Origin of the sequence: Desulfovibrio sp. Huiquan2017 (genome assembly GCF_017351175.1) — a bacterium.
In the GTDB taxonomy this organism is placed as follows: domain Bacteria; phylum Desulfobacterota; class Desulfovibrionia; order Desulfovibrionales; family Desulfovibrionaceae; genus Pseudodesulfovibrio.
In genome coordinates, this window is record NZ_JAFMPN010000013.1 from 1 (window position 1) to 57,671 (window position 57,671).

Genomic DNA, 57,671 nt, shown 5'->3' on the forward strand with positions numbered 1-57,671 from the left:
TACCAGCAAAACTCGGGAGTGCCGACATGGTATTTTTGTGGAAGCTTCCCGGTGGCGCCTTAAAGGGAACATCCGGCGTTGAAAACCGTCTGGCGGCGGAACTCGGGAGATCTGGCCTCCGGCGGGCAAGGCGTGCGTCCCGCCCTCCTTTCCTGCTCTTCGGGGCGGGCCTTTTCCATTATGCCCTTCGCGGACAAACGGGCCGGGGCCGTCCCCGCCGAGGCTGTCCATGAACAGTATTTGCATAATCTATTGATTCGAGGCTAAGCTGAACAGACGGATTCCGTTGCAAGATACAGGGGGATGCATGGACCTGCTTATCATGGCTTCCATAGGGATTCAGCTCACGGCCGCCGCCTTGGCGCTGCTTCTCATCCCGGAAACGGGTCGCCGCTGGTCGTGGATTCTGATCGCCGCCGGGCTCATCGGCATGGTCCACCGGCGGGTGCACACCCTGTACATGTACTGGCAGGGCCGGGCGGCACCGGACATGGCCTTCGAATTCATCGGGCTGCTGGTCTCCGTCATCATCCTCCTCGGGATCATCCAGATCCGACCCATCTTCCGGCAGCTCAAGGCGGCCAACGCAAAGCTGGCCAAGAGCGAGGAGCGCTTCCGGACCGTGGCCGATTTCACCTACGACTGGGTATACTGGCGCGGTCCCGACGGTCGGTTCCTGTACATGTCGCCCGCCTGTGAGCGGATCACCGGCTACCCCCGGGCCGCATTCATGAAGGACCCGGATCTGATGATCCGGATCGTGCATCCCGAGGACCGACCAGTGGTCAAGGCGCATCTGTTCCGGGAGCACCGGGCCGAGGAATCGGATATCCTGGATTTCCGCATCGTCCGGCCCGACGGCACGGAACACTGGCTGTCCCACAGCTGCGTGCCCGTGACCAACGCCGAGGGCACCTTCCTGGGCGCCCGGGCCAGCAATCGGATCATCGACCAGCGGGTGGAGGCCGAGAACCGGCTGCGCGAAAGCCGCAGGCTGTACCGCGATCTGGTGGAACAGTCCCACTTCATCGTTCTGGAGGTGGACACCCAGGGTAAGGTTTTCTTCATCAACCGCTGGGGGCTGGAATTTTATGGTTATCTCGAAGGAGAACTGATCGGCCGCGAGGCCGTGGGGTTGCTATTGCCTCGGACCGACAATCAGGGCCTGGACCTGAGCGCTCATTTCCACGATCTGCTCGACCGCAATCCGGGCCACACCTTTACCGAAGTGGAAGTCCTGCGCCACAACGAGACCCGGGCCACCCTGTCGCTGGGCACTTCGGTCATCGTGGACGAGATGGGCCAGGCCACCGGCATTCTCTGCCTCGGCATCGATATTACCGCGCGCAAGGCCGCTGAAAAACTCAAGGAAGATGTGGAGCGCATCGTCCGCCACGACCTCAAGTCCCCGCTCATGGGGATCATCGGGTTGCCCCGGCTCATGCAGGAGGACGAGAACCTGACCGACCGGCAGAAGGAGATGCTCCAAGTGGTCGAGGAAGCGGGCATGCAGATGATGGATCTGATCAACCAGTCCCTGACCCTGTACAAGCTTGAATCCGGGACCTACGAGCACCAGCCCCAGTCCGTGGATTGGCTGGCCATCATCATGCGCGCCGCGCGCGACACCTCCATGCACCGTGACCCCGCCTGCCGGGTGGAAGCCACCCTGGACGGGGAAAAGGTCCGGGACGGCATGCACCTGTTTATCCAGGGAGATTCCACCCTGCTCTACGGCATGGCCGCCAATCTGCTCAAGAACGCGGTGGAGGCCTCGGGCGGCCGCCCGGTGCATGTGGACATGACCAGCGGCGACCCGTGCGTGCTCGAAATCCGCAACAGCCTCCCTGTACCCGAGGAGGTCCGCCATTGTTTCTTCGACAAGTATTCCACCCACGGCAAGCACAACGGCACCGGGCTGGGCACCTATTCCGCCCGCCTGGCCGCCGAGGCCCACAGCGGCAATATCGCCATGGACTCCTCCCCGGAAACCGGTACCGTGGTCCGCGTCACCCTGCCTGGAGGGGGCGGAGCCGCGGCCTGATCCCGGGCGTCCGGGCCTAGCCCGTGACCACGTACAGGTGCATCTCGCGCGGGCCGTGGGCTCCGTGGACGAGTTGGGCTTCGATGTCCGCAGTCTTTGACGGGCCCGAGATGAAGGTGAAGGAAGCGGGGAGTTCTCCGGGTTTTTCAAGCAATGCGTAGCCCTCGGACAGATCGGCGACCAACCGGTCCAGCGGCAGGACCGCCACGTGGATGGACGGCACCAGGGACACGGCCCGGCCGTGGCCCGGTCCCGTGAGCAGGGCGATGGCTCCGCAGTCCGCGGCGCACCAGTCCGCGCCGGTCACGCCGATGTAGGCGGATTCGGCGGCGGCGCGCAGCCGCGCCTTGCCGGCAAGCTCGTCCTCGCCGTCCTCGAAGCGGGCCACGTCCACCCGGATGGGGTCGTCGGCCAGGAGTTCGGGAAGACGCAATGCGTGCGGCAGCGGGTCGTCATGAATGAGGATGTGCCTGTCTCCGCCCCATTCGGTCTCGGCCGTGCGCGCCAGATCGGCGATGCGCAGTCCGGCCTCGGCCATGTCCCCGACCGCATGGACATTGAGGTTCAAGGGGCCGGCGGTCCGCCGGAGCCGTTCCAGGAGGGCCAGCCGTTCGGGCGGGGTGCGGTCGGCGCGCGCAAGCAGGGCCTCCAGTTCGCCTTCGGCACGGCTGGAAAAGAGGGTGGCGGCGTCCGGGGCCTGGTCCCGGCCCAGGGCCTTGCGAATGCGGTCGAGGAACTGTTGCTCGTTATTCATGGTCGGCTTCCTTGAGGCGCTTGGCGTGGTCGGTCTTCCACCGGTCGGCGAAGGTCTTTTTGGCGATGGCCGGAAAATCGCGGGTGGCGGTCCACTTGGCGAGGGGGCCGACGCCCTTTCCCAGCACGCCGTCCCTGACGAACGGGGCCTGGGCCAGCCGCCCGGCCTTGACCAGCAGGTTGTAGGCGGTCCGGCTGGACATGGCCGCGCTCCAGGCCTTGAAGGCCCGGGCCTCGGTCTTGTCCACGGGGGCGACGTTCCAGGTTTCATCGCCATAGGCGAGCATGTGCCGCAGTTCCGAGAGCATGCGCGGCAGGTCGTTGTTCACCGGGCAGATGTCCTTGCACGCGCCGCACAGGGATTCGCCCCGGCAGAGGTCGGCGTGCGCGTTGACCCCCTGGATGAGGGGCATGATCACCGCGCCGATGGGGCCGGGATACGGGCCGTCATAGGCGTGCCCGCCGATGCGCCCGTAGACCGGGCAAATGTTCAGGCAGCCGCCGCAGCGGATGCAGGACAGGACCTCGCGGAACCGGGGGTCGGCGAGCATCCGCATGCGTCCGTTGTCGATGATCACCAGATGGAACTCCTCGGGGCCATCGGTCTCGCCGGGCTGGCGGGGGCCGCCCAGGAAGGAAACGTAGGTGGAGACCTTCTGGGCCGCCGCGCCGCGCGTGAGCAGGCGCAGGAGCATGTCGTGCTCGGCCAGGGTGGCCGTGACCCGCTCCATGCCCATGAGGGCCACATGGACCCGGGGCATGGTCGTGGCCATGCGGATGTTGCCTTCGTTGGACACCAGGCAGACGTGGCCGGTTTCGGCGCAAGCGATGTTGCAGCCGCTCAGTCCCATATCCGCGCCGAGCAGCTTCTCGCGCAACGCCTTGCGCGCGGCCTTGGTCAGGGTGGGCGGGTCTTCGGAGTAGGGGATGGAAAGCTTGTCCTCGAACAGTTTGCCGATCTGGCGCTTATTCATGTGGATGCACGGAGCGATGATGTGCGAGGGCGTGTCCCCAGCCAACTGAATGATGTACTCGCCCAGGTCGGTCTCAACCACCTCGATGTCTTCGGCTTCCAGCAGGGCGTCCACGCCGATCTCGGCCGAGGTCATGGACTTGCCCTTGACCACGCTTTTCACGCCGTTTTTGCGGGCCACGTCCAGGCAGTAGTTGCGCGCGTCCTCGGCCGTGGCCGCGAAGTACACGTGCCCGCCGCGCGCCCGGATTTTGTCGGCCAGAGTGGCCAGGACCATGTCCAGGTTGTTCAGGGTGCGCATCCGCGCCTCCTTGGCCAGACGGCGGTGCTCCGGGGTGATCTCGTCCCGCCACAGGGCCTGGGTGGATTTGCCGATGCGCTCCTGGATCATGCGGATGGCCGCATGCAATTCCTCGTTGCCGATGGCCTCGTGGGCCAGTTCTGCGTAGGTCTTGGCGCCTGCGTCGCGCATGGCTAATTTCCCTCCCCGGCCAGAATTTCGGCGATGTGCAGGGCTCGGACGTTCGAGCCCAGGCGCGAGAGTCGCCCGCGTATGTTCATCAGGCAACTGACGTCGCAGCCGACAACGGCTTCGGCCCCGGTGTCCAGGATGGTCTTGACCTTGTCGTCCGCCATGGCCGTGGATATCTCCGGATATTTGACCGAAAAGGTCCCGCCGAAGCCGCAGCAGCGGTCGGACTCGTCCATCTCGATGAGGGTCAGCCCCGGGGTGTTTTCCAGGAGCAGGCGGGGTTGCCGCCGGATGCCCAGGCCGCGCGAAAGGTGACAGGAGTCGTGGTAGGTCACGGCCCCGTCGAAGCGGCAGCCGAGCTGTGCGCCGGGATCGGTCACGCCCAAGACGTCCACCAGGTATTCGGTGAATTCGAACGTCCTGGCCGCCACCCGAAGCGCGCGTTCCAATTGGGCGGGGTCGTCCCGGAACAGATCGAGATAGTGGTGGCGGACCATGTGTACGCAAGAGCCGGATGGGCAGACGATGGCTTCGCTGTTTTCAAAAATGTCGAGAAACCGGCGGGCGGCCTTGGCCGCTTCGGTGCGGTACCCGGAATTGAAGGCGGGCTGGCCGCAACAGGTCTGGTCCGGGGGGTAGTGCATGCGCACGCCGAGCCGTTCCAGTACCCGGACCATGGCGTCACCTGTCTCGGGAGACAGAGAATCCACCAGGCACTGGATGAAGAGGGTCACGGTGGGTCGGGTCATTGTACAAAATCCGGAATATTATGTTGGTTGGTAGGGGGCGGATGTTGCACACTTCGCCGTAAACTTGCAAGTCCTTTCATGTTGCTGTAGAAAAATCGACACGTTAGCACATGTTACGGAATTGTCCGATCCGTCGTTTCCCTGGAGGGGGCTCATGAAGCGTTTTATTTGTCTTTTCGCCGCGCTGGTTGTTTTGGGCGTGGCAGGCCCGGCCCTTGCGGGCAAGGTCGTTATCGACGTCAGCCAGTTCGTCGAGCATCCGGCCCTGGATGCCATTCTCAAGGGGTTTCAGGATGAACTGAAAGAGGGCGGCATCGACGCCGAGTACAATATCTACAACTCCCAGGGGAACATCGGCGTGGTCTACCAGATCGCCACCCAGGTGGCGGCCGACAGGCCGGACATGATCGTGGCCATCGCCACGCCCAACGCCCAGGCCCTGATCAAGCAGTACGACAAGACCCCGGCCCTCAAGGGTACGCCCATGCTCTTCACCGGCATCACCGATCCGCTCCTGGCGGGGCTGGTGACCGACTACGAACATCCGGGCGGCGACGTCACCGGCGTGTCCAATCAGATGCCCATGGGCAAGCACCTGGACATGATCCGCAAGTTTCTGCCGAACCTGAAGCGGCTCGGCTTCCTGTACAACGCGGGCGAGGCCAACTCCGTGTCCAACTTGAACCGGGTCCGGGCGGCAGCCGGGGAACGGGACATCGAGATCGTGGCGACCGCGGTGACCAGCTCCGCCGACGTGCAGCAGGCGGCGTCCAGCCTGGTGGGCAACGTGGACGCCATCTATATCCCCACGGACAACACCGTGGTTTCGGCCATGGAGGTGGTCGTCAAGGTTGGGCGGCGGAGCCGTACCCCGGTCTTCGTGGCCGATGCGGACTCCGTGTCGCGCGGGGCCGTCGCGGCGCTGGGCTTCGATTATTACCAGCACGGCCGCCAGACCGGAGCCATGGCCCTCCGCATCCTGAACGGGGCCAAGCCCGGCGATATCCCGGTGGAGTTCCAGAAGCGGCTTTCCTTCCACATCTATCCGGCCGCCGCCGAAAAGATGGGCGTCGAAATTCCCGAAAGCCTGCTTGGGGAAGCCGACGTGATCCACAAGTAGCCGCCGAAACGACGACAAGGGCCGCCCCTCCACCGGAGGGGCGGCCCTTGCTTATGGCATTGTGTGCGGGCCGGGCTCAGAACCGTTCGAAGTCGGTGTCGTTGTCCATGTCCAGATTCATGCCGTTGCCCGGGGGCCCCGGGGATTCGGCGGGCGCCGCGTTTTCGGCCGCAGGCAGGGCGGCCGCCGGAGCGGAGTGCGCTTGGACAACGGAGCGCTTTTTCTCGGTGGGCTTGCCCACGTTGAAGAAGGACATGGTGTCCTGGAGCTGCTGACTCTGGCTGGACAGCTCTTCGCTGGTGGAGGCCATTTCTTCGGACGCCGAGGCGTTCTGTTGGATGACGGTGTCGAGCTGGCCTATGGCTTGGTTGATCTGTGTCGCGCCCGCGTTCTGCTCGTTGCTGGCGGCGGTGATCTCCTGGACCAGGGAGGCGGTCCGTTCGATGTCCGGGACCAGTTGGCCGAGCATCTTGCCCGCCTTTTCGGCCACCTCCACGCTGGTCGAGGACAGCTCGCTGATCTCTGCCGCGGCCGTGCCCGAGCGCTCGGCCAGCGTGCGCCCCTCGGCCGCGACCACGGCGAAGCCCTTGCCGTGCTCCCCGGCCCGGGCCGCTTCGATGGCCGCGTTCAGTGCCAGCAGATTGGTCTGCCGGGCTATCTCCTCGATGATCGAGATTTTTTCGGCGATTTCCTTCATGGCTTCCACGGTCTGGCCTACGGCTCCGCCGGATTCGCGGGCGTCCGCAGCCGCCTTGGAGGCCAGCGCCTCGGTTTCGCGGGCGTTTTCGGCGTTCTGGCTGATGTTGGAGGCCATCTGTTCCATGGACGAGGAGACCTCCTCGATGGACGCGGCCTGCTCCGTGGCCCCTTGGGACAGAGACTGGGAAGAGGCGGACAGCTCGGCGCTGCCCCCGGCCACGTTGCGGGTCGCTGCGTCCACATCGGCCACCACGGACTGGAGCCGTGAAACCATGTCGTTCAAGGCTTGCGCCAGGACGCCGATCTCATCGCGTTGGTTGATGTCCAGCGTGCTGGTGAAATCGCCCCCGCTCATGCGCTGGGCAAAACCCACACCCTGGAGGATCGGGCGGGTTATCATGCGCGTCAGCACCCAGGCCAGGATGACCCCGATGAGGAAGGCCGCGGCCAGCCCCACGCCCATGATCGTGGATGCTGTCCCCAGGGCGGACACGGCGGCATTGGCCCGTTCCTGTGTGGCCGCCACGCCTGCCGTGGCCGTGTTCTTCGCCGCGGCGAGCACGGCCAGGCCCGCCGTATTGCGCTGCTTGTTCAGCTCGTTCATGGCCTGGAAGTTGGCCAGGAACTGCTTCATGGCCGTGTTGTATTCTTCAATGGCGACGCGGATGGTTTCCAACAGGCTGAGATTCGATGCCTGCCGGGTAACGGCCTTGACGGCTTCAAGCTGTTCCCGCATGGGCGTGAAACGCTCCAGGGCGGCCTCCATTGTCTTCGGGTCGCTCGCAGCCTGGGCCTTGAAATTTTCAACCCGAACCTCGTTGCAAAGCTGGATCATGGCGTTGATTTTGGCGACCTTGCCGATTCGTTCATGGATTCGGAAGGTCGCCGCGCCCGCGTCCACATCCTGATCCAGGAGCTGTTGCTGTATGGCCAGCAGTTCCCGGCAATTCTTCATGAATGCCGCCGCGGCGCTGTCCATGGCCTCGCGGTTCTCCCCGATGGCGTCGATCAGCTGCCGGGTCTGCCCCACCAGCGTCTTATAGGCGCTTATGCCTTGTACGGCGTTTTCGGCATCCGCTTTCAGCTTGACGAGGCGGGGATATTTCTCCGCATGGGCCTTGGCCTGGCGTAGATGGCCGTCGGTCTCGCTCAGCCATTTCTGCCCTTCGTCCCAATATGAGGCCTTATGGCTCAGGGAATACCCCCGGACGGAGTACATGGTCAGCAGCGCGGCACGTTCCAGGCCGTTGGCGATGGCCACTTCCGGGACGTATTCTTCGGCGAGTTGTCGCGATTCCTCGCTCACGGTCAGCATGTCATAGATGGCGAGGCCGCCCAGAGCCGCGGCGATGAGGATCAAACAACCGAAGCCCAGACCGAGCTTCAGGCCAAGATTCAGGTTTTTGAACATGGGCCCTCCAATGAGCTTTGTGGTGTGCCGGGCTTCCCGGCGGGGAAGCCGCACAAGGGCGATTCTTCCCTATACTTCCGAACGCATACAGGAAAAAAAGATTGTGGACCACTATATTCGATTTAAAAATCAACTTCTCGAATATTCGGCGCCTGGCGACTCAGCGGTTGGGGAAGTATTGGACCAGGGAACGGGAATCCAGGTAGCCCTTGATTTCCTGGTCGATTTCCCCGGGGTTCAGGGTGGAGGTGATCGTCAGGTCGATGTCTTCGCCCAGCCGATAGATCATGGCGTCGTGCTTGGGGATGTTCGCGTCGTAGATGACCACTTCGGGGAGCAGGGGGTTGGCCGGGTTGACCGAGACGACCACGCCCACGTCACCGGAGCTGAAACGGCACACGGTTCCGGGCGGATAGACTCCGAGCATCTTGATGAAGGTCTCCAGGTACTTCCCCTCGAATTGCGCCTTGCGCTTGGCGAACATCAGGGACAGGGCTTTGTGCGGAGCGAGCCCGAGCTGTACGTCCCGGGTGTTGACCAGCCGGTCGTAGACGTCCGCGATGGACACGATCTTGCTCATGTCGGCAATGGCGTCGCCCTTGAGGCCCTTGGGGTACCCCCGGCCGTCGCACTGCTCGTGATGCTGGTAGACGATCTTCATGACCTGGGGGTCGATGCCGGGCAGCTTGGAGAGCATTTGCACCCCGATCATGGGGTGCCGCTTGAAGAGAATCCACCCGGATTTGCTCAGCTTGGTGCTGATGGCGATGTCGCCGGGCAGAAGCAGCAGGCCCACGTCGTGGAGCAGGGCGCCCAGGCTGAGAATATTCATGTCCTCGGCGGACAGGCCCAATTGTTTGCCGAGCATCAGGGACAAGGTCATGACGTTGAGGGAATGAAAATGCTGGCCCGCATCCGTGGCGGTCATATTGATGTGCTGGATGGCCAGGCTGACGTCGTCCAGGAACGTATTGCCGAAGGCCTCGGCCAGCCGCTTGGCGTCCGCGGCGGCCGAGGGCTCCGCGCCCTTGATGCCTTCGAAGATCCATTTGGATTTGTTCAGGCCCTTGCCGAATTTCTCGCGGACCTCGTTGAACCGGGCCCGCCGAGCCCGCAGCTCCGAGGCCTTTTCGCGTTTGCGGCGGGACTTGGCGGCCGTTCCCGTGCTGTCCGGGGGCTCGGGCTCCATGGCCCGGTCCTCGGGCAGCGGGGCGGACCGGCTTTTTTGTGGATCGTAGAGCACGGTGGCGCGGCCGATTCCGATGATGTCCCGCAGTTCCCGGCGGTTTTTGATCTCGAAGTTGGACAACAGGAAGGGGTGGCTGAACCAGGGAATCTCCCGGAGGCTCACGTACATGCCCACGGTCAGGCGCTTGACCGATATCTCTTCGAACATGGCTGGCTCCCGGCCTATTCGCCGATGGTTTCCCGGATTTGGATGGGCTCCGTGATGTCGAGGAATTCATCGCAGTGCTTCTGGATGAATGCGACGGTCTTCGGGGTCAGTATTTCGCCGCTGGACAAGAGCTTCCGTCGACGGCCGTCCACTTCCCCGTAGACGTCCTCGGCCACGACCATGCCCGGAGCGAGCCCCAGGGGATAAATGGCTCGTTGCACGATCTCGCCCGTATCGCCCACGATGGCCTTGAACTCCTCGAGCAGGCGTTTGTCGTAGAACTTGGCCCGCTGCTTGAGGATGAAGATCGTCTCGCCGATGCTTTTGCCGTTCTGGACGAGGTAATGGTAGTCCAGGACCAGGCGGATCATCCGCGCAGTCGGGGGGATTTGGTCGCCCCGGACGTCGTCCTTGGGGTAGCCGCTGCCGTCGTAGCGTTTCTGGATGTAGTGCAGGCAGTGCGCCAGATCGCTGGTCCGTTCGTCCCCCTCCAGCAGGAGCACGGCCCGCTCCACATGCTCGAAGATTGCTTTTTGGGTCTCGGCGCTGGTGTCGCAGCCGCTCATGACCGACGAGAGCTTTTCGCCGTCGAGGCTGGACAGGATCAGCAGATAGGCGTTGAAGAATTCCTGGATGCGTTCCGCGTCGCAGCCCACGTTGGTCGCCAGGGCCATGAGCAGGGGCCGGACGCGCTCGTGGCAGATGTATACGCAGGGGATGTAGTTGCTGGTGAATTCGACAAGGGAATGGAGGATGGCCTTTCCCTTGCCCACCCGGGCCGAATGGCCCAGCACTTCCTTGAAGTCGTCCACGACCTGCTTCAGCCGCTTCTTGGAACAGGGACTGAATATTGTGGTGTGCGCAGGTATGGAAACGCCGCGAAGCCGGGCTTCGTTTTCAAGGGAGGGCAGCAACAGGATGGTCAGTGCGCCGGGCCAGGTGAGGCGGATCAGGGCCATGTTTTTGCGGATCTCCGGCGCGGGACCGTTTCCCACATAGATGACGATGTTCGGCTTGCCGCCACATCCCATCTCCTCAAGGTCTTCGACCGGGATGCTTTGGACGCTGAACTCTTCGCGGAAGAGCGTTTCGATGGCGTTATGAAACTTTTTGGTCTCGTCGATGACAAGCATTTGCAGCATGGCGTGTTCCCCCGTGCATTCCGCATCCGTTCCGAAAACGGTTCCACCGGGAAGAGCCGATGCCCCGGCCAGGACAGGGGCCTCGGGCGGTGTCGGTCGTATGTTCGATGCCGTGAGCGGGATTTGACGGTTAGTTCCTGTTCCTTGTTCGTATAATGCCTTGCATCTCTGCGAAATTATTTGGCAACCTGTTGCAATGGTTAATATTTTTACCTTCTATATAGTATGATTCGAAGTTAATCGTGTCAATGATTATCGGCGAAAACATACTGTCTTCTGATTGCCCCGGGAGATCACGCGACCGCGGCCGATGGCTTCTTGTCGAGTTCCACGAGGAAGTAGGCGGCCAGGTCGCAGCCCGCGATCCTGGATCATTGCGCGAGGTCCAGGGGGGAGCGGCTGGTGGACCATGAGTCGGGCCGATTTCGCGCCTTTCAGGTGGTGCCATTGCTTTTTTCGTATTGATTCCATGGAAGGTGTCTCCGTGTCGGCAAGGTTTACTCTCATGGTACAGCCTGGAGCAAAGGGCGGCTCGCGTCAAGGCGTTGTGTCCGCTCGTTTTCGCCGCACGGATACGGCTTGACTTTGGTTAGTGAATGGTCGTTAACTAAAGACATGAGAGAGCGTCTCGACAGTGATGTCCGCAAGGGACAGATCGCGGATGTGGCCCTGGAATTGGTGGTGTCCGAGGGGATTTCGGGCCTGACGGTCAAGAATATCGCCCGGCAGGTGGGGGTCACGCCCCCGGCCCTGTACCGGCATTATGCGGGCAAGACCGAAATCCTGGCCGCCGTGGTGGACTACATCACCGGCGTGTACACCGAGAGCCGGAAGCGGGTGCTCCGGAAGACGGCCGGGCCGGTGACCCTGCTGCGCGAGCTGTTTTTCTCCCAGGTGCGTCTGTTCGAGCGCTATCCGGCCGTGCCGGTGTTCTTTTATTCGGATTTGCTCTGGCGCGAGGAGCCCTCTCTGGGGGCGCTGCTCAACCGCCACCTGGAGGAGTTCGCGGCCGAGGTGGCCGAGGTCATCCGCCAGGGCCAGGGCCTGGGGCGCATCCGGACCGACGAGACGCCCGAGCGGCTGTTCATCGCCTTTCTCGGGTTGTTTTCTTCCATGGGGATTCTGGCCGGGCGCGGACTGTGCCGCGTGGACATGGCCGTCCAGCCCGAGATCAACTGGAAAATTTTCGAAAACTACATCACCACTGCGGATGCCTCCTCGGGACGGGCGGGCATGGAGCGCGGCGATTGCGAGGTGGTCCCATGAAGCGCAAGTTCGGCCCGTGGCTGACGGGCATCGTCATGCTGGTCCTTTTGGGTGGAGCCGGAGTCTGGTACTGGCTTGGCCGGGACGTGGTCGAGGAAGGATTCGCCGAGGGCAACGGACGCATCGAGGCCACGGAGATTGCCGTGGCCGCCAAGTGGGGCGGCAAGGTGGCCGAGGTCCTGGTGGACGAGGGCGATTACATGCAGGCGGGCGACGTGGTGGCCCGCATGGACATGCAGACCGAAAAGGCCCAAGTGGCCGAAGCCGAGGCTGATCTGGCCAGGGCCGGGAGCGCCCTGGAGACGGCCAAGGCCCAAGTCTTTCAGCGTCGGGCCGAGGTGGCCTCGGCCCAGGCGGACCTGGCCCGCCAGCAGAGCCAGCTCGACGTGGCCCGCAAGAGCGACAAGCGCATCCAGACCCTGGTCAAGAGCGAGGTGGTATCCCAGCAGGACGCGGACAACAGCCATGGCGATCTTCGGACCGCCCAGGCGGCCTGGCGCGCGGCCCGCGCCCAGGTCAAGGCGGCCGAGGCCGGGGCCAGGGCCGCCCAGGCCCAGGTGGCCGAGGCCGAAGCCAACATCAACGCGGCCCAGGCCGTGGTCGATCGGCTGGAGCAGGTCCTTGCGGACGGCGTCCTGCGTGCGCCCAAGGCGGGCCGGGTCCAGTACCGCGTGGTCGAGTCCGGCGAGGTGGTCGCCGCGGGCGGCAAGGTGGTCAGCCTGGTGGATCTGGGCGATGTGTACATGACGTTCTTCCTGCCCGAAGTCGAGGCGGGGCGGACCGCCATGGGCGCCGAGGTACGCGTGATCCTTGATGCCGCGTCGCAGTATGTCATTCCGGCCAAGATTTCCTTCGTGGCCAGCGTGGCCCAGTTCACGCCCAAGGCCGTGGAGACCAGCGACGAGCGCCAGAAGCTCATGTTCCGCATTAAGGCCCGCATCGAGCCCGAGCTGCTCCGGCGCTATGCCCGGTACGTCAAGACCGGGCTGCCCGGCGTGGCCTACGTGCGCCTGGATGCGGCCAAGGCGTGGCCCGACCGGCTGGCCGTGAGCCTCCCGGAGGAAGTCAAGTGATCCCGGCGCCGAACGCCGAGGACCGGCGGACGGACCTCGTGGTCCGGCTGGCGGGCGTGACCCACCGTTACGGCGACACCCTGGCCGCCGCCGACGTCTCCTTGGAGTTGCCCGCCGGGAAGATGATCGGCTTCATCGGCCCGGACGGAGTGGGCAAGTCCACCTGGCTCGGGCTCATGGCCGGGGCGCGCAAGATCCAGGACGGCGAGGTCACGGTCCTGGGCGGGGACATGCGCAACAGGCATCATCGCGAGCGGCTCTTCCCGCGCATCGCCTACATGCCCCAGGGGCTGGGCAAGAATCTCTATCCGACCCTGTCCGTGCGCGAGAACATCGATTTTTTCGGCCGTCTGTTCGGCCAGTCCCGGGCCGAGCGCGACCGGCGCATTCGCGATTTGCTGCGCAGTACCGGCATGAGCGACTTTGCGGACCGCTCCGCCCGGAAGCTGTCCGGGGGCATGAAGCAGAAGCTCAGCCTGTGTTGCGCCCTGGTCCATGATCCGGACCTGCTTATCCTGGACGAACCCACCACCGGCGTGGACCCGCTTTCGCGCCGTCAGTTCTGGGAACTCATCGGACGCATCCGGGCCGGACGGCCGTCCATGAGCGTGCTCATCGCCACCGCCTACATGGAGGAGGCCGAGCGTTTCGACTGGCTGGTGGCCGTGGACGACGGCAGGAAGCTGGCCGAGGGCGACCCGGCCGAATTGCGCAGGCGCACCGGGACCGAGACCCTGGAAGAGGCCTTCCTGGCCCTGTTGCCCGAGGAGCGCAAGCGCGGCCACCACGCGCTGACCATCCCGCCGCTGCACAAGGGCGAGACGGTTATCGAGGCCACGGGCCTGACCATGCGCTTCGGCAATTTTACCGCTGTGGACGATATCAACCTTTCCGTGGACCGAGGCGAGATATTCGGCTTCATCGGCTCCAACGGGTGCGGCAAGTCCACGACCATGAAAATGCTCACCGGCCTGCTCGAACCGACCCAGGGCGAGGCCCGGCTTTTGGGCCGCAAGCTGGACGCCCGGAACATGGCCACCCGGCGGCGCGTGGGCTATATGTCCCAGGCCTTTTCCCTGTATGGCGAGCTGACCGTGCGCCGCAACCTGGAGCTCCACGCACGGCTTTTTCATCTCTCTCCGGGCGAGGCCCGGGAACGCATCGCCGGACTCGGCGAGCGGTTCGACCTGGCGCGCTACGGCGACGACCGGCCCGACGACCTGCCCCTGGGCATCCGCCAGCGGCTGCAACTGGCCGTGGCCGTGCTGCACCGGCCGGACGTGCTCATCCTGGACGAGCCCACCTCGGGCGTGGATCCCGTGGCCCGGGACGGCTTCTGGGAGCTGATCATCGACCTGTCGCGCCGGGACGGGGTGACCATCTTCATCTCCACCCATTTCATGAACGAGGCCCAGCGTTGCGACCGGGTGGCCCTGATGCACGCGGGCCGCATCCTGGATACGGATACCCCCGAAGCCCTGCGGGAGAAGCGCGGGGCCGCGACCCTGGAAGAGGCCTTCATCGCCTATCTGGAGGAGGCCTCGGGCGGGACCGGCAAGCACGATGAGCCCGAGGGGGTGTTCGCGGAGACGGCCGCCGAAGAAGAAGGCGCGACGGCAGGGCGGGAGGGCGTGTCCCACCCCCGGTTCAGCCTGTCCCGGCTGCTCAGCTTCTCCATCCGCGAATCCATGGAGCTCAAACGCGACCCCATCCGCCTGGGCATGGCCCTGTTCGGCACGCTCATCCTCATGCTGGTCATCGGCTACGGCATCAACCTGGATGTGGAGGACCTGACATTCTCCAGCCTGGATCAGGATCAGACCACGGCCAGCCGGAATTATATTCTGGAATACGAGGGGTCGCGCTATTTCTCGGTCCGGCCGCCGGTGCAGAGCCCGGCCGGGATGGACAAGCGCATGGTCGCGGGCGAATTGTCCGTGGTCATTCAGATCCCGCCCAACTTCGGCCGAGACCTGGACCGGGGCGATGTGCCCGAGGTGGGGGCGTGGATCGACGGAGCCATGCCCAGCCGGGCCGAGATCGCCCGGGGGTACGTCCAGGGAGTGCATGCCCAGGCGCTGTCCCGGCTGGCTTCCAGAACGGGCAGGGGCGCCGCCCTTTACAACATGCAGGTGCGCTATCGCTACAATCCGGAAATGAAGAGCATCGTCGCCATGGTCCCCAACGTCATCCCCCTGCTTCTGGTCTTCATCCCGTCCATGCTCACCGCGTTGGGCGTGGTCCGCGAAAAGGAGATGGGCTCCATTCTCAACGTCTATACCACGCCGGTGACCAAGTTCGAATTTTTGGTGGGCAAGCAGTTGCCCTACATCGCCCTCTCGATGGTCAATTTCGTGTTCCTGTTTCTTCTGGCCGTGCTCCTGTTCCGGGTGCCGTTCACGGGCAGCCTGGCCACGGTGGCGCTGGGCGCGCTGGTCTATGTGGTGGCCACCACCGGCCTGGGGCTGTTGGCCTCCACCCTGACCTCCAGCCAGGTGGCGGCCATCGCGGGCACGGCCATCTTCACCCTGCTCCCGGCCATTCAATTCTCCGGGCTCCTCGACCCGGTCTCCACCCTGGAGGGCCTGGGGCGAGTGATCGGGTCCGTGTACCCGACCACCTACTACCTGCTCATCAGCGGGGGGACCTTTTCCAAGGGGTTGGGGCTGGCCGATCTGGCCGGGTCCTTCTGGCCGCTCCTGGCGGCCATCCCCGTAACCACGATCCTGAGCGTGCTCATCCTCAGGAAACAGGAGGTCTAGGATGCGGAGCGCGTTTCTCGGCAGCCTGTCCAACATCCTGGCTCTGGGGGTCAAGGAGTTCCGCAGCCTGCTCTACGACAAGGCCATGCTCTTCCTGATCCTGTTCATGTTCACGGGCACGGTCTACGCCGACGCCCGGGCCAAGCCCGAATCCCTGAACCGGGCCTCGGTGGCCGTGGTGGACGAGGACCGGTCCCAACTTTCCAGCCGGATCGTCGCGGCCCTGCACCCGCCGCAGTTCATGCCGCCGGAATTCATCGACCTGGCCGAAATGGACAAGGGCATGGACTCAGGGAAGTACACCTTCGTCCTGGACATCCCGCCCGACTTCCAGCGCGACGTCGTGGCCGGGCGCACCCCGGACCTGCAACTCAACGTGGATGCGACGCGGCTGTCCCAGGCCCAGACCGGGACCAGCTACCTCCAGCACATCGTGGACGGCGAAATCCGCGCCTACGAGCAGCGCTACCAGTCCGCAGCGGCCGCGCCGATCGACCTGAACATCCGGGTCTTCTTCAACCCCAATGTCAGCCAGTTCTGGTTCGCGGCCATCAACTCCATCGTCAACAACATCACCATTCTCGGCATCCTGCTCACCGGGGCGGCGCTCATCCGCGAGAATGAGCACGGGACCATCGAACACCTTCTGGTCATGCCCGTGACCCCGCTGGAGATCATGATCTCCAAGGTCTGGTCCATGGGGCTGGTGGTGCTGGTGGTCTCGTCCCTGTCCTTGCACGTCATGGTCCAGGGGGTGCTGGGCGTGACCCTGAACGGTTCGACCCTGCTGTTCGCCTGTTGCTCCCTGCTCTACCTGTTCGCGGCGGCCTCGGTGGGCATCTACATGGCCACCCTGGCCCGGACCATGCCCCAGTTCGGCCTGCTGGCCATCCTGGTCCTGTTGCCCCTGGAAATCCTGTCCGGCGGCACCACCCCGCGCGAGAGCATGCCCCAAGCCATCCAATGGATCATGTCCCTGGCCCCGACCACCCATTACGTGTCCCTGGCCCAGGCCATCCTTTTCCGGGGCGCGGGCCCCTCGGTCATCTGGCCAGATTTTCTGGGCATGGCCACCATCGGCGGCGTTTTCTTCTGGTTCGCCCACCACAGGTTGCGCCGGATGATCAGCTCTCTGCACTAACTTCGGTATCGGGACCATACAGGTCGCGGACCACGTCGAGCCAGGCCCGGGCCGCTGCGGACAGGTACCCGCCCCGGCGCCAGATCACGGCCATGTCCCAATCCGTGTTCGGCTCGTCCAGCCTGACGAGGCGCACGCCGGGACCGCGCCGTTGCTCGGCGATGAGCCGGGGCAGGAAGGCCACCCCCAGTCCGGCCTCGGCCAGTCGGCAGATGAAACCGATCTGGCTGCTTTTGGTGATGATGGCGGGTTCAAATCCCCGGCTGCGGCACGCCCCGAGAATGATCCGATTCAGGGCGAACCCGTCCTCGAACAGGATGAAGGGCTCGTCGCGCACCTGGTCCAGGGTGATGGCGTCGAGGGCCGCCTGGGCATGGTCGGGCGAGAGCAGGGCCACCAAGGGCTCCCGGCGCACGGGCAACCATTCGAAATCGTCGGGCACGGGCAACAGGGAGGCGGCCAGCTCCACGCCGCCGGCCCGCAAGACCCCCTCCAACTGGTCGCTTCCGTGCTCCACCAGCCGGATCTCCACCTTGGGATGCCGTCGGCGATATTCGGCGAAAACCGGCGCAAACAGGGCGCTGGCCCCGATCTGGGGCAGCCCGAGTAGAAGGGTGCCCCCGGCCAATCCGTGCAGCTCCTCCAGTTCGAGGAGCATGTCGCCGTGCTCGGCCAGCATTCTCAATCCCCGGCGATAGACCACCTGTCCCGCATCGGTCAGGACCACGCCCCGCACGCTGCGGTCCAGGAGCGGCGCGTCCAGCTCGTTCTCCAATTGGCGCACGCCCTTGCTCACCGTCGATTGCGTGGCGAACAGCGCCTCGGCCGCCCGGGAGAATCCCTGGCGGCGGACCACTTCCACGAACATTTGAATTTTGCGAAATTCCATGGCTATTCCAATATGGAATAATGTTGAGTTCCACAAGTCATTTGCTTCATTACTCGGACGGCCCTACCTTTCCGCAACGAGGTTCACCATGAGTACACGCGCCATCGCGGTTTCGTTCCGCAGGAAATTTCACCATAGCAGCTTGGCCCAGATCGGCCTGCTGTTCGCCGTCTGGCTGGCCAGCGAGGGGCTGGTTCGGGGGCTGCATCTCCCCATCCCCTCGGGCATCGTCGGCATGTTCATCGTCTATGTCCTGTTGGCCCTGGGCAGGGTCAGCCCCCGGAGCCTGCGCCGGGGGTCCCGCTGGTATCTCGGCGAGATGCTGCTTTTCTTCATCCCCGCCGTTCCCGCCGTCACGGCGCACCCGGAGTTCTTCGGCTGGCTCGGCCTCAAGGTCCTGGTCGTGATCTTTCTGGGCACCTTGTCCGTGATGAGCGTCACGGCCTTGACCGTGGACATCTTTTACCGTTGGAGGCTTCGTCATGATGGTTCCGTTTGCGAGTAGCGCCTGGGTCCAGATCGGCGGGTGGTCCCTGCTGACCATCGGTTTGTATCTGGTGGTCAAGCGCGTCTACAAGCGTTGGGGGCAGTGGTGGCAGATGCCCCTGGCCCTGACCCCGGCCCTGGTCATCGGCGTGGTCCTGTCCCTGCATGTCTCCTACGGCGAATACTACCGCTCCACGAGCTGGCTGGTCGTGCTTTTGGGCCCGGCTACCGTGGCCTTCGCCGTACCCATCTACGAGCAGCGGGCCCTGATCCGCCGCTATTGGCCCATTCTGGGCGCGGGCATGGTCGCGGGCACGGGCACGGCCATTCTGACCAGTTGGACCTTTGCCTCGCTCCTCGGCATCGACGGCCCCTTGCGGTTGAGCCTCCTGCCCCGGTCCATCAGCACCCCGTTCGCCATGGACGTGTCCCGCGACATCGGCGGTACGGCCGATCTGACGGCGATTTTCGTGGTCATTACCGGTGTGCTCGGTTCCATTCTCGGCGGTTTTCTGGCCAAGCGCCTGCCGCTGCGCTCCCCCCTGTCGCGCGGCGCCATGCTCGGCGTGGCCGCCCATGCGGCGGGCACGGCCAAGGCCCACGAACTCGGGGCCGAGGAAGGTTCCGTGGCCGGACTGCTCATGATCCTGGTGGGCATGCTTAATGTCTTCGGCGCCACGGCGTTCGCGGCGTTGCGATAGTGGACGGTCGGCCCTCCATCGCCCGCGCATGAGCCGATTGCCCGGAATATGTGATATTCCTGGCGGCCTCGGCAAAGCGTTTGTCGAGCTTTTGCGATTCCAAAATCCACTCAATCCCGTGCTCGCCAAACCGTGCCTTGCGCACGCGATCTGCCCTGTCCCCCAAAAAAGAACAATATCCAGTAGGCCTCACCCCACTGGCCCAGGCCCCGGCGGTTGACGGGCCACAAACCTCCGAGGGAGGGGCTGGTTTGTGATGTCCGTTTCCGGTTGGATTTGGGAATCCGCTACGCCAAGGGCAGCCTGCTGGATGCTTTTATCTCCCGAAGCGAGATGTTGGAGCGTATGTTCACCACGCCGGGGATCTTTCGGAGTACCCCTTCGATAAAATCGCTGTAGTCGTCCAGGTCTTTGGCCACGACCTGAAGCAAAAAGTCGTCATCACCTGTGGTGTTGTGGCAGGAAAGGACATTTGAAGACGCCCTGATAATGTTCTCGAACACGGCTGTCGTTTCCTCTGAATGCTGATTGCAACTCAGTTGGACGAAGGAAAGTACGCCAAACCCCAATGCCTTGCGATTCAGCATGGCCTGAAATCCCTTTATAACTCCGTCATCCAGGAGCCGTTTCAACCTGCGCCAGCAGGAGGCTTCGCTCATGGCGAGTTGTTCGGCCAGCTTGGCGTTGGCCATCCTGCCGTCCTCCTGCAACAGGCGCAAAACACCAATATCCTTCTCGTCCAGTACCTTCATCGCTGTGTCCTCTCATTTATTCGGCATTGGTGAAATACTCTTTCGTTTTTGTTGTGTGTTTCACATGAAATTGCAAGGACAATTCAGGTCGTAAAAGGCTATCATTCAGCAAATCCTTTGATGAACGCCCAAGACGCCTGTTCACCGTGAAAACCATGAGGAGTTGCCATGCGCGCCATGTATTACGAAGCTTTCGGGCAGACACCTGTCATCACCAATCTTGCCGACCCGGCACCGGATGACGGCGGGGTGGTCGTCAAGGTCATGGCCTCCGGACTGTGCCGGAGCGACTGGCATGGCTGGATGGGCCATGATCCGGACATCGCGCTCCCGCATGTGCCGGGCCATGAACTGGCGGGTGTCGTCGTGGCGGCGGGGAAACGCGTCACCCGGTGGAAGGCGGGCGACAGAGTCACCGTCCCGTTTGTCTGCGGTTGCGGGGCGTGCCCCCAGTGCGACAGCGGCAACCACCAGGTGTGCGACCACCAGTTTCAGCCTGGTTTCACCCACTGGGGCTCTTTTGCCGAGTATGTGGCGATCCAATACGCGGACGTGAATCTGGTGCGCCTGCCGGAGTCTCTTGATTACGCGACTGCCGCGAGCCTCGGCTGCCGGTTTGTGACGGCGTTTCGGGCCGTGGTCGATCAGGCCCGGACTTCCGCCGGACAGTGGGTGGCGGTCCACGGTTGCGGCGGCGTCGGACTCTCGGCCATCATGATCGCGAATGCCCTGGGAGCCAACGTCATCGGCATCGATATCGGTGACGACAAGCTGGAGCTCGCACAACAGCTCGGAGCGGTTGCGGTCGTCAACAGCACGAAGGTGAAAGACACGGTCGAGGCCGTGGTGGACATATCCGGCGGTGGAACGCATGTGTCCATTGACGCCTTGGGAAATCCGACCACCTGTTTCAACTCCATTGCGAACCTGCGGAAGCGGGGCAGACACGTGCAGGTGGGACTGATGCTCGGAGAGCACACCTCTCCGCAAGTTCCCATGTCCAAGGTCATAGCCAATGAGCTGGAGATATATGGCAGCCACGGCATTCAGGCGCATCGCTACGAAGCCATGTGGCGCATGATCGAACATGGCAAGCTGGACCCGAAGAAGCTGGTGGGAAAGACCATCACTCTGGAAGAAGGGGCCGGCGCGCTCACGGATATGGATAATTTCACGGCAACGGGCATCACCGTCATTGATCCCAACATCTAACAAACACAACGGTCTCGTGAAGAACAAGAAAGGCACTTGCGGAATAGGCGTCAGCGCCTGATTTTTCGTCGTCATCCCCAAGGGGCCCCTGTTGCCGCCGAGGTTCTCGGTCCAGTGCGCCGGGATCAGGTTCCGGCCGCATGCTTGAGGGCTCATCCCGGGAAGGCGGGGTTGCTCAAGGACCCTTCGCCCACCCACGGGATGCTCCTGGACTCATGGGCCGAGGACCCCAAAGTCGTGGACCCGCCAATCCAGACGGACCCGCAAGGCGCAGAAGCGGTTCATCGGTTTTTTGCGCTGCACGGCAATGGCGCACGGGGCCGGATAATTTCAGATAAGGCGCAACGAAGGCACGGATTGCCGGGGGGATGGATGCGGCCCCGGGACAGCCGTGTGTCCCGGGGCCGTGGTTGCGTCTTCTAATTCCTGACCGGCGTCAGATCATCAATGGTTTCCTCGGTCGGCAGATCAATTTGGACGATCTTCCGCCCGCCGAAGTCAACCCGGTTGAGGTCGATCATCTTGATCCGGCGGCTGGCGTAATTGGTGACATAGAGCTTGAGGGCCTTGAGGTCCGCCACGATCGTCGCCTGCGTGATGTCCGCCTCGCGCTTGCCGTCGACCATGCCGACGGAGGCTCCCTGCGGTATGTCGAACTGGTTCAGGATGTGGAAGGCCTGCAGCACGGCATCCCTGCCGGAGGCCATGGGGAAGACCGCTTGCGAATAGACGGCCGCGCGGATGAAGCGGGAAGGGGGAGTGAAGTCCCCGGGCATGCCGCCGAGGCCGGAACCCTGGCCAAGCTGCTTGAACTCGATCTTGTCCAGCTTGACGGGCGGCACGTTGAGCGGGTTCAGGTAGATGAAGTTGCGCAGATTGGTCATGTGCCAGTCGAACGTCGGGGAGTTGGTTATCACGCCCAGCGGGTTTTCATGAATGACCAGCTTGCCGCCTACCGGCTCGATGACGATGGATTCGCCGGAACGGTCGGAGGCGATCCAGTGGAACGGGGGCACCATGCCGCCCCACTCCTTTACCTTGGCCCCTGCGACCTTGATGCGGCCCGCTGCCTTTCGGACTTCCGCCACGGTAGCGCACCGCGTCAGCAGATAGTTAACGAAATACAAGGGGCTGACCACGTTCCCGTCATCCCCGGCGGTCACCTTCGGGTACTCGGCATAATCCGGAAAATAGAACGCGGCGACCGACAAACCGGCATCGTTGAGGCCGTCGAGCGCGGCGGATTCGCCGAGGGCGTTCACTCCCACCATGCCGTGCCGGGTCGTCCAGGCCCTGGGCTTGGCGCCGGTGACGGCCCCACCGTCCATTTCAATTCCCTTGGGGATGATCACGATCCGGATGTCGAGCGGGGTGCCGAATTCACCTGTGCGTCCGCGGACAACGCTTCCGTCCTTTGCGTTCAGCGTGATGCCGGTACAGGCCTGAGCCGCCGGAGTCAACGTCATGGCCGTCACCATGGCGAGTAGAATAGCGAAGAGTCTGGTTTTCATTTGTTCTCCTTGTATACAATGCATCATCGCCCCTATTGACGTGCGCCTTGAACGCCCGGGGGCCGTGGGTTCCCGCATGCAAAAGGTGTTACCAGGATATTTAGGCAAGCACCATCCCCGAATCCCCGCGCCCAGTCTCACGAGGGCGTGGGGGGAGTGCCTGCGACAGGGCACTGCGGGGGAAACTCGGTTGGAAAAACTAAGCGGATTACGGCGAAAATCATTGTCCGTTGATTTTGCGTGACGCTCCCAAGGGGGAAGTATGAGGGACGCCCCTGATGAGGTCGCCGTCGGCTTGTCCTTGCCGCATGTGGACGGAGGCGGCAAGGACAAGTCTCTACATACCGGAAGTACGGACGGTTATGCGTGTTTATAGAAACGCGTGGAGCAGACAGACCAGGGCGGCGACGACGATGATGAGTTTGAGAATCCGCCGGAACGCCTCGACATTGATCCATTTCACCAAGGGAAAGGCGCACAGCGCTCCCAGCACGGTTGGGGGGAAGCCGTATAGGGCATAGTGAAGGATCTCCGGCGTATAATAGCCGGAATACGCCTGGAGGCTGCAGGTGATGGCCCCGCGTATGATAAAAAAGACGCCCAAGGTGCCCAGGAATTCGCGCGGCTTCCATCCGGCATACAACCCGTAAGCGCCGACAGGCGGGCCGTCGAAGGAGATGGACGTCCCCAACAACCCGGCCAGGAACCCCGCCGCGCCACCGGCCTTCCAGGAATTCCCGCTGGCCCGGCGTACGCGGAAGAAGTGCTGCCAACACACGAAAAACACTAGCAATATGCCGACGGACGCCTGCAAGACGTTTCCGGGAAGCAGCAACAGGACAAACAGCCCCGCCACCGACCCCGGCACGGCTCCTGCGAGCATGGGCAACAGGGCCGATACGCGGCAAAAGCGGAAATGCATGAGCGCGATCGAGCCGTCCATGGCCATGTTGAGGATGCAGCTGAGCACGATGACGTCCTGAATGGGGAGGAAAAGCGCGGCGATGGGCACGGCGAACATGGCTCCGCCGATACCGCTCGCGCCCGAGATGAACCCGCCCGCAAACCATGCGCACATGATCACGATGATATTAGTATCCATCCATTCCCTCTCCCGCATCCTGCCCTGATCGGGAAATGCGCATCTCCAGAGTTGGCGACGATTCCAGATGCCCCCGGAGACGAAGCCGCCCCCAGCCGGGCACCGGACGCGGCGCGGCAACGAAACCGAATGAAGCCGAGGTGCTCAACCGCGAGCCCCGGCGCTTCCGGCTTTCCGCATGGCGGCCTCGCGTTCCGCCAGGGAGCCGAAGCCAAGTTCGCGCATCAGCAGTTCATAGCGCTCTCCGGCAAGATTCCGGTCCTCGCGGTGCGCGGTCGCCACGCAGTCGGCATAGGCGCCGATGGTGGCGGCGGAATAGGTTTGCAGCTCGGCGAACAGATAACGGCGAAAGGCGTCGCCGCCGTCGGCCTCCACCACGAGGGGGTAGGCGGCCGCTATGGCGTCGCGCCAGGCGCACTCCGAGCGCGAGATATCCCGGATGCGCGGATCGGGGTTGAAGGGCGGGATCTGTCCCTCCATCACCGCATATTTCTCGGTCATGAAATTTCGTCCATCCGCCTCACCCCGGCGCAAATCCTCCAGATAGCTTTCCGCAAAGGCATCGGAAAGCACCGCGTGGGTCATCCGGCGCATGAGCCGGAATGCCTCGGGCTGCTCCTGGCAGTCGGCGCGGCCGCCCCGGTTGCGCACCTCCAGGAACATGGCCAGTTCCCGCTCGACCACCTCGGCCAACATTTCCTCGCGTGTCACCATGTTCGCTCCTCCTTCATTGCTTCAATGGTTCCGGGGGCGTATGCAAAGCCGGGGCCGATGCGGCAGGCTGTGAGATAACGCCATTGTTTTCGGTAGGTTGCCGGTCCGGCCGCGAGGCCGGACAAGGCGGATTGGCTGATGGTCATCAAGAAAAATTCGCATTCGGGAAGAAATCTACGGGAAAAGAAGTTTTTCTTTCTTTTGGAGGATGATAACTAAAGTCTTTTTTGTGTTTTATGCAAGAATGCTGATCGGTTAGTTGGTGTTTGTGCAATTTGGCACATGCGTTGCAAAATTCCGCGCAGTCGAGAGGTCCATGCCCGACGCCCGCTATCCCGGCTTTTCCGGGTGCGGAATGAGGATTTGTGGAGAACACACCAACCTAATCGAGGAGGTTAGGAAATCCATGTCCACGGAAACCAAGCTAGCAAAAACGCTTACTCCAATTCAGGTCTGCGCACTTGCGCTCGGCTCCATCGTCGGGTGGGGCTGCTTCGTCCTTCCGGGCGATGTCTTTCTGCCCAATGCAGGCCCAATGGGCACCCTGATCGGTTTCGCCGTCGGCGCGATCCTGATCAGCTTTGTCGCCATGGCCTACAGCTACATGATCAAATACGCCCCGGTGGCGGGCGGCGAATTCGCCTGGGCCTACATCGGCTTTGGCCCCACGGCCTCGTTTATCTGCGGCTGGGCGCTCATCATCGGGTACATCGCCATCATCGCCATCAACATCTCCGCGCTGTCCTTGATCTGCCGCTTTCTGATGCCGGGCGTGTTCGAGTTCGGCAGCCTTTACACCCTGGCGGGGTGGAAAGTCTATACCGGCGAGGTCCTCATCATGAGCATCGCCGTGATCGCCTTCGGCGTGATGAACTACCGTGGCGTCAGCGCGGCCGGCAAGCTCCAGGTGGTGCTGGCCTTCATGCTTTCCTTCGGCATCCTCTCCTTGTTCTGCGGCGTCAACGTGCTGGAGACCGCGCACTTCTCGAACCTGACTCCGCTCTTCGCCGAGGGCAAGTCCCCGTTTACCTGCGTCCTGATCGTCTTCGCCATTTCGCCTTTTCTCTTTGTCGGGTTCGACACCGTCCCCCAGACGGCCGAGGAATTCGCCTTCAACCCGTCCAAGTCGCGCAACATCATGCTCATAGCCATCTTCGTGGGTATGGTTCTGTACAGCTTGGTGACCTTGTCCGTCGGCATGGCCATTCCCTATCCTGAAATGCTCAAGCAGATGGCGGCGGAAAAGATGGCCGGCGAAACGGCCTGGGCTACCGCTGCGGCGGCGCACATGGCCTTTGGCAAGCTCGGTTCCACACTCCTCGCCTGCGCCGTGTTCGGCGCGGTCTGCACCGGCATCAACGGCTTCTACGTGGCCTCCACCCGCCTGTTGCTGGCCATGGCCCGCAGCCGGATCCTGCCTTCCTGGTTCGGTGAAATCCATCCCAAGTACCGCACCCCGCACAAGGCCGTCATCTTCACGATCATCATCGTGCTGATGACCCCGTACGCAGGCCGCTCCGCCGTGGGCTGGACCGTGGACATGAGCGCCGTGGGCACGGCTGTGGGCTACCTGTTCACCTGCCTGTCTGCGCACCGCATGTTGTCGCGCGTCAGCGAGGAGAGCGCCAGGCGGAAGCGGATCTACTGCACGATCGGCGCACTGACCGCAGTCCTCTGTCTGCTGCTGCTGTGCATCCCCGGTTCGCCTGCGGCCATCTCCGAGGCGCCTGCGTGGTGCCTGATCATTTGGGTAGCCATGGGCATCTGCTTCTACTTCTCCAGCCGCAAGGTCTGGTCGCAACTGCCGGAAAACGAGCTTCGCCGCGACATCCTCGGCACGGAGGATATCCAGGTCTTCTTCAAGGGAAGCAAGGCCCCGGAGATCCCCGCCCCTGCCGACTAGCCCCTTGTCGGCATCCCCCCCGCCCCGCCCTGGCGGGGGGGATCACGACGGGGACAGTCCGATAGCCGGAGTGTTCATGTTGCGAAAATCCATTTATACCTGCGGGCCGGTGCTCATCCTCACCGGCGCGCTCTGTTTCAGCACCACGGGCTTCGCCTCGGCGCTGGCCGTGGCCGACGGGGCCTCGGTGCTCGCGGTCGGCGCGGTACGCATGCTCATCGGCGGCGCGGCGCTGGCGGCCTGGTGCGCCTGGCGGGGCGTCCTGCCGCACCGGAAGGGCTGGTCGCCGGGTGATCTACTGGCGCCCACCCTGGCCCTGGCCGCCTACCAACTGTTGTTCTTCAAGGGGACGGACATGGCGGGCGTGGCCTTGGGCACGGTGATGAGCATAGGCGTCTCGCCGGTCGCCGTCGCCATACTCAATTGGGTCGTCAATGCGGAAAAACCGGCGCGCGCCTGGTACCCGGCCACAGCCGTGGCCATCTTGGGGCTGGTGCTGCTGAACTGGACCGACGCGCCGACGGAGCGCCTGCGCTCCCTGCTGCCTTCCATCGGGGCCGGGGTCGCCTACGCCGTCTACCTGGTCTACAGCAAGCCGTTGCTGCGTTTCGCGCCGGAGGCCGGCATCATGTTGGTCTGCCTGCTGTGTGGACTCTGCCTTTCGCCGTTCCTGTTCCTTTCGCCCATGCGCTGGCTGGCCTCGGGCAGGGGCATTGCCGTGGCCCTGGACCTCGGCGTGGTCACGGCGGCGCTCGCCTTCACCCTCGTGCTTGGCGGATTGCGCACCACCCCGGCGCCCACGGCGGCGACCCTGGGGCTGGCCGAACCGCTCTGCGCCGCGCTGCTCGGATTCTTCTGCCTGCACGAAGCGGTCACGCCGCTGGCGGTCGCGGGCATCGCCTGCCTGATGGGCGGGGCGTTGCTTCTCTCACTGTGGTCGCCGCCTTGCAATTCCTTTAATAATCAGTCAAAAATTAAAAACCGGACGTGAGAGACGAAATGGGGAAAATGCGCAATGAGGAGCTTCGAGATCGACACATTGCATGACGTCAGCCGGGAAATCGTTTTGACACCGGAGATGCGCGCCCTGTGGGAGTCCATGGCCGTCGGCGTGGCCGTGGTCAACGCCCAGGGCATCTGCGAGTACATGAACTCCATCCAGCGCCGCACGGACGGGTTCACCCACATCGAGGTGGTGGGAAAACCGATCACGAGCCTCTACCTTCCCCACGAGCGCGACCTCATTCCAACCATGGAATGCCTCCAGAAAAAGTCGCCCCTGCTCAAGCGCGCCTACTGGTACAAGACCTCGAACAACTATCTGGCCAGCACGGTAACGGATTTTTTCCCGCTCTTCGACAACGGCAAGATCGACGGCTGCATCGCATTCATTATCTGGCTCGGGCCCACCCTGATCAAGGGAAAGCAGGGCAAGAGCAAGGCCCCGGCCTTTTCCAACAACATCTCCGGCCTTTATTCGTTCGAAAGCATCGTGGGCCGCAACGCCCAACTGAACGAGGTCATCCTGGCCGCCAGGGCCGCCGCGAAAACCTCGGCCTCGGTCATGATCTGGGGTGAATCGGGCGTGGGCAAGGAGGTCTTCGCCCAGGCCATCCACTCCGAAAGCCGACGGAACGGAAAGCCGTTCATCCCCGTCAACTGCGCGGCGATTCCGGAAAACCTGCTGGAAGGCATTCTGTTCGGCACGGTCAAGGGAGCCTATACCGACTCCATGGACAAGGCCGGGCTTTTTGAAAAGGCCGACGGCGGTACCCTTCTGCTCGACGAATTGAATTCCATGCCCCTGGCTCTCCAGACCAAACTGCTGCGGGTGCTCCAGGAAAAGCGCGTGTGCAGGCTCGGCTCCTGTTCCGAGATTCCGGTGGATGTCCGCATAGTCAGCGTGCTTAACGAACCGCCCCTGGACGCAGTGGAGCGGGGCGTCCTGCGCCTTGACTTGTTTTACCGGCTCGCCGTGGTCGGGCTGGAAATCCCGCCCCTGCGCGAACGCAGGGACGACATCCCCATCCTGGCCAACTCCTTTGTCGAGACCTCGGACCTGCGCGCCGGGCACAGGTCGATCCGCTTTTCCGACGAGGTCTTCCAGCAGTTCCTGGAATACACCTGGCCGGGCAACATCCGCGAGCTGGCGCACGTCATCGAGTGCTGCCTGGTCATGCTCGGCTCCGAGGATGTGATCACCGACTCCTGTCTGCCGCCGCACTTCCGGAAGGCGCACCGGAACTCGGAACACGCGGCCGCGCCAGCGGCGTCCATCGCGTCCGTCGCGGCCGAGACGCACGGCGTCAGGTCGTATTTCAACTACGCCGAGGTCAAGCGCGGCGAAGTCATTCCGCTCAAGCAGTGTATGAACGCCTACGAGCGCCGCTGCATCCAGAACGTGCTGCGCGTGACGGGCGGCAACGTGGCCAAGGCCGCCCGCATCTTCAAGATGACGGCGGCGGGCCTGCGCTACCGGATCAAGACGCTCGACATCTCCGACGGCTATTGAGCCGCCTTCCGCCGGGGCGTTCCTCTGGACGTCTACGGCGAAAGGAATCTTCTCGAAAAGAAAAATTTCCACCGAATCGCAAAGAGATATTGTTTTCCCCGGCCCCGGGTCATTGGCCAAAAAACCAAGTAAAATAGGCACATTGGGAGCATCAGTTGGGTGGCACGCCTTGTGCTAACCCTCATAGTAATCGCCCCAATTGCGGCGCAATGAACCAAACCCCAACCGGGAGCAAACGCTATGACGCAAATCGAGTCCACCAACTCCAAGAAGCAGGCCATCGATGCCGTGGCGAGCATGCCGTTCGACATGGACAAGGTGTCCACCGGCCCCAAGGCGTACAATATCAACTGGGAGACGATGAACGCGCGGTTCCAGGAACATAAGGACTTCCTCATGGAAGCGCCGCAGGTCATGGACCCGGAACGGCTCCAGTTCCTGCACGACGTCTACACCGAGTACAACGGCGAGCCCGTGGTCTACATCCGCGCCAGGCTGCTCGAACGCGTGCTGACCCAGAAGAAGATATTTCTCGACGGCAATCCCATCGTCGGCACCCTCACCGGAACACGGTGCGGCGTCTATCCTTATCCCGAGTGGAATGTCCAGTGGATCAAGGACGAGATGCAGATGGCCAAGATGACGTCCCTGGGTGAAATGAAGATCCCCCAGGAGACCGAGAATCTGCTGAAGCAGACCTACAAGGAGTGGAAGGGCCGCACCTGCATCGACCTGAACAACAAGATGTTCAAGGACATGTTCGGCTTCGATTCGCGTCCCTATCACAAGGGCGGCATGTTCTACGAGAACGTCAGCGTCGCCAGCGGTTCCGGCATTGCGGACTATCCCAAGGTGCTGAACAACGGCATGTGCGCAGTGCTCGACGACCTCAGGGAGCGCCTGCGCAATTGTCCCACCACGTTGGCCGACAAGGAGCGCTTCGATCTCTACCGCGCCATGATCGTGGTCTGCGAGGCCGTCATCGCCCATTCCCACCGCTACGCCGAGTTGGCGGAGAGCGCCGCAGCCGAGGAGGCCGATCCGAAGAACAAGGCCGAACTCCTGGAGATCGCGGAGATCTGCCGCCGCGTGCCCGAATTCCCGGCCCGCAACTTCCGCGAGGCCATCCAGTCCTTCTGGTTCACGCACCTGTGCATCGAGACCGAGCAGATGGCCTGCGCCACCTCGCCCGGCCGCTTCGGCCAGTACATGTACCCTTTCTACAAGAAGGACATCGAAGAGGGTAAGTTGAATCGTGAGCAGGTCGTGGCCCTGCTGAAGCTGCAATGGATCAAGCACATGGAGTTGGCCGAGTACCAGGGCGGCTCCTACGCCAAGACTCTTTCCGGCCACACCGGTCAAACCATGACCATCGGCGGCCTGGACAGGGATGGCCGCGACGCCAGCACCGAACTCGAGGTGCTGTTGCTCGAGACCCAGCTCCAAGCCCGCGGCATCCAGCCGACCCTGACCCTGCTCTATCATCCGAAGCTGTCCGAGGCCTATATGGGCAAGGTCGTGCAGTGCATCCGCGGCGGCTCCGGCCAGCCCCAGATCCTCAACAATACCGCCGTGATCGAGCGCACCCTGGCCCGCTTCGCCCAATACAAGGACGGCATCACCCTGGAGGACGCCCGCAACTGCGGCAACTATGGCTGCGTGTCCACCGGCATCTGCGGCAAGGGCAGCTTCATCACCCAGGAGGACCAGCCCTGCCTGGCCAAGATCATCGAAATGGTGATGTACAACGGCAAGGACCCCCGGACCAAGAAGCAACTGGGTGTGGAGACCGGCGACATCACCTCGTTTGATAGCTTCGACGAGCTGTACGACGCCTACAAGGTTCAGTTGAAGCACCTTTTCGCCGTCTCCCGCAAGCATTCCGACCTGTCGCAGATGGCCCGCCTCCAGGTGGTTCCCAGTGTGCTGCGTTCGGTGATGTACGACGGCTGCATTGAAAAGGGCATGTGCGAGGAGGCCGGGGGAACCCGCTATCCGCAGGTCAACCCGATCATGACCGCCGGTATCGACGCCGCAAACTCGTTGCTGGCCATCAGGCACCTCGTCTTCGACACCAAGAAGATCACCATGGAGCAGCTCATGACGGCCATCAAGGCCAACTTCGAGGGATACGAGGAAATCCGCAAGATGTGCTACGACGCGCCCAAGCACGGCAACGACTATCCGGAGATCGAGGAGTTCGTGCAACAGTACTACCACGATGTGGATGAGATCCACGACTCCATCGGCCCCGATTGTTTCGGCTACCGCACTCCGCTCGACGCGTACTCCCTGTCGTACCACAACTACTTCGGCGCACTCATGGGAGCGCTGCCGACCGGCCGCAAGGCGGGCGTCGCCCTCACCGACGGTTCGGTCTCGGCCATGCCCGGCACGGACCACGAGGGCATAACCGCCCTGATCAAGGCCGGCGCCACGGCCATCGACACCGTCCGCTACGGCGCGAACCACTTCAACGTCAAGCTGGTCCCCGCCGCCCTTGAAGGCCCCGGTGGCACACGTCTGTTGACCTCGTTGCTCAAGACCTATTGCGACCTCGGCGGCTCGCATATCCAGTTCAACGTGGTCACGTCCGCGACCCTGAAGGAAGCGCAGGAGGCCCCCCAGGAATACAAGGACCTCGTGGTCCGCGTGGCGGGCTTCAGCGCCTACTTCACCCGCCTGGACAAGGGCGTCCAGGATGAAATCGTGAAGCGCACTGAATACTCGCAGGCCTGCTAAGGCCTCGCAACCTCCAGTGGTGCGCCGCCACCTCCCGGCGGCGCACCACCCCCTAGATCATAAAACGACCGGGAGAGATTCATGTTGAAAGGTATGGTTTACAACATTCAGCGCATGTCGGTGCAGGATGGCCCGGGCCTGCGCACCACAGTCTTTCTGAAGGGCTGTCCGTTGCGCTGTCTTTGGTGCAGCAACCCGGAATCACAGGCGTTCACCCCGCAGCTGATGTGTTTTGAAAATCTCTGCACGGGATGCGGCGCCTGCGAAGCGGCCTGCCCGAACGGGGCCGTGACCCGGCTGCGCAACGGCAAGTTCGGACGCGATCTGGAGCAATGCACGGACTGCGGCGCCTGTGCGTCCGTGTGCCCCAGCGGCGCGCGCGACATGTCGGGGAGGCTGATGACCGTCGAGGAAGTCATGGAGGTCGTCCGCAAGGACGGAACCTTCTACCTCAACTCCGACGGCGGCGTGACCTTCGGCGGCGGCGAACCCACGGCGGCCGGTGATTTCTTCCTCGCCCTGCTCCAACAGGCGCACGACGAGGCCTACCACTGCACGGTGGACACCTGCGGCCAGTGTCCAGAAGACCGCTTCCGGAAAACCATCGAGCTGGCGGACCTGCTGCTCTTTGACTGCAAACATATGGACCCCGCCCGGCACAGGGAACTGACCGGGCAGGACAACACGCTCATTCTGAGGAACCTCCGCAGCGCCCTGGGCTCCAACACGCCGGTGCGCATCCGCATGCCGCTCATGCCGGGCCTGAATGATACGGAGGAGAATCTGGCGGCCATGGCCGATTTTTTGGGGGATTTCGGCCTCCGGGAAGTCGAGATCATGCCCTGCCACTTCTTCGGCCGGAATAAATACCTCGCCTTGAACCGGGCTTTGCCTCTCATGCGGCAGTACGAACCCGAGGAACTCAAGGCGGTCAACGAACGCTTCCAACGGCACGGACTCAGGCCGGTCGTCGTGTAGCGCGCAAGAAACGAGGAACGCATGTTTACCATAAACGTGGCGGACGCCATTCTCGAAAGGCTCCGCGAGATACTTGAGGACGAGGATGAAGGCGTCTGTATCCGCCTGCGCGAATACTGCGTCGGCGGAGGATGAAATAGCAAGGTCGTGCTTGGTCTAGGCACGGATGAACCCGATGAAGAGGATGACGAGCGGATCGACGTGAAGGGCGTCCCGTTCATCGCCGAAAAGGACTTTCTGCTGAATCACGGTGGAAACTACGAATTGACCCTGAACGAAGGCCAGCAAATGGTCTTGAAGGCGCTCGCGGAAGCGTAACCGGACCGGGCCGCGGTGTCGGCGTGGCAAAGGGCCATCCCCGCAAGCGCGAAAAGGAGAAAACATGTTTACAGTGGATACGACGGAGGAGCTTCTCGGAAAGCTCCGCGACCTGTTGGCGGAGGAAGACCCGGAGACCTGCGTGCGCCTGCGCGAGTATAATGCCGGATGCGGCTGCCACAGCAAGATTCGGCTTGGTTTGGGGCTGGATGAACCGGAAGAGGAAGACGAACAGATCAGCGTGCAGGGAATTCCGTTTGTCGCGGAAAAGGATTTTCTGCTGAAGCACGGCAGGTCCTACGCTCTGGCTTTCGACGAAAACAAGGAAACCGTTCTCACCCCTCTGGATGTGTCGGATTAGGTCGAAATCGGCCGTATTTCCGCCTCGGAATCCGGCGCATCACTCATCCCCCTTTCGAACATCGGAAGGGGGATTTCCTTTTCCCGCAACGACGACGTCCGGATCAAGCATGGCGTCTTCTTTGCTCAAAACGACAACAGCTCGTGCGGCAATATATCATCCCTGGACGTCAGGCCGCCCAGGGACGGCGGGCGACTCTCACTGTTGCCGCTGAAGATGCCCACCAGGGTGACATGCGGCCAGGGGGAGGGTGTTGTGACAAACGTCATTACGGCAATATCCTCTGTCTCTTCGTCTTTGGCGATGCAATTGGCCCTCTCCGGTGTTTCGGTCATTCAATAAAAAAGCCGGGCGTCCTTCACGGAACGCCCGGCTTTAAATCGGTATAAAATCCCGCCTACCAGATCTGGAAACTGAAACCCATGGTGGCGGTGAGGTCGGGCACGGAGTCATCGTCACAGCCGAGGGCGAAGGCGAGGCTGGAATTGGCGGACAGCCGTTCGGTGATATCCCAGCTCGCTCCCATGCCTGCATCGGCCCAGTCCTGATCAAGCTTCGAGCCTGCATAGGAGAACGCCCCAAGGCCGGTGGCGGTGCCGCCCATACCCGAGGACTTGTCCTCGAAACGATGGTCCCAGGCCAGCCAGGCCCAGGTGCCCACCTTGTCGAAGAGGGCAACGTCGGTCCGCAGGCCGGTTCGGATGGAGTTGGAGGTCTCGTCGCGGCTGTCGTAACTGGCCGGGAAGGGGCCGCCCGACTCGGAGTAGCCGTCGATGTGCGTGTTCTGCCAAGTGTATTCGGCAAAGGGGGTCAGGGCGAAGGAGTTGGTCACGCTACGGGTCCACTGGGCCCGGCCGGACAGGCCGAAGACCTCGGCGTTCGTGTGGCCAGAGGAGGTGGCGGAGCCTGCGCCGTTCGCATAGCCGCGCTTCAGGTCCAGGTTCACGGTCTGCCAGATGGCGGCCACGCGAAATTCCAGCCCGGTGCCGTCCGGGGCGTAGACCACGAACGCGCCGGGACCTACGGCCTGGATGTCCTGGTTTCCGCCGTGGCTGGTATCCAGGTCGCGCTCGTCCCCGAACAGGCCGCCGCCGAAGCGCCATTCACCTTCCGCCCAGCTCAGGCCGACGCCGCCGTGCAGGCCGAGGTCGTCGCCGTTCAGTTCGATGTTGGTGCCTACGGAGCCGACCATCCACAGGTCCAGCCGACCCGGCATCTCGTCACCGCTGGACAGGCCCGACTCGGTTCCCGCGCCTGCGTCGGACCCGGTATCCGCGCCGGAACCCGGCCCGGTCACGGAGAACTGCATGCCCTGGCCACCGGCCACGCCGCCCAACCGGCTCATGGACAGCTGGCCCATGGAAGAAACCGCCGGACCGACCTGGCCCATGGTCCCCAGGGATTGGTAGAATTCGTCCGGGGTGATGAGACCGCCCACGGTCACGTTGGCAAGAAACGCGGTGTATCCCCCTGGCACCGAGCCTGTTCCGACCATGATGGAACCATCGGCACTCACGCCCGTCACTTCCTCCAGGAAAGAGGTGGCGGGAAGGGTGACCCCCTTCTCCTCCAGGACCTCACGCAGATTATGGAAGGTATAGGAAGAGTTCGAGCCGGACCAGTATGCGGCCCTCCTGTGTCCGCTCGAAAGGCTCGCCGATCCTACGACGACGGAACCGCTGTTGTTTATCGCATTCAGGTCCAGCGAGGTGTATCCCGTCGGTACGTTCACCGCGGCCGTCTTTTGGCCCGAAGTGGCGTTCCAGATAATGAAAACATCGCCTGAGAAGGTCGTCCCCGCTACCGTCGTGCCGTCCCCGCTTATAAAATTACTATAGCTCCCACTCGAGTCCTCCAGGTTCACGGTCGAAGTCCACGTTCCAGAGGAATTGACGGTCCACACCAGGGCACTGGTTCCGTTAGTGGCTCTTCCCGCCACTTTCCAAATGCCGTTATTGAGTGAGCTGATGGTATTCCCTATGGAGTTTGCGGACAGGAGCACTGGAGCAACCGGTGAAGAAAGCGTGGACCAGTCGGAAGGCGCGATCCATAGCGCCGCTGTGCTGCTGCTGCTCGTGCCCGCGAGGGCCGTACCATCCGAATTGAGTGAGGGTATATAAAAGGTGTTGGCGTCCGCCAGTATTCCGCCAGTCCCGGTAAGGGTGTACGACGTGCCGGTGGTCCGGGAAAAGAGATACGATGTAGTCGAGGTGTTGTAGGTCACCTCACCAGTATTGGACATACTCCAAAGATTATAGACTCCGGAGGCGATGTCTGTCGACGTTCCTCCGGAAACAGGTGCCATAAACAGTTCGCGGGAACCGTCCATGTAGGCAAGAGTGGTCCCGTCTCCACTGATGAGAACATTTCTGGCACCGGGTATTCCGGTCAAATCATCCGCATGAGTGACAGTGCAGAGCAGCAGGACGAACAACAGCGTGGCGGCGCACAGGACGCGGCAAGGGCGGACAACGCGGGAATACAGCTGAATGGACGGCACGGTGATCTCCTCACGATCAGGCCCGTACGGCGGGGAGATTTCCCGGAGCTACGGACGATTTTTAAATTTTCAATATCGTCTTTACCCCATCCCAAAGGCCTCGTCTGTCCGGGAAAACACGTACAAGTCCAATTTTCTTGAGAAACATTGTTGAAAGATAGGGGTGCCCTTTGTATGGTCGCTCAACTGTAGCTCCCCGCCGTGGCCGGGCCGCATTCTTCCGACAAGGCGTAGAGGATGAAGACCTTCGCACTGAAACTTTCCGCCGGGACCCGCCGGATCGCCGTCATCCTGATCCTGGCCGTGCTGTTCGCCCTGGCCGGATGCCTGTGGACGATGAATCCGCCTCCCCGCGCGGCGAATGGGGTTCTCGACCTGCGCACCTATGACCCGGACGCCCAGGGCCCAGCCGCCTTGGACGGCCAGTGGGAATTCTACTGGGACCGCCTGCTGAGTCCGAAGGACTTCGCACCGAACGGAGATGCTCCCGGTACGACTGGCTACCTCGCCTTTCCGGGGACATGGCAGGGCTTCCGCCTTGACGGCGAAAAGCTGGACGGCACCGGCCAGGCCACCTTCCGCCTGCGGCTCAAGCTCTGGCCGGATGCCCGGAAGCTGGTGCTGCGTCTGTTCGACATTCCCATGGCCTACACACTGTGGGCCGATGGAGAACTCGTGGCGCAAAGCGGCACCGTGGGTACGGATGCGGACGCGGAAATTCCCCGCCGTTCGCTGGTGCTGGCCGAAATCGAACCCAAGGGAAGCGACATGGAGTTGGTGCTCCAGGTCTCCAACCACCATTTTCGCTCAGGCGGCGTGCCCGAAAGCATCGAGATGGCGCCGCCCGGCCCGCTGGAAACCAACCGCGACCGGCATTGGGCCGTGTCCTTTCTCTTTGCGGGCTGCCTGCTGATCATGGCCGTGTACCATCTCCTCCTGTTCCACCAGAACCGGAAGTTGCCGTCGGCCTTCCATTTCGGCATCTACAGCCTGTTCATGCTCGGCTACTGCACCACCTCGAACACCTCGTTTTGGGCCGCAAATCTGTTCCTCCCGCCGCTGCCGCCTGCCTTGGCGGAGTATTTTCCCCTGTTCTGTTACCTCGCCCTGGGGCCCTTTCTCTACCGCTTCTACAAGTCCCTGTACCCGGAGGAAATTCACACGGTCGTCCGGTATATTGTCGATCTCCGCCTGGCGATCTTCGTCGTGCTCCTTTTCTTTGCCCCGGACTATCGCATCTCCCAATACATCGCCTTCACCATACTGTTGAGTTCGCTCTACGGCATCTACTACATCCAGCGGCTCACCGTCTGCGTACGGCGGAGACGCAACGGCGCAGGGCTGCTGCTTACGGGCTCACTCGTCTTCCTGCTCGTCAGTCTGAACGACGGACTGGCCCACGCCAAGGTCATCAACAGCGTGTATCTCCTCGAACCGGGCATGTTCATTTTCGTGGTCACCCAGTCCCTGGCCCTGGCCAAACGGTTCACCCACGCCCTGGAGGCCGAGGAACATCTCTCCGGCGAACTGGAACGCAAAAATGCCTCCCTGCTGGCCGAGATCGAGGAACGAAACCGGTTGGAGCGGGAAGTGGTCAACATCAGCGAGGAGGAACGCCGCCGCATCAGCGTCGAACTGCACGACGGTCTGTGCCAGAAACTCACCGGAGCGCGGCTGCGCGCAGCCATCCTGAACAAACGTCTTTCCGGCACCGAAGAGGCCGAGGCCATGGCCAGTCTGACGGCGTTGCTGGATGCCTCCACCGACGATGCCTACCGCACTTCGCGCGGACTCTGGCCCGTGGAGCATGATCCCTCGGTCCCCGGCCCCTCGCTGGAGGACCTGGCGCGCACGGTCTCCAAGGACACCGGCATTGCCGTGACTTTTGAAAGACACTGCCATTGCGGCCAGTGCACCAATCCCCACATGACAACCCTTTACCGGATCGCCCAGGAGGCCTTGACCAACGCGGCCAAGCACGCCAGGGTGGACATCATCCGCATGGATCTGCGCTGCCCCGTCCGAAGCGGAATCTCCCTCACCGTCCGCGACGACGGCGTCGGCCGGGAGGCGACCGCACGGCACGGCACCTCCAACGGCGGACTGGGACTCGGTATCATGGCCCATCGCGCGGGCATCATCCACGCGGACCTGCACATCGAGGACGGCCCGGATCACGGCACCGTGGTCACCTGCGTCGCCCCTTGCGATGTGGCCGCAGGGCTCAACCGGAAAATGTGAAAACAGGCACCCCATGGCACCATCTGATCCTTCCGCAGTCCGCACGCTGCTCATCGACGACCATCCCGCCGTGCGGCAGGGGCTCAATCTGCTGCTGGAATCCAGCGGGTACCGGCGCGGCACGGAGGCGGGAACGCGCACGGAGGCCATAGCCGCCCTGGAAACGGCCCGTTTCGACCTCGCGCTGCTGGACCTCTCCCTTGAGGACGGCAGCGGCCTCGACCTGCTGGCCGACCTGGCGGACCACGGTGTCCCCGCTCTGATTTACTCCATGCACGAGGACCCCGTGACCATCGACAGGGCTCTGCGTTGCGGCGCGGGCGGCTATGTCACCAAGCGCGAGGAGCCGGACGTGCTGCTGGAGGGCGTCGAGGCCCTGCTGCGCGGCGAACGCTTCGTCAGCGCCCGGGCCGGGCAAAGCCTGGCCGAAAGGACGGGAGAGGGGACAGACCCGCTGTTACTGTTGAGCGACCGGGAACGGGTCATATTCTCGGCCGTGGGCCGTGGAGCCTCCAATGCGGAGATCGCCGATCAACTCGGCATCAGCCCCCGCACCGTGGAAACGTATCTTGCGAGAATGGTCAGGAAGCTGGAGTTGGAGAACGTGCGCGCCCTGCGAAAATTCGTCATGTCGGGGAAACGGTAAGCGGGACCGCCACCCATCAGTCGTCCAGCCGCACCTCGGACAGCAACTCCGGCCATGCCTCGGCCCAGGCCGCGCCCCCGTGACCCAAGCCCGGGACCACCCGGACCTTCACCGGCGCGCCCGGTCCCAGCCGCGAGACGAAGGCCTCCGCGACCTGCCGGGTGACGTTCGCATCCGCTCCGCCCAGGAAATGCACCTGCGGCAGGGACGCAAGCCGTGCGGCATGATCCGCCGGATTGAGCGAGCCATAAAGTGGCGTGACCCCGTGCATGGCTGTCCACACGGCATGATCGAGGTTACCGCAGACAGTGACCAGCGCCGCGACATCCGCTCGCCGCTCGGCCAACAGGGCGGCCACAGCCCCGCCTCCGGAAAATCCGATCAACACTACGCGTTGCGCCCCGGCCGAGGACTTGGCCGCGTCCACGAGCCCGTTTTCCGTCCGCAACACGGCTTCGGAAAAACGCCCGGTGGTCCAGCATTCCTTGGTGCAGGCATCCCCGGACACATACTGGCAGGGGCGGCCAAGATAGGCCACGGCGGACGCAGCGTCCCTGCGGGCCAGGAGCAGCGCCGTGGGCGTGAGGGGCGTGGGGTCAAGGGAAGGGCTGGTGGGCGTGGAATAGGCCACGCCGTCGCCTTCAATGTAGATATGGAGGACATCGGCCTGTCCCCGCACCCAACCGACAGCGGGAAGCGGCGCGGCGGAATCCAGGCGGCTCCACACCGTATCCGACGCCATGGACGCGACCACATTGCCGCGTACGCACCCGGTCAGGGCCAATAAGAGAAAGAGTCCGCAAAGGATTTTCATGACGGCAGGCTTCATGGGAATCCACCTTCTGCAATCAAAAGCACCGGCGTCAAGGTCTTTCATCCTTCCGATGTCGGCCGCTTCCATGCCGCCATACTTGGACTTCCATTTGTAATACATGGCACTGTTCACGCCATACTCCCGGCATACGCCCTTGACCGCCCGTCCACCTTCCACCCACCTTCCACGGATTTCAGAATCCGGACGATCTGGTGTTCAGTAAATCTCGATTTGCGCATATGAAGCTCCTAGTCCCAATTGGGGGCGAAAGTCTCTACTTTGCAATGGAGCGATTTTACGGGGGCTTACACTCCGGCACAAAAATTAGATGACCACGACTCGATACATACACCGGTTAGGCATTACCAAGAACATTCTGGAAGACGTGTTCGGCTAACAGGCAACTAGCTCCGTAAGTGGACGTCTTCTGGCTTTCCCTTCGTCCATGCGTACTTGTTGAGAATGCTGGCCTGTACTATGTTCGGTCATCAAATCAGAAGGACGCCCCATGAGTGACAACGCCCCGGCCCCGCAATCTCAAATAGACATCTTTCCGGCCCCGGATGGAAACATCCGTGTCGAGGTTCGCTTCCTGGATGAAACGGCCTGGCTCAGCCAGAAGCTCATGGCTGAGCTTTTCCAGGTTTCGATTCCCACGATCAATGAGCATCTGAAGAACCTATTCGCAGACAGGGAGCTGGCTGAGGGGGCAGTTGTTAGGAATTTCCGAATAACTGCTTCGGACGGGAAAGAGTACCTGACCAAGCACTACAGCCTGGATGCCATCATCGCCGTGGGCTACCGCGTCCGTTCGTCCGTGGGCGTCCAATTTCGTCGATGGGCAACCGAACGATTGCGGGAGTACATGGTCAAGGGCTTTACCATGGACGACGAGCGGTTGAAGAATCCCGGCGGCTGGGATTACTTCGATGAACTGCTTGAACGCATCCGGACGATCCGGGCCTCGGAGAAGCGGTTCTACCAGAAGGTCAGGGACCTGTTTTCGCAGACCAGCGCCGACTATGACGGCAAGTCGGAAACCGCCCAGACCTTTTTCAAGACCATCCAGAACAAGATGCTCTTCGCCATTACCGGCCTGACCGCCGCCGAGATCGTGACGAATCGGGCCAACGCCACTCTGCCTAACATGGGCCTGACCAGCTTCAAGGGGGATGTGGTCCGCAAGGGTGATGTGGTGACTTCCAAGAACTACCTCCAACAAGATGAGCTCTCTAGACTGGACCGGTTAGTGACCATGTTCCTGGATCACGCCGAGGACCGCGCTGAAAAGCGGCAACGCATCACCATGCAGGAATGGGTTGAGATTACCGATAAATTCCTTGAGTTCAATGAATGGGAGGTGCTGTCCAACGCGGGCACGGTCTCTCATAAGCAGGCCGAAAAGCACGCCCATGGCGAGTACAAGGCGTTTGATGAGGCCCGCAGGCAACGGGAGTTGGAAGAGGCTGAAATCGAAGCCGAGCGGGATTTTGAGGAATTGGTGAAGGGGGTTGAACGGAAGGAGTTTAGGTAATCATGGTCATCCCTCTCAAAGTTTATCTCGACAGCTCAGACTATCGGGCATTTGTTTTAGGCTCAGAGAGTTCGCAGAGAGTTCTGAATTACCTTTTAGAGAAGAAGGAAGAGGGCCGTATTGTTATCCCCTTTTCATACCTAACGATCGTTGAGCTCTTACAGGATTATACCCCTCAATATTATCAAGACCGTGAGCAACGTGCAGATATGATTACAAAGCTGTGTGGCGCACACTGCTTCAAGTTCAGCTCTGATGATAAGGATGTTTGGGATGCCCCATATTCGTCTAGTGGTGAATGGATGCCTCTAACCATGGATGAAATGCTCGATCCTGAGAAAATGAATAGAACTATATTGAACATACTAGCCACAAGTGGTGTGCCAGCAGAAAACATACCAATATTGACGGATTCATTTCGTGAAAGAATAACTGCTGAAGTAAAGGAACAAATGTTTGCATTGCGGTCGCCTAGTCTGTTTTTTAGATACTACTTTGGTGCCATGGGCGGAAAAAACACACTTCAATCTAGCTTTCACGAGCTTTCGAGCAACCTGCACAAAATCCTTGAAGATTTGTATTCACAGGCTACATCTCAGGATTTGCAACCAGGCTCAATTCGACAAAGCACGCCAAGATTGCAAAAGATGTTTCCCGATTACTTCTTCAACATCTTCGAGGCCTTTATCCGTAAGAATTTCCGAGGGTGCCATTTCCAAAAATCAGATGGTGCTGATATTTTTCATGCGCTCTACCTTCCGCATAGTGACCTGTGGCGTACCGACGCACATTTTGCCAGCTTGCTAAAGGCGCAGAAGGTGCCGTTTCATGAGCGAATTGTTCCGAAGTTGAAAGACTTTCCAAAGCGTATTGAGGAACTGCTTGCTAAAGGGGGGTGAGGGCATTGAACTTGTTTTCAGGTTGTGGGGCGGGGGGGATTTGAACCCCCCGGGCGCCGGTCAATAGGATTAACGGTGCTCATCCAAGAAAACATGTGTTCCTCTCCCAGCTTGGAGGAACTCTCACCGTGACACCCCACAAGCGCCGTCCTACAAACCAGGCAAATCAGAATACCGATAGCTGCAACCATAATGATCTCCACGTTAATCACGAAAGTGATGTTGATAGTAAAGGTCACGATGATCCAAGCTGAGAAAGCCCATACTGATCCGAGAATCGCACCAACCCAATTGCTTAGTTGGTAACACATCATATCATTCTGGGAGAGGTTTGTCTTGCAGGCCGCAGTCGTCGGAATGAGACTGTCCCGAAGTTGGAGTGGTTTTCCGCCCCCAATTTATACGCAAACAAAAAACGGGCTACAGCGATTGCTGTAACCCGTTGATTTCTTATGGCGTCCCCAAGGGGGTTTGCCCTGTTGCCGGCGTGAGAGAACTGTCGCCCTGGATGGCAACCACGGCGTCGAACGGCTTCCTGCAAGGGGTTTGTGGTGTTCTGGAATGATTTTGTTCTATGTTTTGGGGTTTGACCGACACGTAATCGACACGTGTGGCTTTTCCAATCCAACATGATTTTGGTATAGAAATGTGTTTTTTTAGTCACTTGAGATAATTGAAAAATGGCACAAGGTGCTGAAAGCGTGGTTGGCTTTGCTGATTTATATTACCACTAGCTTTATGTAGTGAGCCAACTGAGTGGCGCAAGTTTATCGAGAGTGAAACGGCAATGCTCGGTTTGAAGCCATGAGGAGCCGCTTGCTGCTTCGTCCTTTTGTATCAAGTATAACAATGTAGATGTTCGATCATTTGTCTTCTGTCTATACATGAACACTTCTCTTGACACTAATAGTGATTCATACAATTTTTACGTGTCTGCTGACCTTCCAAGGGGTGGAACTTCAGCCGCACAAATATAGCCAAATCCGTCGCGAGGCGGAGACGGAAAGCCACGGGTCTCAAGAAGACAGCCGGGTTGCCAAAGGGGGGCCCCCTTTGTCCTTCCTCCTTATCCCTCTTGTTTTCCCTGTTGGGCTTTTCATGAGTTCAGGGCCTGCCCTGCTCAAGCTGGCGCATCAAGGGAGTGTTCATGGCTTTGGGGAAAGCCGGCGCTACAGGCGTGTCCTTTTTGCTTCTGCTGTTTGCGCTTTTGGGGACGGCTGCGGCCCGGTCCATTAATGACGTCGGGCAAGTTCAGGAGCGCATTATCCAGCGCGAGGAGGAGCGTCGCCGCGCGCGCCAGGAGCAACTCGAACGAAAAACCCAGCAGCCTCCGTCCGGAGTCGAGCTGCCACAACAACCTCCATCTAAACCAGCGGGGAGCGCAGTCTGTTTCGACGTCCAGTCCATCAATGTAACCGGCGTAACGTTGATCCCCGAAGGGACCATCGCAGGTCTGGTCAAAGGGTATGAAGGACGCTGCCTGAGCTTGGCGGATATCAACGATCTGCTCAAGGCCATCACCAACGAATACGTCGGTCGCGGTTACGTCACTTCCCGGGCCTATCTGCCGGAGCAGGACCTTTCGAGCGGCACCCTCGAGCTCAAGGTCATCGAAGGACGCATTGAAGACATCAGGCTGAACGACGGGAAAGGCGGGCACAGTCAGCTACTGGGGCCATTTTTGGGCCTTGTCGGCACGCCGCTCAATCTGCGAGACCTCGAACAGGGCCTGGATCAATTCAATCGACTGCCTTCCAACAACGCGACAATGAAGCTGAAGCCCGGCAGCAAGCAGGGGTTGAGCATCGTCGCCATTACGAACGATCCCCAAAAGCGCTGGCGCGTGTCGGTGGGTTGGGACAATTCCGGCCAGGATTCCACCGGCAAGAACCAATACTCCCTGCAATTCGACACGGATAATCTTTTCGGCGTGGGAGACCTGTTGTCCTTGAGCTATTCGGCCACCCCCATGCCTTGGGAGACGTCCGGGAAAGACAAGAACAGCCAAAGCCTTTCCGCCTACTGGGCTCTTCCGTTGGGGTATTGGACGGTCAGTCTTTCCGCCAGCAAATTCAATTATACCACGAAACTTCACGGCATGACCGACGAGTTTACCAATGATGGCGAAACCACATTTCAGTCATTGGGAATCGACCGCGTGATCCATCGCGATGCCGACAGCAAGACATCCTTGGGATTGGGCGTGGAGCACCGCGAAGTGGACAGCTGGATTGAAAATGTCCGCTTGGTGACCAGCAGTTACGAGACAACAGACCTGAGCCTTAATATCGGCCACAACCGCCGTTTGCTGGGCGGGTCATTGACGGCGGGGCTGGAATACCATTGGGGTTCTGATTTGTTGGGCTCTTCGAAAAGACTCCCCGGGGAAGGCGTACCCACCCCGAGATATAAAATGTGGGAAGGTAATCTGAGCTACTACCGCCCGTTTAATCTTGTCGGGCAATCCCTGATGTGGAGTTCGACCCTTCGCGCTCAGTACAGCCATGACACCCTGTACGGCGCCGATCAAATGTCCATCGGCAGCCGATATACGGTTCGTGGATTCTCCGAGGACAGCCTGAGCGGGGACAGCGGCGGGTACATTCGCAACGATCTCTCCTGGCGGCTACCCATCAAAAGCCCTTCTCCCGACATCCTTTCAGCCTTCGAACTGTTTGCGGGGTACGATTTCGGGATGATCCTTCGTGACAAGAAAGATCCTTACGAACGTGGACGCCTGCAAGGGGTGGCCCTGGGGTTGCGGACCTTGGGCCGAGTAAGTTCCAGCGTGACCTTGACCAAGGGTGTGGCCTCACCCGCTTTTCTTAAGAAAGAAGACACTGAAATCTATGGTTCCGTGACCGTGACGTTTTAGGGGATTGATATGAAAGCCGAGAGTGTTGCCCGTCAGTTGCTTTGTGTTGTCCTGTCGTGCGTGATTGTGTTTCAGCCTGGCTTTGTCGCCATGGCCGGAGACCGTCCCCTCGTGGTCGACCCGGCCGCTCCGGCCGGGAAGAGGCCGACCATGGGCCAAGCAGGAAACGGCGTGCCTATCGAACAGATCGCCACGCCCGGTCGTGGCGGAGTCTCGCACAACATGTTTTCTGAATTCAATGTGAACAAGCCTGGCCTGATCATCAACAACAGCAAGTCGTTGGCGAAATCCCAGCTGGGCGGGTTCATCTCGGGCAATCCCAATCTCAAGGGCGGAACCGCGCGGTTGATCCTGAACGAGGTGACCGGCGCCAATCGCTCCTATCTGGAAGGCCCTACGGAGCTGCACGGGGCGAAAGCCGATTACATCCTGGCGAATCCCAACGGCATCACCGTTAACGGAGGCAGTTTCATCCATTTCCCGAAAGTGACCCTGACCACGGGGGCCCCCCGTCTCGGGGCGGGCGGCCTGACTGGCATCGACGTCCGATCCGGGGATATCCTGATCGAGGGAGACGGCCTTGACGCCAGTGATGTGGACGCCTTTACGCTGTTTACGCGCGCAACCCGGATCAACGCGGATATCCATGCCCAGGCTCTGAACATCATTGCGGGGCGGAATTCCTACAATTCCTTGGACGGTTCTGTCACGCCGCTTGCGTCCAACGGTTCGGACGTCCCTTCGGTGGCCATCGATTCCCGTGCGTTGGGTGGCATGTATGCGGGACGTATCCTACTCCAAGGCACGGAGACCGGCGTCGGCGTCAATCTTGAGGGCGTAGTCCAGTCGGTGGATTCCTTCGAGTTGACTGCGGACGGGCAGATCCGTCTGAAAAACGAGGTCAAGGCCGGGGGAGATATCAATATCGCATCAGGCGGCGGCAGTGTAGCCATCGGGAATACGGTGTACGCCGGGGGCTCTGCCGCCGTGAGCGCTGCGGACGCCCTGGACATACATTCAAAACCTTCCGGTGACGCCGTTATGGTCGCGTCCGCCGGGGATCTTTCGTTGTCGGCCACCACCGTGGGCATCAAGGACGGCGAGGTTACCGCCGGCCTACAGACTGACGGGAGCGTTTCCGGAGGCGTTCTGTCCATGATCGGAGACGACCGGCTGAGCGTCAAGGATTCCCATCTAGTCTCGGGCGGCAGTCTGTCCATCGCATCGCCCGACATCTCCATCAACGGCGGCTCTCTTGCCGCCTCCGACACCATTGCGATCCAGGGCACCGACTCCGGCGACGTCACTCTGACCGGTGCGGCTGAAGTGGCCTCGCTCAATGTCTTGGATATCAAGGCGGGTTTCCTGGGAGCGTCGGATGGTCTGCTGAAGGCCAATGATCTGTCGATTTCGCTGACTGGCGATCTGGACTTGGGCGGCGGCACGTTGAAGTCCACCGGGGTGTTGATGGTGGAGGCCGATTCGCTGACAGCCGGAGCAGGGGCGTCGGTTACCAGTTTCGCAAACATGGTCCTGACGTTGGACATTTTGCAAAACGATGGCGGATTGATCTATGCGGGCGACCTGCTGGACATGAACGTCCGGGAATTGAACAACACCGCCGAAGGCTACATCGTCGGCGTCAACGGCTTGGACATCGCGGGCCGTGCTCCCGGCACCCGTGCCGAGCGGATCCACAATGACCAGGCCGCCATCGAAAGCACTGCCGGTTCCGTCCATCTGGCCGCCGACAGCGTGGAAAACATTTCGGGAGCGGGGACCACCACCACCGAAGACGGAGGTTGGATATATTGGAACCTGGGATTCCGGACTGATCTCCCTGGGTTCAACGAAGACGGCTCGAGAAATGTCTTCAGTGAACCCCATGCCCGGTTGCGTCAAAACAAAGGCGGGGTCAATAACCATCTTCAATATATTTTGGAAGAATACGGGCTCGCCTGGCACCGGCCGCACGACGGGCGGTCCTTGCAGGAATGGATACACACCACCAAGGAGGTCATTGTTGAAGAAGGCGTGACCGCCGAGATCCTGTCCGCCGGGGACATGACCATCGACGCAGGCAGCGTACTCAACGACCGGGGCCACATATCGGCTGGCGGTGATTTGACCATCAACGCGGAGACTCTGGACAATCATGGAGTTGAACTCAGCAACCACCTTGATTTTTATCGCAATTACCACCAGGTCCGCGCCGGGGGAAAATACAGCTACGGGCAGGTGCAGCAGCATTTCAAGCTCTCGCAGGTCGTCGACTCCGATCCGGCCGTTGTCGCCGCGGCCGGTACCCTGACCATCAACGTGCCGGGCCATGTGGACAACGAAAGTTTCAAAGAGGGCGAGCAGTATACGGGTAAATTCGCGGGCGATGCGGCGTATTCGGACCTGGAGGTGACCGGCCCCATGACGGACCCCAATACGGGAGAGCCCGTCAACACGGTCTCGGTCTCGCTCCCGACCGGAGTGGGGTCGCTGTATGTGGTCAACGAGGACCCCGAGCCGACATACCTCATTGAGACCAACCCGGTCCTGGCCGATCCCGGGGTGTATTACGGCTCCCAGTACTTCTTCGATGAAGTTGGGGACGACGTCGTCAAGCTGGACAAGCAGATTATGGGCGACCCCTTCTTTGAAACCAACATGGTGCGCAAGCAGATCCTCGAAGCCACGGGCGAGCGGTACCTGAGCCCCACCTACACCAGTGACGCGGACCAGTTCCGCCAGCTCATGGACAACGCGGCCCAGGCCAAGAAGGACCTCGGGCTGGAGGTCGGCGTGGCCCTGACAGCCGACCAGTTGGCGGGCCTGACCGAGGACATCGTCTGGTACGAGACCCGTGAATTCATGGGCAAGGAAGCCCTCGTGCCGGTCGTGTATCTGAGTTCCGCAACCCAGGATAAGCTGGACCTCACGCGTGGGGCCATGCTCACCGGAAGCACGGTGAATATCCAGACGGCCGATCTGAAGAACAGCGGCGGCATCCGGGGCGGCAACGTGAGCATCGAAGCGGACAACGTCCGCAATGAGGGCGGCGACCTGATCGGTCAGACCCTCGACGTCACCGCGAGCAACGACATTGTCAACGAGAGCGGTTCGATCAAGGGCGGCGACATCACCCTCACGGCCGGGCATGACGTTGTCGTCGAGACCAAGACCGAACAGCGCAACGACCTCAAGGATTCCCGAGGGTATGTCAACCAGACGGCCGATGTGACCGCCAGCGGCGATCTGACCATCGTCTCGGGCCGCGATACTTCCGTTCGGGCGGGCAACCTGTCTGCCGATGGCACGTTGGATATCGACGCGGCCGGTGACGTAACCATCGGCACCAAGACCGTGAAGGAGCATATCGAAGCCAAATATTACAAGGCCGACCAGACCGGGCATATGGGCTCTCACGTGCAGGCTGGGGACCTGCACATCGCCTCGGGCGGGGATGTGACCATTGCGGGCAGTTCCCTTTCGGCGGCCAATGACGCTGCCGTCAATGCCGCTGGCGACGTCATGATCACGGGCGTGACCAACACCTTCCGCTCGGAGCACAAGCGCTCCAGCTCCGGAGGCATGTTCGGCGGCGGCAGCTCCGGCAGCCTGCGCACGGAAAAGGACAGGGTCACCCAATCTTCGATCACCGCGGGCGGCGACGTAGCCATCAACGCCGGTACGGACACGACGGATAACAATGTTGGCAACCTCGTTTTGCAGGGGAGCCGTGTCCAGGCCGGGGGCTCGGCCGATCTGGCTGCCGAGGGTGACATTGTTGCCGGGGCCATGGAGGATCGCACCTACGAACACAAATCCAGTTCCTCCTCGGGCATGTTCTCCTCCTCGAAATCCATGGAGACGACCGAGGAAAAGACAGTGGTCATGAGTTCCATTCAGGCGGGACAGGACGCTCGCCTGACCGGCGGCGGCAGCGTGGCCCTGCAGGCCACCAAGGTCAAGGCGGGTCGGGATGTGGAATTGACGGCCGAGACCGGCGGCATGAGCATCTCCAGTGGTCAGGAAACCAAATACCATCATGCGGAAGCGAGCAAGAGCGGGTTCCTGGGTACCGGTTCCATAAAGCTCGAGGAGCAGAATTCCGTCACCACCGTCCGTAGCGAGATCGAGGGCGGCGGCAAAGTCGCCCTCAAGGCGGAGGGGGACATCACCCTTCAGGCCGCTTCCATCAAATCCGGCGACGAGACCGAGATCACCAGCACCGACGGCCAGGTGGCCATGCTGGTGGCCAAGGACAGCGAATACGAGCACAAGGTCAAATCGGATTCCGGGTTTTTCCTGTGGTCTTCCAAAGACAAGGGAAAGATCGACGAAACTGTTCTGCACACGCTTATTGATGCGGGAGGGGGACTGACCGTCACCACTCCCGAGGGCGTGGTCGTGGAGCTCAAGGAATCCACGGGGGACGTGCGCCAGGATGCCGAGCTGCTGTCCAGCGTAGAAGGCCTGGAGTGGATGGGCGACCTCCTGGAACGAGACGACGTTGACTGGCAGGCCGTGCAGGAGGTGCATGACAAGTGGAGTAAGTCCGACAGCGGACTCGGCGTGGGCGGGATGCTCATTGTCGCGATCATTGCCTCGGCGGCAACGGCGGGAGCGGCCTCACATTTGGCGGCGATGCTGACGGGGCTCGAGGTGGGAGCCGAAGGCGCCATCATTACGGCGGGAGCGATATCAACTCAACTCGCCATGCAGGCGGCGCTTACAGCGGCCTTTACCTCCATCTCCAGCCAGGTGGCCGTGGCCCTCGCTGATGCGGCCGCCGGGGGCGACCTGGGCGACAACCTGAGTGGCATCATTTCCGTCGATGGGCTGCGGGCTTTGGTCGCTACCATGATCACGGCAGGGACGCTGAGCACCTATGGAAGCGATTTTGCCAAAATGGGCGCTCCGGGTGAGATCATGGCGAAAACCACCGTCAAGACGCTCACGAACACCATCGTGGGGGGTGAAGACTTGGAGGAATCCTTCCAGGCAGCTCTTGGCTCCACCTTTGCAAGTTATGCGAAAGGAGAAATAACCTCCAACCAGTTGAACGATACGGTCAATCTTATCCTCTCCGGCGCAACCGGCGCGGCGGGCTCGGCCATAGCCGGCGGCGACCCAGTGCAAGGGGCCTTGAGCGCCATCGTTGCGGAGCTTGCCGAGCAGATCAAGGCACCGGAGTTGAGTGAGGAGCGGAAGGCGAAGGATGGGCCTAAGGCGGTCTTAAGTAAGGTCGTATACGGTGACGACGGCGAAGAAAAACTTCCGGAAGGGTATGAAAAGATAACTGCGGAACAGTTCGTTGCCAAGGGCGTTGACCCCTCGATAATGGTTGATGAAAAATCCGGTTTTTACTCGGAACTATTTTATAACAAGGAAAATAAAGAGTATGTCGTCGTATATTGCGGCACGGATATGACTCAGGGGAACGATTTGGAATCCAATGTTGCGCAAGCGACGGGCAACGTTGGCGCACAGTACGCTATAGTAAAAGAACAAGTTACCGAGTTGAGGAAAATGGTCGATTTGGTTGGTGGGGAGACATTGACCGCAACAGGGCATTCTTTAGGTGGCGGCCTGGCTTTGGCGGCGGCAGCCACGGGAAAGATTGACAGCGCCGTTGCATTCAATCCGGCTGGGCTTCATCCCAAGACGGTTGAAGTCATGAAGGGAGAGAAAGAGTCCGTTGCCGACGCGACAACAAGGGTCAACAGGATAACAACGACCTATGTTAGTAGGGGCGATGTGTTGAACAACCTTCAGGATCTGCTGGATTTCGCCATGCCGACAGCCATGGGGGATCGCTATGTGGTCGAAGGTGCCGGAGCGCACGGCATTGGTGCCATTGTTGAAGCCTTTGGCCAGCAATAAGGAGTAACTATGGGCAAACTGAATTGTGCCCTCTTGGTGATACTGATGCTGTCTTCTTCGGCCTGCGCCTTTCGCAATCCCGAGGGGCTTCCTCTCTACGCCATGCACGTGAGGGAAATGTTTCCCGGTGACATGAAGGCCCAGGCGCTGGCTCTGGCCGCTGCCGATGGGGACGTCGAGCGTATGGACAGACTGGTGGCCCGTGGAGCGGATGTCAATGCGCGTGGCACATATGGGGTGACTCTTCCAACTTGGGTTATTCAGCATCCGAACAAGGAAGGATTCCGACGACTAATGGAGTTAGGATCTGATCCCAATATCCATTGGAATGATGGAGATACGTTACTTCATTGGATATGTCGCGTTACAGACGATGTCGGCGTTCAATATCTACAGATGGCATTGGAAATTGGGAGAGGCGACCCCAACGTTGAAAGGCCAAGCAATGGGAATAGGCCGATAGAGTATGCCGTCGCCTATTTGAAGAAGTATAGGCATGAAGCCTTTGCCTTGTTGTACAATGCCGGTGCGGAAATAGACTACAAAAATAAGTATGATGTGCCGTTGGTGGATCGTGCGGTCACTGCAGGAGCTTTTGAAATAGCTTTTTTCTTGCTGACTCAAGGCGTAGATTATTCTTCTACGAATAAAATGGGTGACGTCTTTTATTCTATAAAATCATCTTATATCAAAGACGCTGATGGAACCAAGCAATATCCTTCGAGTCTGTGGTTCTGGCGGTGTGTCGATTTTCTTGAAAAAAAAGGGATGAGTTTTGATTTTCTTCCGCAAGAAAAGCGGCCAGCTGTACTGGACACCACGCCGCCCGGCATCCTCAAGCTGCTTAACCGGCGATAGCGCTTTCCCATTTCAACCAAGGAACTTTCCAATGAAAGATGTTTATCTCGCGATGACCGTTGTCTTGTTCGTTGCTCTTTTTGCCGGCTCGGCCGCGTCGGCGCAGGACGTTGGTAACATGACGCAGGCCATCAAATTGTACCAAGGCGTTCTCTCCTTTCCTCCTGCCCCATGGGTAAAAGAGATCAAGGACATGGCCAACACCAAGACGTCGCAGAGCCAGCAAAAGAACCTGTTCTCGTTGGAGCAGATTCCCAAAGAGCAGGAATTCGACGGCTGGAAACAGCTGTACGGCGTGTATGGCTTTTATCTGCCAAAGTACGATATGAAGCGATTTATCCAGGAGTCGATCAACGCCTTGTCCATGGGCTGCAAGGTCAAGGCAAAGGTCACCCTGGCGGGCGCGGAAGACGGTGCTGCCATCCTGACCTACTTGTGTACGGATCTCGCCGAACCGCTGGTCAAAGATGGCTACAACACTGAAAGCGGCTTTCTCTACGTCAGCCAAGTGAAGCAGTCCTTCGCCAAGGTCTATCTGGCCTGGCGCTCCAAGCGTGAATACATGAAGACTGACAAATGGCCCATGAACAAGGAAAACGTGACCAAAGCCTATGAGGCCATGAAGACCATCCGTTATTTCCCGTCGGAACAGTAAATCCGAATCCTAGTGCATAAAAAGCAAAAAGCCCGGCTCAGCTCGGGCTTTTTGCTTTTGGGCTTGATTCCATCACCACTGCCGAGGGCGTGGTGGTCCAGTACAAGGAGACCGGCAACGTCCAGGAGGACATCGCCCAGCTGGCCCAGGCTCCAGGCTTGGAATGGATGGCCGAGATCGCCGATCGCGACGATGTAAACTGGCAGGCCGTGCAGGAAGTGCACGAGCACTGGAAGAAGACCGACAGCGGCATCGGCGGGCCGGGCATGCAGCTTGTGTCCCTGGCCATGGCTGTAGCGTTGTCGTTCACTCCGGGCGGGCAAGGCTTCGCCACGGGCGTGCTTCACATGGCAAGTGATTCAGCCATGACCGCCGCCGTGGCGGCCGGTTTTAACTCCCTGGTCATGCAGGCGGGCATGCAGGTCGTGGGCAACGGCGGCGACATCGGGGCCGCGCTCGAGGCCCTGGCCTCCATGGACACCGTGCGCGCCCTGGCCACGGCCATGCTCACCGCCGGACTGATGGAGGGGATATCGGACACGGATTTCATGAAGGAATTCGTCGGTGACGGTGCCGCCAAGGGCGCCACCGGCATGGATAAGTTCATTGCCGACCTCGCCCAGAAGCTGAAGCAGAACGCCATCCAGGCGGGCGTCAACACCGGCGTGGGCACCGCCATCAATGGCGGAAACCTGGGCGAGAACCTGCTGGCGAATATGCGGGCTGCGGCGGTGTCCACTCTGGGGGCTGAACTCGCCCATGAGATTGGAGAAGCCTACGATCACGGTAATGGGGATCTTGATTACGTCTCCCACAAAATAGCTCACGCAGCCCTGGGGGGAGCCATGGACCTCGCCATGGGTGGAGACGGCGTGTCGGGGGCCATCGGCGGTGTGACCGGGGAGATAACCGGAGAGATATTGGCTGATCAGGTTGAGGATGCAATGCTCAGTGGCTACATCTCTCCCGTCCAAGCCAAGCAGTGGATTGACGCGGGCGTGGATCTATCCAAGCTTTCTGCCGGATTGGCGGCGGCTGTTGCAGGGAAGGATTTTAGCGCTGCTGCTAATTCAGGTGGTAATGCCGCAAGAAATAACGCCGCTGCAGAGGCTGCAGGTATGGCGGCCTTTTTTGCAGCTAACCCTGAGCTGCTGGTAGTATCGGTCGTAGTCGTCGGTTGTACGTACGCCCTAACACCCGAAGAACAAAAACAACAACTCAAGAGGGCAATTGCTGAGGGGGTTGATGCGGTAAAAGAGACAATATCCGGTTGGATGGGGATGCTGTCCGATGAAGATCGGCAGCAGGTTGAGGAGATACCTGGCATAGAGGAAACCCTGGGCGTTGACACCTCCTTGGAAGGTTCGCCTAGCGATGTCGATGTTGACACCGGTCCAATCACGACTCCAGATAACGGGGAAGGTTCTGAGCCCGGCACGGTAACCGAAGATCAGAGTGGTCAGGTTGATGACAGTGGTGTTATTACTCAGGGTAGTAATCCTGGGTCGAAAGCCAAGGAGATAACTCACAACAATCCTCTGACAGCTAAGAAAGGGGATGTGATTGCCACGCCGGATAACCAAGGCGACTTGTTTAACCCGCTTGGTGGTGGCAGATGGCAGCATAAAGACTCTGGTGCAATATATGAAAAAAGTAATTCAACCCATACGGGCAAGACTGGAGAGTGGAAAGTGGGATTGAAGAAGGGGAAAACTCCATCTCGTAGCAATAAAATAACTGTTGATCTTGATGGTAAAGTACTGAAAATTGATAAATAGCGAGATAGAAGCGATGCGTCTTACAGAAATATTCAATGATGTGAAAAATCAATGGCCAAATGAAATATTAATTGGTGATTGTATCATGTGGAACAACAAAGATGGGTTATCGTGCGAGTGGCTCGATAGATTGTGGTGGAAGATAGACACGGATAGCATTGTCCATGGGGAATGGGGAAGATTGATGTGTTGGGGAATTTTTTGTGGAATTAAACAACATATTAAGAGCTTGCAACTCCCATATCCAAATATAATGCATATTGATGAATTGGACATAGGATATGCTGTTGAAAAAATCAATGAAAGTATTAATTGTATTGAATCCGTGTATTACAAAGAGCGCGGTGAACATATAAATGATTTGCAGACGTTGATCGACGAGCGGTGATTAAAGGGTAGCTAGCACAATTGTTAGATCGGTGGATTAGGGGGATAGGATTAGGGGGATACCTCCATAATTGTTGACGTTGAATAAGTGGCGTTGATATGAAGTGGCATACCAAGAATTGCACGGATAGTAGTTCCAGGAGCACCCCATCACATTATTCAGCGTGGGAACCGACGCCTTCCGACTTTTTTCAAGGATGATGATTACATTCATTATTTGGAGAGCATGCGCTTTTGGTGTGACAAGCATGAAGTCGAAATATGGGCATATTGCTTGATGACAAATCATGTCCATTTAATTGCCACGCCGAAAACCGAGCAGGGCCTGAGTTTGGCTATTGGCGAAGCGCATAAACGCTACACTTGCCGAATCAATAAACGTGAAAAATGGACGGGACATCTATGGCAAGGGAGGTTTTCTTCCTTTGCAATGGATGAAAAGTATCTTATCGCCGCCGCCCGATATGTAGAGCGAAACCCGGTTAGGGCGGGGATGGTCCCAAAAGCCGCAGACTATCGATGGAGCAGCGCCCGAGCGCATTTGACAGGTAAGGACGATGTGCTTGTGAAAACGGCTCCATTGCTGTCGTTGGTTGATGGTTGGGAGGGTTTTTTGAGGATACCAGTGATCGCGACCGTGACTTGTTAAGAGGGCACGGGCGTACAGGCCGTCCTCTGGGAGGCAATCCGTTCTTCGACAAATTGCAGTCGCTATTGGGGAAGGATGTAAGACCCAAAAAACCTGGCCCAAGAAAGAAAATTAGGGAGGTGTCCCCCTAATTACCCCCGATACTGGCGCAGGAGGGCGTAGACATACCCACCATTCAAGCCATCTTGCGGCACAAGAACCCTATGACCACTACACGGTGTCTACATCGGCTAGGCATCACCGAGAACGTCCTTGAAGATGTCTTTGGTGAATAATGAAAGGCCCTGGAATGTTGATGTTCCAGGGCCTTTGCTTTCATGATCAATAGAGTGGTGTTGAGAATCTCCACGTTCTACCCGATTTATCAACTCCTTCGACTGGTGAGATAAGTAAAGACTCCACGCTTAGCTCATCTGCACCACCAATAGCGTTCCGACTAAGTTTAACTATGGCGACCTGGTCTTGGTCAAACCAAATCAAGGCATAGGTCACGAAGTACTCGTAGGAATAGCTGTTTGTTGCCTCATTTAGCTCTTGGCCAGTATAGAAATCAATCTCACGCTTGAACTTCTCAGACCATCCGTAATTGACTGCATACTCTACGTTGCAAACAACAGTACAAGCGGCCTCCGCAGCAATTGACCCAATGCACAAGAACAAAGCAAGGAGCACAAATCCAATAGTTAACCTAAATTTCATGGGAAACCTTCTCTGAATGCCGTAACACGCCATCAACTACCGCCCCTAAAACCATACCCTCTATATCAAGTACCCCTATAAATGTAATCCTGCAAGGTAGTAGAAGGCCCCGGAACCACTGGATTCCTGGGCTTTTTCGCGTTCATCGACACGTAAATCGACACGCAAACAAAAAACGGGCTACATCTTACGATGTAACCCGTTGATTTGTCTTGGCGTCCCCAAGGGGGTTTGAACCCCTGTTGCCGGCGTGAGAGGGTATACTGAAAACCAAGGGAGGCCGCTTACCTACGTGATTTCAGCTACTTGAAAACGCCACCAACACCACGAAAAGCACGTTTGACACGCATGGAGCCACGGGCGAGCCACGGGGAAAAGCTATTCACAATCCTACGCTATCTGTCCCAATGTGGAAAAAATTTAATCTCAATTAAAGCCTGTGCAAACTACTGGGCTGAATTTATTCTATATTATTCGAGGGGGGTGAAGAGAGATAGGACGGCTTTTACCCTTAGATCACAGCGCCCTTAATCGAGAATCTTTCTATCGCCAGATATTATGAGTTCCGAAATTGGGGCATTGAATTAAGGGGTATATCCTGCCAGGGACCCCTTATGAATAGCACAAAGAATTATTTGAATATCTTCTGGGTCTATTGCAGGACGCCCTTCCCTTGCACAGGTATAAAATTCAGCTGGTATTTGGCTCTGTATGGTGCTTCGAGTAAAGCTTATGCCATGTCGTGATTTGCCGTTTACGAAAGGCGGTGTCTTTAACAGATTGGCAAGTGGCGTCTGGTCACTATCTGTAATGAGTATTCTCCCATATACTTCGCCCTCTGCAGTGGTCATACCGTCATTCGTTAGAAAGTCATAAAAATCCTGCGCGCGGTCAAGTTGACTTCCAATATTTGTCACAAACCAGACTTCGTAGTTCCCCATGTCAATTTTCATACAACCTCCTTTAGTCATTCTTTAAACTCGTAACCTTTTTATTGAAGGGTTGCCAGTGCGCGCTTTGCGCGGGTAGGCATAGTCGTACACGAGGGGCGATACCTCACCTACGAATGGTGTCGCCTCTTTTCTTCGCTTTTTGGCTAAGAATTCTAATACATAACAGTGCAATATCAAGTTGTATTAGATAAGAGGATTCACAGAGCTGCTGCGCCAGGGGGGGGGCAGCAGGCCGATTGAATATAAGCTATCATCTAATGGTGATTTTTTTGCATCAAAACCAAAACTGCACTTGACGAGTCGGCCCCGCTTGCTTATATCGAAACACATGATTCGAGAAAAAACAAACAACTTGGTGCACTCAAAATGCCAATCGGCCCCCTTGAAGCGCGTGGCGAAAATGTTCGCCGGGCATCCGTTTCGGGGCAGGATTGAACACGATCCGGAAGGCACGATATCCGTGGTCCAGCTTAAGAATGTGGACCCTGTCTTGGGCGTGAACGAGAAGCGGTTGCCCAAGGTCGTACCCACTGGGCGCCGCCGCCCGACCTTTCTGGAAGAAGGGGATATCCTTTTCGTAAACCGCGGGATGCGATTTTTCGGAGCGCTGGTCGACAAGCCGCTTGAAAAAGCCGTGGCCGCACCGCATTTTTTCATTATCAAGGCCAACCCCGCGTTGGTGCGCCCGGATTATCTGGCCTGGTTCCTGAACGGCAAGGAGGCCCAGCGATATTATGGGCAGTGCGCGGCCGGGACGGCCCTGCCGCACATCACCCGAAAGACGTTGGAAGCACTTCCGGTTCCGGTGCCGCCGCTCGAAAGGCAAGCACTGATAGCCAAGGTCTACCAATGTGCTTTGCGAGAAAAAATTCTGACGGAACGGGTCATGGAGCAGCGGGAACTGCTGTTGTCCGAGATACTGGATGCCGCATCACAAGAGAAAAATTAACGGAGAAAATATGACCGCCACCAAAGTGAACCAGAAAGAGATCAACGATATCCTTTTCAAGGCGTGCGACACCTTCCGGGGCATCCTCAACGCCAGTCAGTACAAGGATTATATCCTGGCGATGCTTTTCGTGAAGTACCTCTCGGACGTTTACCGCGAGCGGTATGACGAGTTG

At 60.2% G+C, this 57,671-nt stretch carries 45 protein-coding genes, 1 pseudogene and 1 riboswitch (1 of these 47 running past the window's edge); of the genes and pseudogenes, 29 read left to right on the top strand and 17 right to left on the bottom strand.

Translation table 11 applies throughout. The features are described from left to right. Positions 1–307 precede the first annotated feature (307 nt). On the top strand, positions 308–2,044 hold the full coding sequence (locus tag J0909_RS12130; protein ID WP_207263205.1) for a PAS domain-containing sensor histidine kinase: 1,737 nt from the start codon (positions 308–310) through the stop codon (positions 2,042–2,044). A gap of 16 nt (positions 2,045–2,060) precedes the next feature. Here the strand turns inward: J0909_RS12130 and J0909_RS12135 are convergent, their stop codons facing one another. Genes J0909_RS12135 through J0909_RS12145 form a run of 3 tightly spaced genes read right to left on the bottom strand, consistent with a single transcriptional unit; the run spans position 2,061 to position 4,991 of the window. Next, positions 2,061–2,798 carry a LutC/YkgG family protein gene (locus J0909_RS12135; protein WP_207263206.1) on the bottom strand — a complete coding sequence of 246 codons (738 nt, stop codon included), beginning with the start codon at positions 2,796–2,798 and terminating at the stop codon, positions 2,061–2,063. After that, on the bottom strand, positions 2,791–4,242 hold the full coding sequence (locus J0909_RS12140; protein ID WP_207263207.1) for a LutB/LldF family L-lactate oxidation iron-sulfur protein: 1,452 nt from the start codon (positions 4,240–4,242) through the stop codon (positions 2,791–2,793). Before J0909_RS12140 ends, J0909_RS12135 begins: the two co-directional genes overlap by 8 nt. A 2-nt stretch (positions 4,243–4,244) precedes the next feature. Continuing rightward, the gene (locus J0909_RS12145; protein ID WP_207263209.1) at positions 4,245–4,991 is read right to left on the bottom strand and encodes a (Fe-S)-binding protein; all 747 of its coding nucleotides are present in this window, start codon (positions 4,989–4,991) and stop codon (positions 4,245–4,247) included. Positions 4,992–5,145: 154 nt separating this feature from the next. Here J0909_RS12145 and J0909_RS12150 point away from each other — a divergent pair, with 154 nt between their 5' ends. Further along, on the top strand, positions 5,146–6,111 hold the full coding sequence (locus J0909_RS12150; RefSeq protein WP_207263211.1) for an ABC transporter substrate-binding protein: 966 nt from the start codon (positions 5,146–5,148) through the stop codon (positions 6,109–6,111). Positions 6,112–6,187: 76 nt separating this feature from the next. On the opposite strand, the gene J0909_RS12155 is transcribed toward J0909_RS12150, so the two are convergent. The 3 genes from J0909_RS12155 to J0909_RS12165 all read right to left on the bottom strand — a co-directional run bounded on the left by J0909_RS12155 (position 6,188) and on the right by J0909_RS12165 (position 10,759). Beyond that, on the bottom strand, positions 6,188–8,221 hold the full coding sequence (locus J0909_RS12155) for a methyl-accepting chemotaxis protein (RefSeq protein ID WP_207263213.1): 2,034 nt from the start codon (positions 8,219–8,221) through the stop codon (positions 6,188–6,190). 160 nt (positions 8,222–8,381) lie between these two features. After that, positions 8,382–9,617, bottom strand: coding sequence for an HD-GYP domain-containing protein (locus J0909_RS12160; protein ID WP_207263214.1), 1,236 nt, complete (start codon positions 9,615–9,617; stop codon positions 8,382–8,384). 14 nt (positions 9,618–9,631) lie between these two features. Beyond that, complete coding sequence (locus J0909_RS12165; protein ID WP_207263215.1) at positions 9,632–10,759, bottom strand: HD domain-containing phosphohydrolase; 1,128 nt, start codon at positions 10,757–10,759, stop codon at positions 9,632–9,634. Positions 10,760–11,374: 615 nt separating this feature from the next. Between J0909_RS12165 and J0909_RS12170 the strand changes: the two genes are divergently transcribed. Genes J0909_RS12170 through J0909_RS12185 form a run of 4 tightly spaced genes read left to right on the top strand, consistent with a single transcriptional unit; the run spans position 11,375 to position 17,001 of the window. Beyond that, entirely contained in the window at positions 11,375–12,025 is a 651-nt protein-coding gene (locus J0909_RS12170) for a TetR/AcrR family transcriptional regulator (RefSeq protein WP_207263216.1), read from the top strand. Next, positions 12,022–13,098: an HlyD family secretion protein gene (locus tag J0909_RS12175; protein ID WP_207263217.1), complete on the top strand. Its 1,077-nt coding sequence runs from the start codon at positions 12,022–12,024 to the stop codon at positions 13,096–13,098. Before J0909_RS12170 ends, J0909_RS12175 begins: the two co-directional genes overlap by 4 nt. Continuing rightward, positions 13,095–15,860, top strand: coding sequence for a ribosome-associated ATPase/putative transporter RbbA (gene rbbA, locus J0909_RS12180; RefSeq protein ID WP_353616768.1), 2,766 nt, complete (start codon positions 13,095–13,097; stop codon positions 15,858–15,860). The genes J0909_RS12175 and rbbA overlap by 4 nt, the downstream gene beginning before the upstream one ends. A gap of 1 nt (position 15,861) precedes the next feature. Continuing rightward, on the top strand, positions 15,862–17,001 hold the full coding sequence (locus J0909_RS12185) for an ABC transporter permease (RefSeq protein WP_207263218.1): 1,140 nt from the start codon (positions 15,862–15,864) through the stop codon (positions 16,999–17,001). Here J0909_RS12185 and J0909_RS12190 read toward each other — a convergent pair. Next, positions 16,985–17,890, bottom strand: coding sequence for a LysR family transcriptional regulator (locus J0909_RS12190; RefSeq protein WP_207263219.1), 906 nt, complete (start codon positions 17,888–17,890; stop codon positions 16,985–16,987). The genes J0909_RS12185 and J0909_RS12190 overlap by 17 nt on opposite strands. Positions 17,891–17,978: 88 nt before the next feature. On the opposite strand from J0909_RS12190, the gene J0909_RS12195 reads away from it, so the two are divergent. Both J0909_RS12195 and J0909_RS12200 read left to right on the top strand, forming a co-directional pair. Continuing rightward, positions 17,979–18,395: a CidA/LrgA family protein gene (locus J0909_RS12195; RefSeq protein ID WP_207263221.1), complete on the top strand. Its 417-nt coding sequence runs from the start codon at positions 17,979–17,981 to the stop codon at positions 18,393–18,395. Next, the gene (locus tag J0909_RS12200) at positions 18,373–19,077 is read left to right on the top strand and encodes an LrgB family protein (RefSeq protein WP_207263222.1); all 705 of its coding nucleotides are present in this window, start codon (positions 18,373–18,375) and stop codon (positions 19,075–19,077) included. The genes J0909_RS12195 and J0909_RS12200 overlap by 23 nt, the downstream gene beginning before the upstream one ends. Before the next feature lie 287 nt (positions 19,078–19,364). Here J0909_RS12200 and J0909_RS12205 read toward each other — a convergent pair whose 3' ends face one another. Beyond that, positions 19,365–19,829 (bottom strand): Lrp/AsnC family transcriptional regulator, encoded by a 465-nt coding sequence (locus J0909_RS12205; RefSeq protein WP_207263223.1) that lies wholly within the window; start codon positions 19,827–19,829, stop codon positions 19,365–19,367. Between the two features lie 168 nt (positions 19,830–19,997). Between J0909_RS12205 and J0909_RS12210 the strand changes: the two genes are divergently transcribed. Beyond that, positions 19,998–21,041, top strand: a complete 1,044-nt coding sequence (locus J0909_RS12210; RefSeq protein ID WP_207263225.1) for a zinc-dependent alcohol dehydrogenase family protein — start codon at positions 19,998–20,000, stop codon at positions 21,039–21,041. A 419-nt stretch (positions 21,042–21,460) separates the two neighbouring features. Here the strand turns inward: J0909_RS12210 and J0909_RS12215 are convergent, their stop codons facing one another. From J0909_RS12215 to J0909_RS12225, 3 genes are all read right to left on the bottom strand, one after another. Further along, positions 21,461–22,552: a linear amide C-N hydrolase gene (locus tag J0909_RS12215; protein ID WP_207263226.1), complete on the bottom strand. Its 1,092-nt coding sequence runs from the start codon at positions 22,550–22,552 to the stop codon at positions 21,461–21,463. Positions 22,553–22,922: 370 nt separating this feature from the next. Continuing rightward, complete coding sequence (locus tag J0909_RS12220; RefSeq protein WP_207263228.1) at positions 22,923–23,654, bottom strand: sulfite exporter TauE/SafE family protein; 732 nt, start codon at positions 23,652–23,654, stop codon at positions 22,923–22,925. A 144-nt stretch (positions 23,655–23,798) separates the two neighbouring features. Further along, positions 23,799–24,368, bottom strand: coding sequence for a DUF4125 family protein (locus tag J0909_RS12225; RefSeq protein ID WP_207263229.1), 570 nt, complete (start codon positions 24,366–24,368; stop codon positions 23,799–23,801). Between the two features lie 406 nt (positions 24,369–24,774). Here J0909_RS12225 and J0909_RS12230 point away from each other — a divergent pair, with 406 nt between their 5' ends. From J0909_RS12230 to J0909_RS12260, 7 genes are all read left to right on the top strand, one after another. Beyond that, on the top strand, positions 24,775–26,271 hold the full coding sequence (locus J0909_RS12230) for an APC family permease (RefSeq protein WP_207263230.1): 1,497 nt from the start codon (positions 24,775–24,777) through the stop codon (positions 26,269–26,271). A gap of 76 nt (positions 26,272–26,347) precedes the next feature. Next, positions 26,348–27,262 (top strand): DMT family transporter, encoded by a 915-nt coding sequence (locus J0909_RS12235; protein ID WP_207263231.1) that lies wholly within the window; start codon positions 26,348–26,350, stop codon positions 27,260–27,262. A gap of 24 nt (positions 27,263–27,286) precedes the next feature. Further along, entirely contained in the window at positions 27,287–28,783 is a 1,497-nt protein-coding gene (locus J0909_RS12240) for a sigma-54 interaction domain-containing protein (RefSeq protein WP_207263232.1), read from the top strand. Positions 28,784–29,080: 297 nt separating this feature from the next. Next, complete coding sequence (locus J0909_RS12245; RefSeq protein WP_207263379.1) at positions 29,081–31,525, top strand: glycyl radical protein; 2,445 nt, start codon at positions 29,081–29,083, stop codon at positions 31,523–31,525. A gap of 81 nt (positions 31,526–31,606) precedes the next feature. Beyond that, positions 31,607–32,503: a glycyl-radical enzyme activating protein gene (locus tag J0909_RS12250; RefSeq protein ID WP_207263233.1), complete on the top strand. Its 897-nt coding sequence runs from the start codon at positions 31,607–31,609 to the stop codon at positions 32,501–32,503. A 21-nt stretch (positions 32,504–32,524) separates the two neighbouring features. Next, positions 32,525–32,821 carry an ErpA-related iron-sulfur cluster insertion protein gene (locus tag J0909_RS12255; RefSeq protein WP_207263234.1) on the top strand — a complete coding sequence of 99 codons (297 nt, stop codon included), beginning with the start codon at positions 32,525–32,527 and terminating at the stop codon, positions 32,819–32,821. Positions 32,822–32,885: 64 nt separating this feature from the next. Beyond that, entirely contained in the window at positions 32,886–33,182 is a 297-nt protein-coding gene (locus J0909_RS12260) for an ErpA-related iron-sulfur cluster insertion protein (RefSeq protein ID WP_207263236.1), read from the top strand. Positions 33,183–33,307: 125 nt separating this feature from the next. Here the strand turns inward: J0909_RS12260 and J0909_RS12265 are convergent, their stop codons facing one another. Together J0909_RS12265 and J0909_RS12270 are read right to left on the bottom strand one after the other, a co-directional pair. Beyond that, the gene (locus J0909_RS12265; protein WP_207263238.1) at positions 33,308–33,451 is read right to left on the bottom strand and encodes a hypothetical protein; all 144 of its coding nucleotides are present in this window, start codon (positions 33,449–33,451) and stop codon (positions 33,308–33,310) included. Positions 33,452–33,579: 128 nt separating this feature from the next. Beyond that, positions 33,580–34,698 carry an autotransporter domain-containing protein gene (locus tag J0909_RS12270; RefSeq protein ID WP_207263240.1) on the bottom strand — a complete coding sequence of 373 codons (1,119 nt, stop codon included), beginning with the start codon at positions 34,696–34,698 and terminating at the stop codon, positions 33,580–33,582. A gap of 1,221 nt (positions 34,699–35,919) precedes the next feature. Between J0909_RS12270 and J0909_RS12275 the strand changes: the two genes are divergently transcribed. Both J0909_RS12275 and J0909_RS12280 read left to right on the top strand, forming a co-directional pair. Then, complete coding sequence (locus J0909_RS12275; RefSeq protein ID WP_207263242.1) at positions 35,920–37,923, top strand: sensor histidine kinase; 2,004 nt, start codon at positions 35,920–35,922, stop codon at positions 37,921–37,923. A gap of 13 nt (positions 37,924–37,936) precedes the next feature. Continuing rightward, positions 37,937–38,569: a response regulator transcription factor gene (locus J0909_RS12280; protein WP_207263244.1), complete on the top strand. Its 633-nt coding sequence runs from the start codon at positions 37,937–37,939 to the stop codon at positions 38,567–38,569. Positions 38,570–38,585: 16 nt separating this feature from the next. On the opposite strand, the gene J0909_RS12285 is transcribed toward J0909_RS12280, so the two are convergent. Both J0909_RS12285 and J0909_RS18415 read right to left on the bottom strand, forming a co-directional pair. Continuing rightward, complete coding sequence (locus J0909_RS12285) at positions 38,586–39,398, bottom strand: alpha/beta hydrolase family protein (RefSeq protein ID WP_286181998.1); 813 nt, start codon at positions 39,396–39,398, stop codon at positions 38,586–38,588. Between the two features lie 33 nt (positions 39,399–39,431). Continuing rightward, positions 39,432–39,622, bottom strand: a pseudogene (locus tag J0909_RS18415) (transposase); the annotation flags it as partial. A gap of 269 nt (positions 39,623–39,891) precedes the next feature. Here J0909_RS18415 and J0909_RS12290 point away from each other — a divergent pair. From J0909_RS12290 to J0909_RS12330, 9 genes are all read left to right on the top strand, one after another. After that, positions 39,892–40,917, top strand: a complete 1,026-nt coding sequence (locus J0909_RS12290) for a virulence RhuM family protein (RefSeq protein WP_207263247.1) — start codon at positions 39,892–39,894, stop codon at positions 40,915–40,917. A 2-nt stretch (positions 40,918–40,919) separates the two neighbouring features. Further along, positions 40,920–41,816 (top strand): hypothetical protein, encoded by an 897-nt coding sequence (locus J0909_RS12295; protein WP_207263249.1) that lies wholly within the window; start codon positions 40,920–40,922, stop codon positions 41,814–41,816. Between the two features lie 966 nt (positions 41,817–42,782). Then, positions 42,783–42,857: riboswitch (cyclic di-GMP riboswitch) on the top strand. Between the two features lie 106 nt (positions 42,858–42,963). Beyond that, positions 42,964–44,691, top strand: a complete 1,728-nt coding sequence (locus J0909_RS12300) for a ShlB/FhaC/HecB family hemolysin secretion/activation protein (RefSeq protein ID WP_207263250.1) — start codon at positions 42,964–42,966, stop codon at positions 44,689–44,691. Between the two features lie 9 nt (positions 44,692–44,700). Beyond that, positions 44,701–50,568: a two-partner secretion domain-containing protein gene (locus J0909_RS12305; RefSeq protein ID WP_207263251.1), complete on the top strand. Its 5,868-nt coding sequence runs from the start codon at positions 44,701–44,703 to the stop codon at positions 50,566–50,568. A gap of 9 nt (positions 50,569–50,577) precedes the next feature. Next, positions 50,578–51,426 carry an ankyrin repeat domain-containing protein gene (locus J0909_RS12310; RefSeq protein ID WP_207263252.1) on the top strand — a complete coding sequence of 283 codons (849 nt, stop codon included), beginning with the start codon at positions 50,578–50,580 and terminating at the stop codon, positions 51,424–51,426. Between the two features lie 31 nt (positions 51,427–51,457). Beyond that, the gene (locus J0909_RS12315) at positions 51,458–52,081 is read left to right on the top strand and encodes a hypothetical protein (RefSeq protein ID WP_207263253.1); all 624 of its coding nucleotides are present in this window, start codon (positions 51,458–51,460) and stop codon (positions 52,079–52,081) included. Positions 52,082–52,173: 92 nt separating this feature from the next. Further along, positions 52,174–53,859 (top strand): DUF637 domain-containing protein, encoded by a 1,686-nt coding sequence (locus tag J0909_RS12320; protein WP_207263254.1) that lies wholly within the window; start codon positions 52,174–52,176, stop codon positions 53,857–53,859. 13 nt (positions 53,860–53,872) lie between these two features. After that, the gene (locus J0909_RS12325) at positions 53,873–54,247 is read left to right on the top strand and encodes a hypothetical protein (RefSeq protein ID WP_207263255.1); all 375 of its coding nucleotides are present in this window, start codon (positions 53,873–53,875) and stop codon (positions 54,245–54,247) included. 156 nt (positions 54,248–54,403) lie between these two features. Further along, positions 54,404–54,895, top strand: a complete 492-nt coding sequence (locus tag J0909_RS12330; protein ID WP_353616774.1) for a transposase — start codon at positions 54,404–54,406, stop codon at positions 54,893–54,895. Between the two features lie 321 nt (positions 54,896–55,216). Here J0909_RS12330 and J0909_RS12335 read toward each other — a convergent pair whose 3' ends face one another. Together J0909_RS12335 and J0909_RS12340 are read right to left on the bottom strand one after the other, a co-directional pair. Next, positions 55,217–55,594 carry a hypothetical protein gene (locus tag J0909_RS12335; RefSeq protein WP_207263256.1) on the bottom strand — a complete coding sequence of 126 codons (378 nt, stop codon included), beginning with the start codon at positions 55,592–55,594 and terminating at the stop codon, positions 55,217–55,219. Positions 55,595–56,178: 584 nt separating this feature from the next. After that, positions 56,179–56,547 carry a hypothetical protein gene (locus J0909_RS12340; RefSeq protein ID WP_207263258.1) on the bottom strand — a complete coding sequence of 123 codons (369 nt, stop codon included), beginning with the start codon at positions 56,545–56,547 and terminating at the stop codon, positions 56,179–56,181. A 328-nt stretch (positions 56,548–56,875) separates the two neighbouring features. On the opposite strand from J0909_RS12340, the gene J0909_RS12345 reads away from it, so the two are divergent. Next, positions 56,876–57,496: a restriction endonuclease subunit S gene (locus J0909_RS12345; RefSeq protein ID WP_207263259.1), complete on the top strand. Its 621-nt coding sequence runs from the start codon at positions 56,876–56,878 to the stop codon at positions 57,494–57,496. Between the two features lie 10 nt (positions 57,497–57,506). Beyond that, positions 57,507–57,671: the start of a type I restriction-modification system subunit M gene (locus J0909_RS12350; RefSeq protein ID WP_207263261.1), read on the top strand. The gene runs 1,341 nt beyond the window's last position; the window shows 165 of its 1,506 coding nt (coding positions 1–165); its start codon is at positions 57,507–57,509; the stop codon falls past the right edge of the window.

Excerpts from the sequence above, each read along its gene's own strand:
- J0909_RS12345 (WP_207263259.1), top strand. The coding sequence starts at position 56,876 with ATGATTCGAGAAAAAACAAACAACTTGGTGCACTCAAAATGCCAATCG.
- J0909_RS12195 (WP_207263221.1), top strand. The coding sequence starts at position 17,979 with ATGAGTACACGCGCCATCGCGGTTTCGTTCCGCAGGAAATTTCACCAT.
- J0909_RS12220 (WP_207263228.1), bottom strand. The coding sequence starts at position 23,654 with ATGGATACTAATATCATCGTGATCATGTGCGCATGGTTTGCGGGCGGG.
- J0909_RS12340 (WP_207263258.1), bottom strand. The coding sequence starts at position 56,547 with ATGAAAATTGACATGGGGAACTACGAAGTCTGGTTTGTGACAAATATT.
- J0909_RS12150 (WP_207263211.1), top strand. The coding sequence starts at position 5,146 with ATGAAGCGTTTTATTTGTCTTTTCGCCGCGCTGGTTGTTTTGGGCGTG.
- J0909_RS12295 (WP_207263249.1), top strand. The coding sequence starts at position 40,920 with ATGGTCATCCCTCTCAAAGTTTATCTCGACAGCTCAGACTATCGGGCA.
- J0909_RS12235 (WP_207263231.1), top strand. The coding sequence starts at position 26,348 with ATGTTGCGAAAATCCATTTATACCTGCGGGCCGGTGCTCATCCTCACC.
- J0909_RS12310 (WP_207263252.1), top strand. The coding sequence starts at position 50,578 with ATGGGCAAACTGAATTGTGCCCTCTTGGTGATACTGATGCTGTCTTCT.
- J0909_RS12240 (WP_207263232.1), top strand. The coding sequence starts at position 27,287 with ATGAGGAGCTTCGAGATCGACACATTGCATGACGTCAGCCGGGAAATC.
- J0909_RS12225 (WP_207263229.1), bottom strand. The coding sequence starts at position 24,368 with ATGGTGACACGCGAGGAAATGTTGGCCGAGGTGGTCGAGCGGGAACTG.
- J0909_RS12205 (WP_207263223.1), bottom strand. The coding sequence starts at position 19,829 with ATGAAGGTACTGGACGAGAAGGATATTGGTGTTTTGCGCCTGTTGCAG.
- J0909_RS12230 (WP_207263230.1), top strand. The coding sequence starts at position 24,775 with ATGTCCACGGAAACCAAGCTAGCAAAAACGCTTACTCCAATTCAGGTC.
- J0909_RS12335 (WP_207263256.1), bottom strand. The coding sequence starts at position 55,594 with ATGAAATTTAGGTTAACTATTGGATTTGTGCTCCTTGCTTTGTTCTTG.
- J0909_RS12190 (WP_207263219.1), bottom strand. The coding sequence starts at position 17,890 with ATGGAATTTCGCAAAATTCAAATGTTCGTGGAAGTGGTCCGCCGCCAG.
- J0909_RS12160 (WP_207263214.1), bottom strand. The coding sequence starts at position 9,617 with ATGTTCGAAGAGATATCGGTCAAGCGCCTGACCGTGGGCATGTACGTG.
- J0909_RS12210 (WP_207263225.1), top strand. The coding sequence starts at position 19,998 with ATGCGCGCCATGTATTACGAAGCTTTCGGGCAGACACCTGTCATCACC.
- J0909_RS12300 (WP_207263250.1), top strand. The coding sequence starts at position 42,964 with ATGGCTTTGGGGAAAGCCGGCGCTACAGGCGTGTCCTTTTTGCTTCTG.
- J0909_RS12145 (WP_207263209.1), bottom strand. The coding sequence starts at position 4,991 with ATGACCCGACCCACCGTGACCCTCTTCATCCAGTGCCTGGTGGATTCT.
- J0909_RS12200 (WP_207263222.1), top strand. The coding sequence starts at position 18,373 with ATGATGGTTCCGTTTGCGAGTAGCGCCTGGGTCCAGATCGGCGGGTGG.
- J0909_RS12265 (WP_207263238.1), bottom strand. The coding sequence starts at position 33,451 with ATGACGTTTGTCACAACACCCTCCCCCTGGCCGCATGTCACCCTGGTG.
- J0909_RS12275 (WP_207263242.1), top strand. The coding sequence starts at position 35,920 with ATGAAGACCTTCGCACTGAAACTTTCCGCCGGGACCCGCCGGATCGCC.
- J0909_RS12260 (WP_207263236.1), top strand. The coding sequence starts at position 32,886 with ATGTTTACAGTGGATACGACGGAGGAGCTTCTCGGAAAGCTCCGCGAC.
- J0909_RS12135 (WP_207263206.1), bottom strand. The coding sequence starts at position 2,798 with ATGAATAACGAGCAACAGTTCCTCGACCGCATTCGCAAGGCCCTGGGC.
- J0909_RS12165 (WP_207263215.1), bottom strand. The coding sequence starts at position 10,759 with ATGCTGCAAATGCTTGTCATCGACGAGACCAAAAAGTTTCATAACGCC.
- J0909_RS12290 (WP_207263247.1), top strand. The coding sequence starts at position 39,892 with ATGAGTGACAACGCCCCGGCCCCGCAATCTCAAATAGACATCTTTCCG.
- J0909_RS12280 (WP_207263244.1), top strand. The coding sequence starts at position 37,937 with ATGGCACCATCTGATCCTTCCGCAGTCCGCACGCTGCTCATCGACGAC.
- J0909_RS12285 (WP_286181998.1), bottom strand. The coding sequence starts at position 39,398 with ATGAAGCCTGCCGTCATGAAAATCCTTTGCGGACTCTTTCTCTTATTG.
- J0909_RS12215 (WP_207263226.1), bottom strand. The coding sequence starts at position 22,552 with ATGAAAACCAGACTCTTCGCTATTCTACTCGCCATGGTGACGGCCATG.
- J0909_RS12245 (WP_207263379.1), top strand. The coding sequence starts at position 29,081 with ATGCCGTTCGACATGGACAAGGTGTCCACCGGCCCCAAGGCGTACAAT.
- J0909_RS12315 (WP_207263253.1), top strand. The coding sequence starts at position 51,458 with ATGAAAGATGTTTATCTCGCGATGACCGTTGTCTTGTTCGTTGCTCTT.
- J0909_RS12325 (WP_207263255.1), top strand. The coding sequence starts at position 53,873 with ATGCGTCTTACAGAAATATTCAATGATGTGAAAAATCAATGGCCAAAT.
- J0909_RS12250 (WP_207263233.1), top strand. The coding sequence starts at position 31,607 with ATGTTGAAAGGTATGGTTTACAACATTCAGCGCATGTCGGTGCAGGAT.
- J0909_RS12305 (WP_207263251.1), top strand. The coding sequence starts at position 44,701 with ATGAAAGCCGAGAGTGTTGCCCGTCAGTTGCTTTGTGTTGTCCTGTCG.
- J0909_RS12155 (WP_207263213.1), bottom strand. The coding sequence starts at position 8,221 with ATGTTCAAAAACCTGAATCTTGGCCTGAAGCTCGGTCTGGGCTTCGGT.
- J0909_RS12140 (WP_207263207.1), bottom strand. The coding sequence starts at position 4,242 with ATGCGCGACGCAGGCGCCAAGACCTACGCAGAACTGGCCCACGAGGCC.
- J0909_RS12170 (WP_207263216.1), top strand. The coding sequence starts at position 11,375 with ATGAGAGAGCGTCTCGACAGTGATGTCCGCAAGGGACAGATCGCGGAT.
- J0909_RS12175 (WP_207263217.1), top strand. The coding sequence starts at position 12,022 with ATGAAGCGCAAGTTCGGCCCGTGGCTGACGGGCATCGTCATGCTGGTC.
- J0909_RS12185 (WP_207263218.1), top strand. The coding sequence starts at position 15,862 with ATGCGGAGCGCGTTTCTCGGCAGCCTGTCCAACATCCTGGCTCTGGGG.
- J0909_RS12130 (WP_207263205.1), top strand. The coding sequence starts at position 308 with ATGGACCTGCTTATCATGGCTTCCATAGGGATTCAGCTCACGGCCGCC.